Origin of the sequence: Stenotrophomonas sp., from assembly GCF_032056425.1 — a bacterium.
Classification (GTDB): Bacteria; Pseudomonadota; Gammaproteobacteria; order Xanthomonadales; family Xanthomonadaceae; genus Stenotrophomonas.
Genome location: NZ_DAMBCN010000008.1, coordinates 1 through 57,671 on the forward strand (window position 1 = coordinate 1; position 57,671 = coordinate 57,671).

Below are 57,671 nucleotides of genomic sequence, written 5' to 3' on the forward strand. Positions count from 1 at the left end.
ATTCGTGCGGCACCAGCACCGAAGTCTCGCTGCCGTGCATGTACTCGCCCTGGGGCCGTCACGATTACGATGAGAAGAAGATCCGCGCGCACCAGTCGCTGCTGCACGTACTGAACCGCGCCGGCATCACACCGCTGTGGCGTGACAACCAGTCCGGCTGCAAGGGCGTGTGCGAGGGGCTGGACTTCCAGTCGCTGGCCGATGCGACCACGCCAGGGTTATGCGCTGATGGTCGCTGCATGGACGAAATCCTGCTGCAGGACCTCGCTGCGCAGGTGCGGGCAAAGCCCGGCGACCGCGTGGTCGTGCTGCACCAGCTGGGCAACCATGGCCCGGCGTATTTCGAGCGCTACCCGGCCGCCTTCCGCCGCTTCACCCCGACCTGCGACACGCGTGACATTGGCCAGTGCAGCCGCGAGCAGATCACCAACAGCTACGACAATGCGGTGCTGTACACCGATCATTTCCTGGCCAGGACGATCGGCACGCTGCAGGGCCTGGAGGATTACGACACGGCGATGATCTACCTGTCCGACCACGGTGAATCGCTGGGCGAGAAGGGCCTGTTCCTGCATGGCGTGCCCTACGCCATTGCCCCGGCCGAGCAGACCCGGGTACCGATGACGATGTGGTTCTCGCCGGGCTTCGCCCGCAGCCGCGGGCTGGACCTGCAGTGCCTGCGCAAGCGTTCGGCGGCGTATACCGACCACGACAACCTGTTCCCGTCGGTGCTGGGGTTGATGCAGGTGAAGACGGCGCTGTACGAACGCGACCGTGACCTGTTCGCCAACTGCGCACGCTAGGGGTGTTTGTGGCAGGGCCTGCAGCCCTGCACCCGCAGAATCTACGTCAACGTCAACGTCAAAAGCGGGTGTACTGAGGGTTGGCGGGGTGGGTCCGGTTGAGGGGGACGCTGCAAGTACGTCCATGTAAGCTCGGTCGCCGCATCCATGCGGCTCACGCCCCCTCAACCGGACCCACCCCGCCTTCGACACTCTCCTGCGGTCTGTCGGAATGACGGGGTCGGATCCCGTTGCTGCGCAACGGGCTCCGACCCCAGATTTAGTTCGATATCCGAGAGATTCATCCACGAATGGCGTGGATCTACTGGCCGCCGGCCAACTGTCAGAGGCGGGGCGGTGTCGGAGTGCGGGGTGTCCGCACTCCGACACCGCCCCGCCACCCCACGGATACCCAGCTTTTGACGTTGACGTTGCATTGAGCGGGTGCAGGGCGCCGCCCTGCCCATCCCCACCGACCTTTGCCACTTGCGGTGGCTGCGGCCGCCCTCTAGCCTTCGGCCGTCGTTCACCACCCAAGGACTACCCGTGAAACACCGCCATCTGCTGCTGGCCTCGGCTATCGCCGCCGCCACGCTGGCCCTGGTTGCCTGCAAAAAGGAAGCTACCCCCGGTTCTGAAGCCGCCGCCCCCAGCGCGCCGGCCGGGGAAACCGCCGACCAGTTCGTCGCCCGCATCAATGCCGAATACAAGGCGGCCTATCCGGAGATGACCTCGGCGCAGTGGCTGTCGTCCACCTACATCAACAGCGATTCCGAACGCATCGCCGCCAAGGCCAACGAACGCTCGCTGACCCAGCTCAACAGCTGGATCGAACAGGCCGGCAAGTTCGAAGGCCAGCCGATGAGCGAGGACAGCAAGCGCGCCATCCACCTGCTGAAGCTGATGTCGTCGATGCCGGCACCGCGCGATGCCGCCAAGCTGGCCCAGCTGACCCAGATCGCCACCCGCATGGAAGGCAGCTATGGCGCCGGCAAGTACTGCACCGACGCCAACGATCCGGCGTCCTGCCGCCAGCTGGGCGACCTGGAACAGGTGCTGTCGCGTAGCCGCGACTACGACAAGCAGCTGGACGCCTGGCAGGGATGGCACAGCACCACCAAGGCCATGCGCGGTGACTACCAGCAGTTCGTCAGCCTGGTGAACGAAGGCGCCAAGGGCATGGGCTTCAGCGATGCCGGGCAGATGTGGCGCAGCGGCTACGACATGCCGCCGGAGCAGATCGGCCCGGAAACCGACCGCCTGTGGGAACAGGTCAAGCCGATGTACGAGCAGCTGCACTGCTACACCCGCGGCAAGCTGGACACGACCTATGGCAAGGACAAGGCCGAAGTGGGCAATGGCCTGATCGCCGCGCACCTGCTGGGCAACATGTGGCAGCAGGACTGGTCCAACCTGTGGGACCAGCTGGAGCCCTACCCCGGTGCCGGCAGCCTGGACATCACCGCCGCGCTGGAAAAGCAGTACCAGACCAACCTGAGCGCGGCGCTGGACAAGGCCGGCAAGGACGCCGATGTGGCGGCACGCTACAAGGCGCAGCGTGAGGCCGAGCTGCGTACCGCGCGGCAGATGACCGAACGCGCCCAGGACTTCTACGTCTCGCTGGGCATGCCCTCGCTGCCGCAGTCGTACTGGGAGCGGACCCAGTTCATCAAGCCCGACGACCGCGACGTGGTCTGCCACGCCAGTGCCTGGGACATGAACATGGAAGGCGACGTGCGCACCAAGATGTGCATCAAGCCCAACGAAGAAAACTTCACCACCATCTACCACGAGCTGGGCCACATCTATTACGACCTGGCCTACAACCCGCTGCCACCGCTGTTCCAGGGCGGTGCCAACGATGGCTTCCACGAAGCGATCGGTGACACCATCGTGCTGGCGATGACCCCCAAGTACCTCAGCTCGATCGGCCTGGTCGATGCCCCGACCGAAAGCCGCGAAGCGGTCATCAACAACCAGATGCGCATGGCGCTGTCGGGGGTCTCGTTCCTGCCGTTCGGCCTGATGATCGATCGCTGGCGCTGGGGCGTGTTCGACGGTTCGATCACCCCGGACAACTACAACAAGGCCTGGTGGGACCTGAAGGCCAAGTACCAGGGCGTGGCCCCGGCCAGCACCCGCGGCGAAGAGTTCTTCGATCCGGGCGCGAAGTACCACGTGCCGGGCAACACCCCGTACACCCGCTACTTCCTGGCGCGCATCCTGCAGTTCCAGTTCTACAAGGGCCTGTGCGATGCGGCCGGCTACAAGGGCCCGCTGCACGAGTGCACCTTCTACGGCAACAAGGAAGCCGGGCAGAAGTACTGGGCGATGCTGAGCAAGGGTGCCAGCCAACCGTGGCAGGCCACGCTGAAGGAGCTGACCGGCAGTGACAAGCTCGATGCCGGCCCGATGATCGAGTACTTCACCCCGGTCAACGAGTGGCTGAAGCAGCAGAACCAGGGCCAGATGTGCGGCTGGCAGGCCAGCGCGGCACCGGCGAAGTAAAACAGGAAGGGGCGGATCCGCGAGGATCCGCCCCTTTCATGTCGTGTAGAGCCGAGCCATGCTCGGCTGGAACGCAATGCAGTCGAGCATGGCTCGACTCTACAAACGCAAGGAAGGCGTCAGCCCTTCTTCGCCGCCATCACCGCGGCCAGCTCGGCCTTGAATTCGTCGAAGGTCTGCCCCTTCTCGCTCACTTCGGCCTGCGCCGCATCGCGCAGGGTGTCGGAGTACATCAGGCGCACCGGCGTGCCATTGCGCTCGTGCAGCTCGCCGGCCTGCATGATCATCGCCAGCACATGCGCGGCGCTGTGGGTCTGGCCGGCGATGCGGCCATCCATGCCCAGCACCCATTCGCCATCGCGGCGGACAATGCCGGCCAGCAGGGTCCGCTGCGGATCGCGCAGTTCGGCATGCGGTTCGACAGGCGCAGCGGTGGCCGCCGCCTTGTTGGCAGCCTGCTTTTCCTGGCGGCGACGCTGGTCGCGGCGGGTCTTGGAGGTGGTGGACATGGGGGTCGTATCGCACTGCAAGGGGGCGCAAGAATAACCCACCCCGCCCGCAGTGCCGCTTCACGCCAGCGGCGTCTGATCCTGCACCGGCACCTGCAGCGCGCGCTGGCGCAGGTGTTCCCAGTACCAGAACACGAAACCGGCGGCGAAGAACCCGGCCTGGCCCAGCGCCAGGTGCAGGGGGCTGGCGCTGAGCAGCGGCGACACCACGCCGGCCACCACGGTGCTGATCATCAGCTGCACGAAGGCCTGCAGCGAGGAGGCCAGGCCGCGCTGGTGCGGGTACATGTCCAGCACCGCCAGGGCCAGGATCGGGAAGATCAGCGCCATGCCGGTGCCGCCCAGGAAGATCGGCAGCACCGCCCACGGCAGGGCCAGCTGCGGCGCCAGCGCCACGTAACCGATGTTCAGCAGCGCTGACAGCGCGCACAGGGTGAAACCGATGCTGATCTGCCGCGTCGGCAGGGTGCGCCCGGCCATGCGCCCGGACAGGAACGAGCCCAGGGTCATGCCGCCGATGGTGGGAATGAACAGCCAGGCAAAGCCGCCTTCGCCCAGGTGCAGGTGCTGCATCACGAACACCGGCGCCGAGGCGATATAGAGGAAAATGCCGCCGAAGTTGATGCTGCCGGCCAGTGCCAGGCGCAGGAAGCGCGGGTTGAAGCCGATGCGCACGTAGTCGCGCAGCAGGCCGCGCGGCGACAGCGGCACGCGCGCGTCCACCGGGTGGGTTTCGGGCAGGAAACGGGCGGTGGCCACCAGCAACAGCAGCGAGAACACCACCAGGAACCAGAAGATCAGCGGCCAGCCGGCGCCGCTGAGCAGGATCCAGCCACCGATGATCGGCGCGATGGCCGGAGCGATGCCGAACAGCATGGACACCTGGCTCATCAACCGCTGCGCGTCATGGCCGTGGTACAGATCGCGGATGACCGCGCGACCGACGATCATGCCCACGCCGGCCGACAGGCCCTGCACGGCGCGGAACACCAGCAACGTGCTCAGGTCGGTGGACAGCGCACAGCCCACCGAGGCGCCGACGAACACCACCAGCCCGCCCAGGATCACCCGCTTGCGCCCCCAGGCGTCGGACAGCGGGCCGTGGGCCAGGCTCATCAGGCCGTAGAACAGCAGGTACACGCTGATGGTCTGCTGCACCGCCACTTCATCCACGGCCAGGCGCTGGGCCAGCTGCGGGAAGGCCGGGAAGATGGTGTCGATGGAGAACGGCCCGAACATGGCCAGGCCGGCCAGCAGCAGGGCCATGCGACGGGTGGAGGGTGCAACGGCGGCGGTCATCGGCGGGCGTCCGGCAGGGCCGTGCGCGGGATGCACGGCGGGCGCCGATCCCCTGTGGCAGGGACGGCGCCAGATGAATACGAGAGTCCGCCCATGATAGGCGCCTGGGGCCGCCGATACCATGGATGAACGTACACCCGGACCGCCCGGGCCATCCTCCATTCAGCCCCATCAACGGGGCAGCGACCCGCTGCGCCCGCCCGGCAACCGGCTATAATCGGCGGGCAACACGGTGGGAGAAGCGGAACACCGCTGCCGAAGGCGCAACGCCCGTAATCGCTCAGGCCCGATACCACCCGTAACACAACTCTGGAGAGACCGGTTCGATCCGGCGCCGAAGGGGCACGAAGCTGCGGTTTTCCGCGCTTCTAAACTCTCAGGCAAAAGGACAGAGGGGCGCCCCGCAGACCGCCGACCGGCGGCTTGTGCCCGTGCGTGTGCCCTTCCCTGACGGATCCTTCGCCATGTCCCAGAACACCCCCTCCCTGCGTGAGCTCGAGCACCACAGCGCGTTCGTGGAACGCCACATCGGCCCCAACGACGCCGAGATCGCGCAGATGCTCGACGTGGTCGGCCACCCCACGCTGGATGCGATGACCGACGCCATCGTGCCGGCGAAGATCAAGTCGCCCGCGCCGCTGGCGCTGCCCGAATCGATCACCGAAGTGCAGGCACTGGCCAAGATCCGCGCGATCGCCGACAAGAACACCGTGCTGCGCAGCTTCATCGGCCAGGGCTACTACGGCACCCTCACGCCGAACGTGATCCTGCGCAACATCCTGGAAAACCCGGCCTGGTACACCGCCTACACCCCGTACCAGGCGGAAATCTCGCAGGGCCGCATGGAAGCGCTGATCAACTTCCAGACGCTGTGCGCCGACCTGACCGGCATGGAAATCGCCAACGCCTCGCTGCTGGACGAAGCCACCGCCGCCGCCGAAGCGATGACCCTGGCCAAGCGTTCGGCCAAGTCGAAGTCGGACACCTTCTTCGTGCACGACGCCGTGCACCCGCAGACCCTGGAACTGCTGCGCACGCGCGCCGAGCCGATGGGCATCGTGCTGCGCGTGGGCACCCCGGCCGAAGCGCTGGAAGCCGAAGCCTTCGGCCTGCTGCTGCAGTACCCGGACACCTTCGGCCAGGTGGGCGACTACAAGGGGCTGGTGGACGCCGTGCACGCACGCGGCGGCCTGGTGGCCGTGGCCACCGACCTGCTGGCGCTGACCCTGCTGGCCGCCCCCGGCGAATGGGGCGCGGACATCGTGGTCGGCAACAGCCAGCGCTTCGGCGTGCCGTTCGGCTTCGGTGGCCCGCATGCGGCCTTCATGGCCTGCCGCGATGCCTACAAGCGCTCAATGCCGGGCCGCCTGATCGGCGTGTCCATCGATGCGCAGGGCAACCCGGCCTACCGCCTGACCCTGCAGACCCGCGAACAGCACATCCGCCGCGAGAAGGCCACCTCCAACATCTGCACCGCGCAGGTGCTGCTGGCGGTGATGGCGTCCATGTACGCCGTCTACCACGGCCCGGACGGCCTGACCCGCATCGCCCGCCGCACCCACCGCCTGGCCTCGATCCTGGCCGCAGCGCTGCGCACGGCCGGCGTGCAGGTCGGTGGCGACTTCTTCGACACCCTGCACATCACCGGCGTGCACGCCGATGAGATCCACGCCAAGGCGCGCGCCGCCGGCTACAACCTGCGCGCGATCGACAGCGACTCGGTGGGCATCAGCCTGGACGAGACCACCACCCGCGCCGATATCGTGGCCCTGGCCACCGTGTTCGGTGCGCAGGCCGATGTGGAGGCGCTCGATGCCAGCACCGCCGATGCGCTGCCGGCCGGCCTGCTGCGCCAGTCCGCGTTCCTGACGCACCCGGTGTTCAACACCCACCACAGCGAGCACGAGCTGCTGCGCTACCTGCGTTCGCTGGCCGACAAGGACCTGGCGATGGACCGCACGATGATCCCGCTGGGCTCGTGCACCATGAAGCTCAATGCCACCGCCGAGATGATCCCGGTCACCTGGCCGGAGTTCTCACAGATCCATCCGCTGGTGCCGGCCGACCAGGCGCTGGGCTACAAGGAACTGATCGAATCGCTGGAAGCGATGCTGGTGGAATGCACCGGCTACGATGCCGTCAGCCTGCAGCCGAACTCCGGTGCACAGGGTGAGTACGCCGGCCTGCTGGCGATCCGCGCCTACCACCGCTCGCGCGGCGAAGGCCACCGCGACATCTGCCTGATTCCGGATTCTGCGCACGGCACCAACCCGGCCTCGGCGCAGATGTGCGGCATGAAGGTGGTGGTCACCAAGACCGATGCCAACGGCAACGTCGATGTCGAAGACATCCGCGTCAATGCCGAGAAGTACAGCGACCGCCTGGCCGCGATCATGATCACCTACCCGTCCACGCACGGCGTGTTCGAGGAGGAAGTGGTCGAGATCTGCGAGATCATCCACCAGCACGGCGGCCAGGTGTACACCGATGGCGCCAACATGAACGCCCTGGTGGGCGTGGCCAAGCCGGGCAAGTGGGGTTCGGACGTGTCCCACCTGAACCTGCACAAGACCTTCTGCATTCCGCACGGCGGCGGCGGCCCGGGCGTCGGCCCGTGTGCGGTGAAGGAACACCTGGCCCCGTTCCTGCCGGGCAAGCTGGGCGACAACGGCCCGGTTGGCATGGTCAGCGCGGCCAGCTTCGGCAGCGCCTCGATCCTGCCGATCAGCTGGATGTACATCGCCATGATGGGTACCGAAGGCCTGCGCAAGGCCACCCAGGTCGCCCAGCTCAACGCCAACTACATCGCCAAGCGCCTGGCCCCGCACTTCAAGACCCTGTACACCGGCCGCAATGGTCTGGTGGCGCACGAGTGCATCCTGGACGTGCGTCCGCTGGAAAAGACCAGCGGCGTGGGTGCCGAGGACGTGGCCAAGCGCCTGATCGACTTCGGCTTCCATGCCCCCACCCTGAGCTTCCCGGTGGCCGGCACGCTGATGGTCGAACCGACCGAAAGCGAATCGCTGCATGAGCTGGATCGCTTCATCGACGCGATGATCCAGATCCGCGAGGAAATCCGCGCGATCGAAGACGGCCGCCTGGACCGCGAGGACAACCCGCTGAAGAACGCCCCGCACACCGCCACCGCGGTCACCGCCAGCGAGTGGACCCACGCCTACCCGCGCGAGCTGGCGGCGTTCCCGCTGCCCAGCCTGAAGCTGCAGAAGTACTGGCCGCCGGTGGCACGCGTGGACAACGTGTACGGCGACAAGAACGTGATGTGCGCCTGCATCCCGGTCGATGCCTACAAGGACGACGAAGTCGAGGCATGATCGACAAACGGCCCGCGCAAGCGGGCCGTTCTCGTTTACGGCAGCGCCGGGCCATGCCCGGCGAGCGCAGCGGCTGAACCGATCACGGGTCCGGCATCTGTCCCAGGCTCAACTGCCAGGACACACCGAAGCGGTCCTGCACCCAGCCATAGCGGTTGCTGAAATCGTAGTCACCCACCGGCATCAGCCAGTGCCCGCCCTCGCCCAGCACGCGTGCCGCGCGCTCAAACTGCTCGGCCCCGGAACACTCCACGAACAGGGAGATAGAGGGGCTGAAGGTGAACTCGTGAACGTCCAGGCTGTCGAAGCACAGGTAGTGCGTACCCCCCAGCAGGAAGATGGCCTGGCGTACCTGACCGGGCACGCCGGCACCGGCACCTTCGGGGTGGTGTTGCAGGGCAAGCAGGCGGAAATCGGCGAAGGCGTCGGCGTACAGCGCCATGGCGGCCTCAGCCTGGCCGGTGAACATCAGGAACGGGCGACTGCGCAGCATGCGGTACTCCTGTTCGACGGGCCACGCAGGGCCCAGGCGATCAGGATGACACTGCCGATGTAGGCACCATGTATCGACAGCGCCGGGCCACGCCCGGCGGCATCCATCCGAACGCGGCGATCAGGCCTGCCGCAGGCGCCGTGCGATCGCGCTGCCGGCGGCGATGGTCACCGTCAGCGCCACCATCGACAGGAACTGCAGACGGGTCTGCGCTTCACTGAGCAGCAGCCCGAAGATCAGCGCCAGGATGCCCAGCGCGCACACCGTCAGCCACGGGAAGCCAGCCATGCGGAACGGCAGGCGCGTACCCAGGCGGTCGGCGCGGCGGCGCAGCACCAGCTGCGAGACCAGCGACAGCGTCCACACCAGCAGGCAGGTGGAGCCGACGATGTTCAGCAGCACCGGCAGCACCTTGTCAGGGAACAGCAGTTCCATGATGGTGGCGGCGAAGCCGAACAGCACGCTGGCCAGCACGGCAATCACCGGTACCTGGCGCGGGTCGGTCCAACCCAGCACGGCGGGCGCTTCGCGGCGCTGGGCCAGCGAGAAGATCATGCGCGAGGCACCGTACAGGTTGGCGTTGAGCGCCGACAGCAGGGCGATCACCGCGATCAGGGTGATGGCCGTGGCCGCGCCGGGAATGTTGGCCACCTGCAGCACAGCCGCGAAGGGCGATTTCAGCGCCTCGCTGGTCCACGGCACCACCGCGATGATGACGCTTAGCGAACCGATGTAGAACACCAGGATGCGCCAGGCCACGGTACGGATGGCGCGCGCGATGCTGCGCTCGGGGTCTTCGGTTTCCGCCGCGGCCACGGCCACGATCTCGGTGCCGCCAAAGGCGAACACCACCACCAGCAGGGCCGCACCAATGCCGGCCAGGCCCTTGGGCGCGAAGCCACCGTGCTCGGTGAAGTTGCTCAGCCCCGGCGAAGCAACCTGCGGCAGCCAGCCCATCAGCAGGGCAATGCCGATGGCGATGAAGGCCAAGATCGCGGCGACCTTCAGGATGGCGAACCAGAACTCGAACTCGCCGAAGTTCTTCACCCCCAGCAGGTTGATGGCGGTGAAGAACAACATGAAGGCCAGTGCGGCCATCGGCACGGGAATGACCGGCCAGACGGTGGCCAGCAGGCCGGCCGCGCCCACCGCCTCGGCGGCGATCACGATCACCAGCTGCACCCACCACAGCCAGCCTACGGTGGCACCGGCGGTGGCCCCCATCGCATCGGCGGCATACACCGAGAACGCACCGCTGGTCGGCTTGGCCGCCGCCATCTCGCCCAGTGCGTTCATCACGATGATCACCAGCGCACCGGCCACCAGGTAGGACACCAGCACCGCCGGTCCGGCCGCCTGCACGCCGACACCGGAGCCCAGGAACAGACCGGCGCCGATCGCGCTGCCCAGCCCCATCATGATCAGCTGGCGCGGCTTGAGCGAATGGCCCAGGCGCGAGTTCGAAGCGGTCGAAGAAGGGTTGGCGGGCATCGGCAGGGCTGGCGGCGGCTACAGGGGCGACACCTTACATTGTCGCCTACCCGCCGGGATAGGCACAGTGCAGCAGGGCGCTCAGGCCGGCAGCGGTTCGCCGATGCGGGCGCGGTAGGCGCGTGGCGAAAAACCGGTTTCCGCCTTGAATTTGCGGGTGAAGGCGCTCTGGTCGCTGAAACCACAGGCCTGGCCGATGCAGGCGATGCTGTCCTGCCCGTGCAGCAGATGCATGGCCATCTGGATGCGCAGGCGGGTCAGCACCTGCTGCGGGGTCATCTGGAACACCTTGCGGAAGCTGCGCTCCAGCTTGGACAGCGAGAAGCCGGTAATGTCCAGCAGGGTCTGCATGCGCACGTTCTCAGCGTAATGCGCGTTCAGATGGGCCAGCGCCAGCCGCAGCTGTTCGTACTGGGCACCCAGGCTGTCCTTCTGCCCCAGGTCGCGGGAAATGCCGATCAGGCCTTGGATCTGCCCGTCCACCAGCAGCGGCCGCTTGCAGGTCAGGCACCAGCCCGGCTCGCGGTTGGCGAACAGGTGCAGCTCCATCAGGTTCTCGATCACCTCGCCGCCCAGCACGCGCGCGTCCTGGTCCACGTAATCGGCGCTCAGGCCGGTGGGATAGATCTCAGCGGCGGTGCGCCCGATCACATCCTTGCGCGCACGCAGTCCCAGCCGCCGCAGCATGGTCTGGTTGACGTGGGTATAGCGCCCCTGCCGGTCCTTCATGAAGAACAGCACGTCCGGAATGGCGTCGAACAGGGCTTCGATGTCGGTGGGCTCGACTCGCATGCGGCAAGCATACCCGAGCCGCGTTTTGCCCGTACGTTCACCCGCGGCGGACCCTGGGTTAACAGCCCGGGGGCGACTGTCAGGGTCTGCCCCCTCATACCCTGGAGAACTTCCCGATGGCCGCCAGCAAGCCGACCGGCAAGCGCGCAACCACCCCGTCCCAGAAAGCCCGCGACACCCGGAACCCGCAGTGCGGTGGCGGTGATGAACTGCACCTGCAGGCCGCTGGCACGCACCCGCCCATGACCACCGCCCAGGGCATCCCGGTGGCCGACAACCAGAACTCGCTGCGCCAGGGCCCGCGCGGTCCGACCCTGCTGGAGGATTTCATCCTCCGCGAGAAGATCACCCACTTCGACCATGAGCGCATTCCCGAGCGCATCGTGCACGCACGCGGCAGCGCCGCGCATGGCTATTTCGAATTGACCGCGTCGCTGGCGAAGTACACCCGCGCCCGCGTGCTGACTGAGGTCGGCACGAAGACGCCGGTGTTCACCCGCTTTTCCACTGTGGCCGGCGGTGCCGGTTCGGTCGATACCCCGCGCGACGTGCGTGGCTTCGCGGTGAAGTTCTACACGCCGGAAGGAAACTGGGACCTGGTCGGCAACAACATCCCGGTGTTCTTCATCCAGGATGCGATGAAGTTCCCGGACCTGGTACATGCGGTGAAGATGGAGCCGGACCGTGCGTTCCCGCAGGCCGCCAGCGCGCATGACACGTTCTGGGATTTCATTTCGCTGATGCCCGAATCGATGCACATGATCATGTGGGCGATGAGCGACCGTGGCATTCCGCGTTCGCTGCGCATGATCGAGGGCTTCGGCGTGCACAGCTTCCGCCTGTTGAACGAGGCCGGCGAGTCCACCTTCGTCAAATTCCATTGGCGGCCGAAGCTGGGCATCCAGTCCACCGTGTGGGATGAAGCGCTGAAACTGCAGGCCGCCGACAATGACTTCCATCGCCGCGACCTGTTCGAGGCTATCCAGCGCGGTGATTTCCCCGAATGGGAGCTGGCCGTGCAGCTGTTCACCGAGGAAGACGCCGAGGCGTTCCCGTTCGACCACCTCGACCCGACCAAGATCATCCCCGAATCGCTGGTGCCGCTGCAGATAATCGGCAAGATGGTGCTGGATCGCTGGCCGGACAATTTCTTCGCCGAGACCGAGCAGGTGGCGTTCTGCCCGGCCAACGTGCCGCCGGGCATCGACTTCAGCAACGACCCGCTGCTGCAGGGGCGCCTGTTCTCGTATCTGGATACGCAGCTGATCCGGCTGGGCGGCCCGAACTTCCATCAGATTCCGGTGAATGCGCCCAAGTGCCCCTTCGCCAACCACCAGCGCGATGGGCACATGCAGATGCAGGTGCCCAAGGGCCGCGTGGCGTATGACCCCAGTTCGCTGGAAGAGGACAGCCCGCGCGAGACGCAGGCCGGCTTCCGCAGCCACGCCACGGCTGACGACGGGCGCAAGGGGCGCACCCGCGCGGAAAGCTTCGCCGATCACTACAGCCAGGCCCGTGCGTTCTTCCGCAGCCTGGAAAAGCCCGAGCAGGCCCATCTGGCATCGGCCCTGGTGTTCGAGTTGTCGAAGGTGGAAACGCTGAAGGTGCGGGTGCGTACCGTCAGTCATCTGCGCAATATCGACGAATCACTGGCCAGGCGCGTGGCCGACGGCTTGGCGTTGGCCGAACTGCCCGCCCCCGCGCCGACCGCAACGCCTGCACAGGACATGCCCGCCGTTCCCGAGGTGCGCATCATTGGCCGCACAAAAGACACGCTGCAGGGACGCTGCATCGGCATCCTGTTCGACGAGGGCTCCGACGCGGGAGTGATCGCCAGCCTGCGCAAGGCCGCGCAGAAGGCCGGTGCCGACGTGAAGCTGGTTGCGCCGAAGGTGGGCGGTGCCACGCTCAGTGACGGCAAGCGGCAGGCCGCCGATGGCCAGCTGGCTGGCACGCCATCGGCCGTGTTCGACGCCGTGGCCCTGGTGCTCAGTGCAGAAGCCGGTAAAGCCTTGGCCAAGGAGGCGGCGGCGGTCGAGTTCGTCAGCCATGCCTGGGCCCATCTGAAGGCGATTGCCAGCGATACGGGCGGCCAGGCGCTGTTGAAGGCTGCGCGCGTGGGCAACGATGCCGGCATCGTCGAGGCCGAGGATGCAAAGGATTTCCTCGCTGCCGCGGCCACCCGCCAATGGGCACGCGAACCCAAGCTGCGCCTGTTGGCCTGATCATTCCCCAACGGAGAAGCGACATGACCCGTGGTGACAAATCCGCCTACACCGACAAGCAGAAGCGCCAGGCCGAACACATCGAGGAAAGCGAACGCGAGCGTGGCGCCAGCAAACGCACGGCCGAACGCATTGCCTGGGCCACCGTGAACAAACACGACGGAGGTGGCAAGCGCAGTGGCAGCGGTCGTAAGGACCACCGCTAGCAAGCGCGCTTCAGCCCGGCAGGCCCTTCAGCCAATGGGCCACCACCGTGGCCGCCGCGTCGGCCCGCGCCTGCAGCAGCAGGTGCGGGCCGGCCAGCGCCACGTGCCGTGCATCGGGCAGCAGCGCCTGCAGCTCGCCGACGCTGGGCGGCCACAACAGGCGATCCTGCCGGGCCTGCAGGCACAGCGCGGGCACCGTGATGCGCGGCAGCACGTCGCGTGCATCCACGCGCAACGTGGCCGCAGCACGCTGGCGCAATGTCGAAGCCGGCACCTGCGCCAGCGCCAGGCGCAGGTCACGCAGGGTCTGTCGGCTGCGCCAGCGTCCCAGCAGCAGACCCGACAGCAGCGGCAACGGGGGCAGTGGCCACGCCGGCAGCGGCCACGCCGGCGCCAGCAGTGCGGCGCCGGCGGACGGGACCGGCAATGGGCGGCGCGCGAATGTATTGCACAACACCAGCCCGCGCAGGGCCGGCGGTGCCTCGGCGGCCAGCTGCATGGCCAGCGGGCCGGCGAAGGATTCGCCGAGCAGCACGAACGGCTGGCTGGGCAACTGCGGACGCACGGTGCGCAGCAGGCTGGCGTAGTCCTGTGCACCGGTGGCGGGCAGCGCCAGTGCCCGCGTGGGTACACCGTGGCTGTGCACGGCGGCCAGGAACGCGACAGACAAGTAGCCGGTGCCATCCAGCCCCGGCAGCATCACCAGGCAGGGCGGCACCGCGCCGGTCAACGCGGCACCCCCGGCGCAGGTGAAGGCGGCGACGAGGTACGCACCGCCACCGGCAGCGCCTGCAGTTTGCGCACGGCGGCGATCGGAATCGCCTCGGCGCGCCGCTGCTGCGGCCACCAGACGAACAGGAACGCGCTGCTGGAACCGAGCAGACGCGCCGTGCCCGGCAGCGGCGCCGCATCGCCATTGAGCTGCAGCTGCACGACTTCACCGCGCCCGTGGTTACGGATCTGTTCGCCGCGCACCATCACATAGTTCGCTGCGCCGATGGCCATGAACGCCGCCACGGCCAAGGTCATCGCGGTGAGCGCACGCAGTCCCAGCCCGTCCCAGCTGGTCAGCACCGAGCGCGACAGCACCACCCGCCAGAGCACGCTGCGCTGGCGCAGCGTCTGCAGTTTGGCCGCGTTGCGCGCGCGCAGGGTATCGGGCCAGCTGACCAACAGCACCAGCAGCACGCCCAGCAACAACAACAGCACGTAGGCGGGATCTCGCATGCCGGCCACCAGGAAGTCGCTGGGCTGCATGTAGTCCAGGATCGAGAGCTCGAAGCCCTGGTAGAACCAGAAGCTGCACCACAGGCCCAGCAGCGACACCAGCAGGTAGGCCCCCGTGAACAACAGCGCCGGTTCACGGCGCATGCGCCGCACGGCCCGCATCACCAGCGAATCATCGTCGCCGCGGGTCAGCGGCAGCATCGACCAGTCGGTCGGCGGCTCCGGTACCGCCACGGCAACGACGTCAACGCCCTGCATCCGTGGCACATCGCCATAGGCCCCTTCGGTTTCGTTGCTGTCCATGCCCCCTCCCCGTTTGCAGCGAGCATCGCCTAATTCGGCGGCCGACGGTAGGGCCGCGGGCGGCCAATGGCCCGCCTGGGGCCGCTGCCATTGTCCGGTCTGCTGGGCCATACTCGGGCCCTCGCCGCAGAAAGTGGCACTTCTGGAAGACGACCATGCGAAGGACACGCACTCTGGCCCTGCTGGCCCTGCTGCTGCCGCTGAGCGCAACGGCCGCCGGCGATTGGGTCCACCCCGACGGGCGTCCCGTGGCGCAGACCGAATCGATGAAGGCCCGGGATGGTTTCGGCGCATCGCTGCTGGTGACCACCGACCGCGACTGGCTGGCCAAATGGCAGACGCCAGCCGAAACCACGCCGCAGTTCACCGTCGCCAGCGAGGTGCATGCAGGCGACCAGGTCAGCATTCTCGCGTTCGTTTCCAACCCGAAGCTGGACGCCAACGGAGTGGCGCATGTGCAATGCGATGTCCGCCTGACCCTGCCCGATGGCAGCGTGGCAACCGAGCAGAAGGATCTGCCCTGCGTCAACGCTGCCCTCAACGGTCCGGCCCACCAGGTGTTTCTGACCAACCTGCGCATCGAGTTCACCGCGCAGGCCGATGCTCCCAAGGGCACCTGGACCGTGTACGTGGTGGCCCGCGATACCCTGCGTGGGGTCAGCCTGCCCCTGCAGGCCAGCTACGAGCTGCGTTGATCCGGGGTCCAGGTAGAGTTGAGCTCGCTCGACTGCTCCAAGCCGGGGCCAGGTAGAGTCGAGCTCGCTCGACTGCTCTTGATCTACGTGCAAAGACAGTCGAGCAAGCTCGACGCTACCGGTGGCGGCCGGTCAGGCCGCCCGCGCCACCGTGGCGCGGGCAGCACTGCCCTGCTCCAGCTGGAACACCGCCACCGACGTGGCCAGCGCTTCGGCCTGTTCTTCCAGCGCGCGGCTGGCCGCGGTGGCTTCTTCCACCAATGCCGCGTTCTGCTGGGTCACCTGATCCATCTGCACCACCACCTGGTTGACCTGCTCGATGCCGGCCGCCTGTTCCTTGCTGGCCGCGGCGATATCGCTCATCAGCTGGTTGGTGCGTGCGCTGGCCTGGGCCAGGCGCGCGATGGCCGCCTGCGATTCCACCGTTACATCCAGGCCGCTGCGCACCTTGGCCGCCGAATCGTCGATCAGTTCCTTGATCTCCTTGGCCGCAACGCCGGCCCGCTGGGCCAGCGTGCGCACTTCACTGGCCACCACGGCAAAGCCGCGTCCCTGCTCGCCGGCACGCGCCGCTTCCACGGCGGCATTCAGCGCCAGGATGTTGGTCTGGAACGCAATGCCATCGATGGTGGCGGAGATTTCCGAGATACGCGCCGAGGACTGGTCGATCTCGCCCATCACCGTGGCCATCTGCGCCATGGCCTGCTCGGTCGCACGTACTGCGGCACCGGCCGCGTGCGCTTCGCTGTCGGCCTGGCGGGCCAGCTCGGCATTCTGGCGCACGGTCGAGGTGAGTTCTTCCATCGACGCGGCGGCTTCTTCCAGATTCGCGGCCTGCTGCTCGGTACGGCGCGACAGATCGCTGTTGCCGGCGGCCAGCTCCTGCGCCGCGTTGTTGATGCTGCCGGCCGCGTCCTGGATGCCACGCACGATGCCGGTCAGCTGCGCGGTGGTGGTGTTGGCATCGTCGCGCATGCGCGCGAACACGCCCTGGTACTGGCCCTCCATGCGCGCGGTCAGGTCGCCCTGGGCAATGGCCTGCAGCACGTCGGACACGTCGGAAATGCTGGACTGCGAACTGCTCATCATCGCGTTCAGATGCTCGACCATGGCCCGGTACTGGTACTGGAACGCGGCCGCATCACCCCGCACGCTGAAGTCGCCGGCACCGGCCGCGCGGGCCAGGCCGTCGATCTGTGCGCTGATCGCCATCAGGCTCTGCTTCACCGCCGCCAGCGTGCGGGTGAACTCGCCCTTCTCGCCCGGGTACTGCGGCAGGTCACGGCTGAGATCGCCGATCGCGTAGCGCTGCATCACCTCGGCCATCAGCAGTTCCACCTGCACGTGCGATTCCACCAGCGTATTGGTGGCCTGCACCATGCGGCCGAAGTCGCCGGGGAAGGCGCTGGCATCCATGCGGTAACGGATCGCGCCGGCCTCGTGCTGCTCGGCCATCTGCAGCTGCGCGCCAATGGCGGCCTGCACGCTCTGCCGCACGCTGGCCATGGCGTCGCCCAACTGGGTCAGCTCATCGCGGCCGCCCAGGCTGAACTCCTGGTCCAGTTCACCCTTGGACAGGCGCTGGGCCAACTGCACGGCACGCGCCAGCGGCGCGGTCATGCTGCGACCGATCATCACCGAGGCGGTGATGCCGACCAGCAGCGCAACGCCGCCCAGCACCAGCAGCTGCAGCAGGCTGCGTTCGCCCAGGCGGATGGCTTCGGCGGCCGCTGCGCGGCTTTCCTTCTCCTCGTAGGCCACGCCATCGGCCAGGGCCTTGTTCCAGCCATTGGCGGCTTCCTGCACCGGGCCCAGGGTAAGCGCCACCGCGCCGGGAAAATCGCCCTGCGACATCAGTTCGCTGGTCTGCTTGTTGAGCGGGCGTGCAATGGCGCGCTTGGCCGCGATGGCCTCGCCGATCGCCTTGCCGTCGGCGTCACCCGGCAGAGCCTGGTAGCTGGTCCAACTGGTTTCGTAGCGCTTGACCAGATCGGCAATGCGCTGCTCGTCGGCCTCGCGCGCATCGCCCTGGCGGATCAGCATCTCGCGGCGCACGACCATCATCTGGTTGTTGGCGTCCAGCATTTCCGACAGCAGACGGACCTTGGCCACGCTCACGTCCACGACCTGCTGCATGGCGCGCTTCTGCACGGTCGTGGCGGTGGCACCGGTGGCGACCACGGCGGCAACCAGCAGCAACAGCAGGCCAAAGCCAAGGCCGAGACGCCAGGCAACCCTGACGTTCCTCAAATAGTTCATCGATGCATCCAAAAACGTGGGGGGGGTGCGACCTTATCGGCCCGCCCTCACGCTGCCTTGACGTCGCCAACATGAACGCTTCCAGTAGCGTTCACGTTGCGATGGCCGGCGCCTCAGTTTGGGTCGGCGGGCTGCAACGGGCAGGCGCTGGCCAGGCGGCTGGCCAGGTCATCGCGCAGCGCGCTCAGTGCGTGGATGCGCGCGTCGATGTCGGCCAGCTTCTGCTGCAGGGCCATGGCCAGCAGTGCACCGGCATCGTCCTGCTGCCACAGCGCGGGCAGGCGTTGGCCGATTTCGGCCAGGGTGAAACCCAGTTGCTGTGCGGTGCGGATGTAGTGCACCAGCATGGCGGTTTCCGGCGGGTAGTCGCGATAGCCATTGCCCAGCCGACGTGCGCCGATCAGGCCCTGCTTCTCGTAGAAGCGCAGTGCTTCGCGGGACAGCCCGCAGGCCTGGGCCAGTTCGCCAATACGCATGAGTGCTCCAACACGGCTTGACCTTGAAGTTTACTTCAGGGCTGAGAGTAGGCGCTCTTTCACCAAATGCGTGCCGCATGCAGCTGTCCTCCTATCTCCGTATCGTCCGTGCCAGCGCCGCCTACGACCTCGTGGTCACCCTGCCCTTCGCCCTGCCGTGGGGCTTTTCCGCCGTGCACGCGGCCATGGCCACGCTGGCCGCCGCCTGGTCGCTGCCCGGCACGGTGCCCGCGCTGGACCCGCTGCACATGCTGCTGGCCAACCTGTTGGGATCGGTGGTCGTGGTGTGGTCACTGGCGCGTTGGTGGGCGCCCAGCGTGCTGATGGGGCGCCTGGATGCCGTTGCGCGCGGCTTGTTTGCTGTCTGGCAGGTATATGCCGTGGTGCACGGGGCCAGCAGCATCGTGCTGCTGTTCACCGCAGCCGAAGTGGTGTTCGGCGTACTGCAGCTGCAACGGGTTGCGCCGCCTGAAAGCGAGCAGACGGCTTCGCGCTGACGTCCGCGCTTCACACACCCACGCCGGGGCGTTCACGCAGGCTGGCCGCGGGGCACAGGCATGGTGGCTGCGCACCCCGCAGGAGTTTTCCATGCTGTCACCCCGTGTAGCCGTCCTTGCACTTTCGCTGCTGGCCAGCCCTGCGTTCGCGCAAGCACCGCCTGCCGGCCTGCCCGCCCCCATTGCCGAGAAGGCCGGCCCGGACACCGCACTGCGCTCGCCGCTGCACGCGCAGGTGCTGCTGGACCGCGCCAACTTCTCTCCCGGCCAGATCGATGGCGAAGTGGGCAGCAACCAGCGCCGCGCAGTGTCAGGCTTCCAGGCGGCGCACGGGCTGACGGTGACCGGCGAGCTGGACGATGCCACCTGGAAGGCGCTGCAGGCCGATGCCACGGCGCCGCTGGCCAGCTACACGCTGACCGCCGAAGACGTGGCCGGGCCGTTCCAAGCGGTTCCGAAGACGCCGGCCGCGCAGGCCAAGTTGAAGGCGCTGGGGTACGCCAGCGTGGAAGAAGCGCTGGGTGAGCGCTTCCACGCCTCGCCCGAGTTGCTGAAAGCGCTGAACCCCGGCGTGGACCTGGGCAAGGCCGGCAGTCGCATCCAGGTACCCAACATCGCACCGGCGCCGCTGGCGAAGGCGGCCAAGGTGCTGATCGACAAATCCGATTCCACGCTGCAGCTGCTCGACGCGCAGGGCAAGGTGATCGCGCAGGTGCCGGTGTCCTCGGGCAGCGAACACGACCCGCTGCCCATCGGCGAATGGAAGATCCTCGGCGTGTTCCGCGACCCGCCCTTCCACTACAACCCGAAGCTGTTCTGGGACGCCCGCAAGGGCGACAAGAAGGCGACCCTTCCGCCGGGCCCGAACAATCCGGTCGGCCGGGTCTGGATCGATCTGTCCAAGCCGCACTACGGGTTGCACGGCACCCCCGAACCGGGGCACGTGGGCAAGACCGAATCGCATGGCTGCGTGCGCATGACCAACTGGGATGCGCTGCGCGTGGCCGATGCGGTGGATGAATCGGTGCCCGTAGTGATGCAGGAGTAATGCCATGCGGCTTTCGCAGCTGATCGTGCTGGGAGTGGTACTCGGCCTGGGGCTAGGCTGGTGGCTGCGGCGTGATGCTGCGCCTGCGCCTGCGCCGCCAGGAGTGCAGGCCGCGCCCGTTGCAGCTGCAGCAGTGCCAGCCGCGGCGGTGCCGGCCACACCCACCCGGCCGGTGCCGCCCGCCACGGGCGCAGCGCCAACGCAGCCGACAGGGCTGCTGCTGCCGGTGCAGGGTGTGCAGCGCACGCAGTTGCGCGATACCTTCACCGATGCACGCAGCGAAGGCCGCGTGCACGATGCCATCGACATCATGGCGCCCGCCGGCACGCCGGTACTGGCGGTAGCCGACGGCACGGTGGAAAAGCTGTTCGACAGCGAGCGCGGTGGCCTGACCGTCTACCAGTTCGAGCCCAGCGGGCAATGGTGCTACTACTACGCGCACCTGCAGCGCTACGCCGATGGTCTGGCGGAGAAGCAGACCATCAAGCGCGGCGATGTGATCGGTTATGTGGGCAGCACCGGCAATGCCAGCGCCGATGCCCCGCACCTGCATTTCGAAGTGCATGTGCTGGGGCCGGAGAAGCAATGGTGGAAGGGTGAATCGATCAATCCCTACCCGTTGTTCTAGCGCCCGCTGCTCTAGAGACCCGAAGCAACCCGCACCGCCTCGCAGGCGGCGATCAGATCTTCGACCAGGCGACCGCTGACATCCAGTTCGCCCTCGTACTCGGCCAGGTTGCGCTGCTGGTGGCATTTGTCCAGCACGCGCCAGACCTCCGGGCCAACGCCCAGGGTGTGCTTCAGTGACTGGAATACGATGTAGCGGTTGCTGGGCCGGTAGCCCTGCCCGCGCAATGCCGCCAAGCTCAGCGCGTGGGCCGCGTTGTAGGCCAGGTCGAAACGGCTTTCCAGCGAAAGGGTGGCATTGCGTGCGTCGCGCAAGCGCGCGAGGCCGGAGCGCTGCAGACCCTCGATCTCGCGCGCATCCGGCGGTTCCAGCGAAAGCGGCTTACCCGGCCCGACCAGGTTCTGCAAAGGCGAGGTCATCCTTTCCTCCAATCACCCACAGCTTGGGTTGTTCCAGCACCCGCTGCAGGAAGGCATTGCCCTTGTGCAGGCGCTCGCTCAGGTCGTCGTGCGTGTACAGCGTCGGATTCACCGGCCGCCCCAGGCGGGCCTCCAGCGGGTCCAGCGCGGCCATCAGGTCAGCATAGCCCAAGGTGTTGGACACCAGCAGCAGATCGATGTCGCTGTGCGCGGTGTCGCTGCGCTTGGCCACTGATCCGTACACGAATGCGCAGGTGATCTGGCTCTGCAGCGGCTGCAATGCGTCGCGCAGCGGGCCGGCCAGGCCTACGGTCTTGTGCACCAGTGACACCAGTTCGGCGTGGATGGGCGACTGCGCGTTGGCCCGGTAGCGCTTCTGGTTGCCGACCTTGCGCTGGTTCACCAGGCCGCTGGCGACCAGCTTGGCCACTTCGCGCTGCACGGCGCCCGAGCCGGCGCCGCTGCCGCTGATCAGTTCGGAAATACTGAAATCGCTGCGGTCCTGCCCGAACAGCAGGGCCAGCACCCGTTGCTGGGTCTGGGTGAACAGCGCGTCGGCCAGGCCGATGGGGCCGGATGAAGAAGCGGTGGCGGCAGAGATACCCATATTGGGCATTATTATGCCCACATTGGGTATTTGGCAAGTGCCTCGCCCGGCATGGAATGGCGCTACCGGGCGGGTCCAACGAAAAAGCCCCGCTTGCGCGGGGCTTCTCCTTGCAGCGACGCCGGGCAGGGCCCGGCGCTACCTCAGGCGAAAGGGTCCTGCAGGACCATGGTGTGGTCGCGGTCCGGGCCGGTGGAAACGATGCTGATCGGGCAACCGGCCAGCTCTTCCAGCGAACGCAGGTAGGCGCGTGCGGCCGGCGGCAGGTCGTCCCAGTTGGTGATGCCGTGGGTGTTCTCGCTCCAGCCCGGGAACTCCAGGTACACCGGCGTGCAGTCTTCCCAGCCCTGCGCGTCCAGCGGCGCGTACTCGGTACGCTTGCCGTTGTATTCGTAGGCAATGCAGACCTTCAGCTTTTCCATGCCGTCCAGCACGTCCAGCTTGGTGATGCACAGGCCGCTGATGCCGTTGATGGCCACGGCGCGCTTCAGCGCGACGATATCCATCCAGCCGCAGCGACGCGGGCGACCGGTGGAGGCACCGTACTCGGCGCCGCGGTCACGGATGCCCTGGCCGATTTCATCGTCCAGTTCGGTCGGGAACGGGCCGCCGCCGACGCGGGTGGCGTAGGCCTTGGCGATACCCAGCACATAGTCGATCGAATCGGCGCCCACGCCGGTACCGGCCAGCGCGCCACCGACGGTGGTGTTGGAGCTGGTGACGTACGGGTAGGTGCCGTGGTCGATGTCCAGCAGAGCGCCCTGCGCGCCTTCGAACAGCACGCGCTTACCCTGCTTGCGCAGGTCGTGCAGGATGCCGGCCACGTCGGACTTCATCGGCTGCACGTACTCGCCGAAGGCCAGCGCTTCGTCGTAGGTCTTCTGGAAATCGACCGCTTCGGTGCCCAGGTACTTGGTCAGCACGAAGTTGTGGTAATCCAGCGCGGTGCGCAGCAGTTCTTCCAGCTGCTTGGGGTAATGCAGGTCGGCGATGCGGATGCCGCGACGCGCCACCTTGTCTTCGTAGGCCGGGCCGATGCCGCGACCGGTGGTGCCGATCGCCTTGCCACCGGCAGCGCGCTCGCGCGCCTGGTCCAGGGCGATGTGGTACGGCATGATCAGCGGCGCAGCCGGGGAGATCTTCAGGCGCGAACGCACTTCCACGCCGGAGGTTTCCAGCTCGGCGATTTCCTTCTGCAGTGCGGCCGGCGAGATCACCACGCCGTTGCCGATCAGGCACAGCGCATCGTCACGCAGGATGCCCGACGGGATCAGGTGCAGGACGGTCTTCTTGCCGTTGATGACCAGCGTGTGGCCGGCGTTGTGGCCGCCCTGGAAGCGCACGACGGCGCCGATTTCCTCAGTGAGCAGATCGACGATCTTGCCCTTGCCTTCATCGCCCCACTGGGCACCCAACACTACGACAGACTGACCCATGACGGGCTCCTCGATTTTGTTGCGGCCATCGGGGCCGCGGACGGTTGACCCGTGGCGGGGCTGGCCAGCGCGTGGGTGGCGGCTCCAAACGGGGAGCGGCCGGCGATGGATGGCCCAGACACGGAAAAAGCCGAACGGGGAGGCCCGTCCGGCTTTTGTGCATTATCCGGGTTTCCGGGGTCCGCTGCCACCCTTCCGACGGACGGCTTCACCGGCCGGTCAGGCGCCTGGAAAGGGTCGCCCGGATGGGGTCAGAGCCCTTCCCCGTGGAAAGGGATCCGACCCCGGCTAATGCCGGGCCCACCACAGCAGGCTGAGCCCGGCAAGCAGCACCAGCCCACCGAAGCTGCGCAGGGCCGGGCTGGGCAGGTCCAGCAGGCGCTCGGCCATGCGCTTCCAGGCCAGCGGCGCGGCAAACAACAGCAACCCTTCCAGCACCGCCACCAGGCAGAGGGCCGCGAACAGGTCTTTCATGGGGGGAACTCCGGAAAAAGCACGGGGCCCGGCAGTTGGCCGGGCCCCGTGGGTGATGCGTGAAACTCAGCGGTCGTTCTTCAGGTACTGCAGGAACGGGTCGTTCTTGTCCAGCACGATCACGCCGTTACCGTCGGTCATGGAGCCACGGTAGGCCTCCAGGCTGCGGTAGAACGCGTAGAACGACGGGTCGGCAGCGCCGGCCTGGCCGTAGATGCGTGCGGCATCGGCATCGCCTTCACCGCGCAGGCGCTGCGCATCACGCTCGGCCTCGGCGATCAGCACGGTGCTGTCGCGGTCGGCCTGGGCGCGGATGGTCAGCGACTGCTCTTCGCCCTCGGCACGCAGCTTGGCCGCTTCCTGCTTGCGCTGGGCGCGCATGCGCTCGTACACGTCGTTGATGACCTGGCTGTCGGTCGGCAGGTCCACCTGCTTGATGCGCAGGTCGATCATCTGCATGCCCAGCCCGGCCACCGCATCATTGATGTCCTTCAACTGCGCTGCGATCAGTTCGCTGCGGTCGCCGGACACCAGCTGCTGCAGGGTGCGCGAGTTGATCTGGTTGCGCAGCGAATCGGTGATGATTGGCTGCAGACGGGCATTGGCCACGCGCGGGTCGCCACCGGTGGCGCGGAAATAGTCGCCCACGTTGGAGATATAGCCGATGGCGAAGAAGTCGACGCTGACGTCCTTCTGTTCGGCGGTGAAGTAGCGGGCCGGCGCGGTGTCCAGCACCTGGAAGCGGCGATCGAACACGCGCACCGTTTCCACCACCGGCAGCTTGAAGTGCAGGCCCGGCTTGATGTCCGAACGGACCACCTTGCCCAGGTTCAGCACCATCGCCGTCTGGTCTTCACGCACCACATAGACCGAGCCCAGCAGGCCCAGCAGGGCCGCCACGGCGACCGCAATCCACATCGAACTTCTCATCGGCTGCCCTCCTCACGGCCACTGGGTCGCCCGGTCGGGCGGCCGACCGGCCGGCCCGGGTCACGGGAAGCTTCCACCGCCGTGGCGCCCGGCAGCGACGGCATCACCACCTCCGGGTTCACCACCGGGGCCGGCGCCGAGGCGCTGGGGCGGGTATCGCCGGTCATCGGCACGTAGATCAGCTGGCGGCCATCGCCACCGATCACCTTGCGGTTCTCGCTCAACACCTGCTGCACGGTCTCCAGCCACAGGCGCTTGCGGGTCACTTCCGGGGCGTTCTTGTACTGGGCCTGCAACAGGCTGAAGCGCTGCGCGTCACCCTCGGCCTTGGACACCACTGCCTGCTTGTAGCCTTCGGCGGTGGTACGGGCACGCGAGGCTTGGCCGCGTGCTTCCGGCACCACCTTGGCGGCATAGGCCTGCGCTTCGTTGATCAGGCGTTCCTTGACCTGCTGGGCGCCGTTGACCTCGTCGAAGGCCGGCTTCACTTCTTCCGGCGGACGGGCGTCCTGCAGGGTCAGGCCGGTCACGGTCAGACCGGTCTTGAACGCCTTCAGCAGCGCCTGCAGGCGCTCTTCGGCGGCCACGGCCAGCGGACCACGGTTGTTCAGCACGGCATTGAGGTCGGCACGGCCGACTTCCTCACGCACCGCGCTCTGCGCCGACTGCTCCAGCACCTGGTTGGCATCGACCGTGCCGAACAGGTACTGCTGCGGGTCGTCGATGCGGTACTGCACGTTCAACGAGACGTTGACGATGTTCTCGTCGCGGGTCAGCACCGGCACCTGGATCGAGAAGGTCTTGATCTCGGTGGCATTGACCTTGGTGACCGATTCGATCGGCCACGGCAGCTTGAAGTTCGGGCCAGGAGTCAGGATGCGCGAGAACTGGCCGAAGCGCAGCACCACGCCGCGCTGCTGTTCGCCGATCAGCTGGAAGCTGGAGAACAGCACCAGCAGCACCACGGCCGCCACCACCCAACGCAGGATGCCCCCGTCGAACAGATCCTTCAGCGGCCCGGGCAGACCGCCCCAGCCACCGCCATTGCCACCGCCGCGCGACCGGAACGGCCCACGTCGATTGTCCTCGGGGCCTTGTCCGCCCTTGTTGCCGCCGGGTGTATTCCAGGCCATGCACGCTCCATCAAGATATGGGCTGCGACGCGGGCCCTTCCCGCAACGCCAGCCGTGAACCATCTCCGATCATACAAGATGGGGCGGACCGGCAGGATTGAAAGGGGAGTGACGCGGTAAGGTTGTGTTTTCCTCGAAGTCAGGCAGCGCCGATGGCCCCCACCCACCCGTTCACCGCCTTCCGTATCGAAAATGACAGCGCCGGCTACCGCAGTGGCCTGACCCGGCTGGGCGTTGACGACCTCAGCCCCGGCCAGGTGCTGATCCGCGCCCACTGGTCCTCGGTGAACTACAAGGACGCCCTGGCCGGCACCGGCAAGGGCCGGATCCTGCGGCGCTTCCCGCTGGTGGGCGGGATCGACGTGGCCGGGACCGTGGTGGCCTCCAGCGACCCGGCCTGGCGCGAGGGGGACGCCGTACTGGCCACCGGCTGCGGCCTGAGCGAGACCCGCGACGGCGGCTACAGCCAGTACGTGCGCCTGGAATCGAACGCGGTGATCGCCCAGCCCAGCGGCCTGACCCCGCGCGAGGCCATGGTACTGGGCACCGCCGGCTTCACCGCCGCACTGGCGCTGCTGCGCCTGCAGGACAACCGGCAGACCCCCGGGCACGGTCCGCTGGCAGTTACCGGCGCCAGTGGCGGGGTGGGCGCGCTGGCCGTGGATATTTTCAGCCGCGCCGGCTACAGCGTGCATGCCATCAGCGGCAAGCCCGAACAGGCGGGGTTCCTGCGCGACATTGGTGCGGCCGAGGTGCTGCCGCGCGAAGCGCTGGCGGACACCGCCCCGCTGCAGTCGGCCCGTTTCGGCGGTGGCCTGGACAATGCCGGTGGCCCGATGCTGGCCAGCCTGCTGGCACAGACCGTGCCCTACGGCAGCGTGGTCAGCGCCGGCCTGGCCGCCAGCCCGGCGCTGGAGATGACGGTCATGCCGTACATCCTGCGCGGCGTGTCGCTGCTGGGGGTGTCCTCCGCCAGCGCCCCGCGCGATCTGCGCGAAGCGGTATGGGCCAAGCTGGGCGGCGCGTGGAAGCCGCAGCACCTGGATCGCATCTGCACCGCTGAAGTAGGCCTGGACGAACTGCCCGGCGTATTCGAACGCATGCTGGCCGGCGGGTCGCTGGGGCGCACGGTGGTGCGGATCGACTGAGCGTTGCAGGCAGGCGACGGACGGCAGGGCGCGCCCCTCCCGCCATCACGATGCCCGCACTACACTGCGGGCAACACATGGGGAACAACATGGCACGCATTCTGATCGTCGACGATTCACCGTCGCAGCTGTTGGGGATACAGCGCATCGTCGAGAAGCTCGGGCACCAGATCCTGACCGCCACCGATGGCGCGGCCGGCGTGGAAACCGCCAAGGCCGAGCTGCCCGACCTGGTGCTGATGGACGTGGTGATGCCCAACCTCAATGGCTTCCAGGCCACCCGCACGCTGGCCCGCGACGAAGCGACCCGGCATATCCCGGTGATCCTCGTCACCACCAAGGACCAGGACACCGACCGCATGTGGGGCATGCGCCAGGGCGCCAAGGCCTACATCACCAAGCCGTTCTCGGAAGACGAACTGTCCGAAGTGCTGGAGCGCGTGTTCGCCGGCCAGGGCTGAAACCGTTTCTGCAGAGTCGAGCCATGCTCGACTGCTGTTGGTTACGGCAGTCGAGCATGGCTCGACTCTACAGGTCAAAACCGCCGGGCATGGCCCGGCGCTACCTTCAGATCGTTTCGCCGACGGCGCACGCCGCCGGCGCTCCTCCAGCCGGTCAGATCGCTTCGCCGAAGGCCTTGGCCAGGTTGCGGTACGCCTTCTTCTGCGCATCGTCGGTCGCGGCCGGGGCCACGATCTCCAGCTCCACGATCTGGTCGCCGTCGGGGTTGCCCGGCAACCCGCGACCGCGCAGGCGCAGCTTGCGGCCGGCATCGGAATCGGCCGGGATCTTCAGCTCCACGCTACCGCCCAGGGTCGGCACGCTGATGCTGGTACCCAGCGCGGCCTGCCAGGGCGTCACCTGCAGGGTGTACAGAATGTTGCGCCCGTCCACCTCGAACTGCGGGTGGGCGGCATATTCCACTTCCAGCAACAGGTTGCCGCCGTGGTTGCCCTGCCCTGCCAGGCGGATCACCTGCCCGGGCCGGATGCCCTTGGGCACGCGCACGTCCAGCTGCTTGCCATTGACGGTGATGCGCAGGCTGTCGCCCTTGTAGGCCGCTTCCAGCGGCACCGACAGCTTGGCTCGGGTATCGCGGTTGGGCGCGTGGCCCTGGCTGCTGAAGCCCGGGCCGGCGCCCGGCCCCTGGCCGCCGCGCTGGCGTGCGAACAGGCTTTCGAAGAAATCGCTGAAGCCGCCGCCGGCACCACCGCCGCCGCCGAACACTTCCTCGAAATTGAAGCCGCCACCGCCGTAGTTGGGCGGAACGTTGAACTCCTCGCCGGGCCGGTAACCCTGCGCGCGCAGCTGGTCATAGGCCGCACGCTTCTCGGGGTCACGCAGCGCCTCGTAGGCCTCGTTCACCGCCTTGAATTTGTCTTCCGCCCCGGCCTCCTTGCTGACGTCGGGGTGGTACTTGCGCGCCAGGCGGCGATAGGCGGTCTTTATTTCCGCATCGCCCGCGCTCGGCTCCACCCCCAGGGTGGCGTAGTAATCCTTGAATTCCATCCAGCTACCTCGATCTGCTTCGGCCGCGCCGGTGGCGCCGCCCCGGGTTCATTCTACGCGCCGGCGATGCTACGCCGCGCACCGTGCGGCCTTGGTGAGGCCGACTGATCCTGCGCAATGCTGCCGCCACACCCGTGCGGCACGCTGACGCTGGCGGCCCCCGCCGCAACGTTCCAAGATGGGGCGTGCACGCCGGGTTTCCAATGTCTTGACGCGTTCATCCCACCCACCCTTCTAGCCTGCCCCCGCAAGGAGTTCCCATGACCATCCACGTCGGCGACCGCATTCCGGAAGTCACCCTCAAGCGTATCCGCGAAGGCGTCGAAACCCTCGATACCCACGCCCTGTTCGACGGCCGCAAGGTCGTGCTGTTCGCCGTGCCCGGTGCCTTCACCCCCACCTGCTCGGCGCGCCACCTGCCCGGCTACGTGGAGGCGTTCGAGGCTTTCCGCCAGCGCGGCATCGAGGTCTACTGCATGGCGGTCAACGATCCGTTCGTGATGAAGGCCTGGGCGGCCGACCAGCGCGTGCCCGATGGCCTGCTGATGCTGTCAGACGGCAATGCCGGGCTGACCCGCGCCCTGGGCCTGGAGCTCGATGCCAGTGCCTCGGGCATGGGCATCCGCGCGCGCCGCTTCGCCCTGTACGCCGACGACGGCGTTGTACAGGCGCTGTGGATCGAGGAACCCGGTCAATTTGAAGTGTCTTCGGCGCAGTACGTGCTGGAGCACCTGCCCACTTAGCCCCAACCAGAGGAAACGGCCAGCCATGTCCACCAAGCCAGCCAAGACCAGCAAGCCCAGCGCTACCGTCACCGCCATCAGCGACCGCAAGGCCCTGCGCGAGCGGGCCCGCCGCAACATCGAAGACGGTGCCATCACCGACAGCTACAGCGCCGACCGCAAGGCGGTCATCAAGCTGCTCAACGATGCACTGGCCACCGAGTATGTGTGCGTGCTGCGCTACTACCGCCACTACTTCATGGCCAAGGGCATGCTGGCCGATGCGGTGAAGGCCGAATTCCTGGAGCACGCACAGCAGGAACAGGCCCATGCCGGCAAGCTGGCCGAACGCATCGTGCAGCTGGGCGGCGAACCGGACCTCAATCCAGACACGTTCTCGGCGCGCTCGCACGCCGAGTACAAGGAAGGCAGCGATCTGCGCGACATGGTGCGGGAAAACCTGGTGGCCGAGCGCATCGCCATCGACAGCTACCGCGAGATGATCAATTTCATCGGCGACCGCGACACCACCACCAAGCGCATCCTGGAAGAGATCCTGGCGCAGGAGGAAGAACACGCCGATGAGTTCGCCGATCTGCTCGATGGCTGGATCGGGAAGTAGCGGCACCGGTAGCGCCGGGCCATGCCCGGCGTTGGCGATGTGATCCGGACGGTGCCGCCGGGCATGGCCCGGCGCTACCGCAGCACGTTGAACCGCACCTGGGTCCAGGCGCCGTCGGACGCCAGCGCGGTCAAGGTATGTGCGCCGGGCTCGGCAAACTCGCGCTGCATCAGCTGCGCACCCTGGGTCTGCGCGATCCAACGACCATCCAGCAGCCAGTCCACCCGCTGTTCGCTGCCCAGTGCGCGCAGCTGCAGGCGCACGCCGTGTTCGGCATTGGGCGCACGCGCCAGTGCGGCGCCGTCGTTCAGTCCATCAATGTGCAGGGCCACGCTGGCCTCGCGGCCATCGTCACGACAATCCGGGGAGAGCGCCGGCAGCTGCGAGGCATCGCGCGTGGCCTTGGCCAGCCACGGCGACAGCAGCGCCGGCCAGCGCGCGATCTCACCCGGCACTTGCACATGCGGCGCGCTGCAATCGGCCGAAAGACGCAACCCGGTCCGCGCGTCGGCCACATAGCGCTGCCGTCCTGGCTGCCAACGCCGCGCCTCGCGTTCGGGGAACGTCAGCGGCGCTGAACCATCCAGCAGATACGCCGGCATGCGTCGCTGGCACAGTGCCGCTGGCAGCCCCTCGGCGCGCTCACCGGTGGGCCAGCACACATCCGCTTCGCTGACGCTGGCCGGCATTGGCGCGGCCGCCGAATCACCGCGCTGGCGCGGCAGACTGTCCACGACTTCGAACATCAGCGGCAAGGCGGTCACCGCACCGTACTGGCCGGGCAGCGGCGTGCCGTCGGGCCGTCCCACCCACACGCCCACGGTGTAATGGCGGGTGCTGCCGATCGCCCAGGCATCGCGGAAGCCGTAGCTGGTGCCGGTCTTCCACGCCACCCGCGGGCGCCCGCCGACATCGAAGGTGCCCACGCCATAGCCTGGCCGTGGATTGGATTCGAGCATCTCGCGCACGATCCACGCCGCGCCCGGCGAGACCAGCCGCCGCTCGACCATCGGCTCGTCGGCGGTGTAGCGCACGCGACCGGCGATGCCGTTGCGGTTCAGTGCGGAAAACGCCCCCACCAGGTCCTCCAGGCGTGCACCGGTGCCGCCGAGAATCAGCGACAGATTGGGTTGCGCACCCGGCGGGAAGCGCAGCTGGATGCCGGCGTGCGACAGTCGCGCGGCAAAACGCGCCGCCCCCACCCGCTGCAGCAGATCCACCGAGGGCACGTTCAATGACAGACGCAGCGCGGTCGATGCACCCACCGGCCCATTGAAGGCCATGTCGAAATTGCCGGGCCGGTAGCTGCCGAAGCTCTGCGGTGCATCCACCAGCAGGCTTTCCGAATGGATCAGCCCATCGTCCAGCGCCATGCCATACAGGAAGGGCTTGAGGGTGGAACCGGGCGAGCGCCAGGCCTGCACCATGTCCACGTGCCCCAGCCGCTGCCGATCACCGAAGGACAGCGTGCCGACATAGGCGCGCGCCTGCAGGGTCTGGTTGTCCACCACCAGCAGCGCGGCCGAGGTGCGCTCGGGCAGGCCGGAAAAATAGCTGGCCACGCGCTCTTCCAGGGTGCGCTGCAGGCCGATGTCGATGCCACTTTCAATGCGCGCCTGGCCCGGATAGGTGGCGTGCAGCCGCTGCGCCAGCAGGGCCGCATGCATCGGCGGCCGCAGCGAGCGTGCCACCACGTTCTCGATGCGCGCATCGGCCACCTCGTCGGCCGACCACACGCCCTGTGCGGCCATGCGTGCCAGCACCTTGTCGCGCGCCTTCTGCGCCGCTTGCGGGTGACGGTCCGGACGCAGCCGGCTCGGCGCCTGCGGCAGCACCGCCAGCAGCGCGGCCTCGGCATGCGACAACTGCGCAGCCGACTTGCCGAGGTAGGCCCAGCTGGCCGCCTCCACCCCTTCAATGGTGCCGCCGTAAGGTGCCCGTTCCAGGTACAGCGCCAGGATCTGCGCCTTGGACAGATGCACTTCCAGCTGCACTGCACGCAGCATCTGCTTCAGCTTGCCCCAAGGCGTACGCGAATGCGGGTCGAGGATGCGCGCCACCTGCATGGTCAGGGTAGAGCCACCCGAGACGATGTGGCCACCACGCAGCAGCTGGCCACCGGCACGGACAATTGCCAGTGGGTTGATACCCGGGTGCGTCCAGAACCAGCGGTCCTCGTAGGTCAGCAGGGCCTGCAGATACAGCGGCGACACGCTGTCCACCGTGGCCGGGTAACGCCACACGCCTTCGGCGTCGGCGAAGGCACGCAGCGGGCTGCCGTCGGCGGCCACCACCAGCGTGCTGGTGTCGCGCTGTTTCGGCAGTGGCGGCGGGAATGCCCAATCCAGCACCAGCAGCAACGCCAGTGCGGCAGCGGTACCCCAGCGCAGCCAGGGCCATAGCGGTTGCAGCTGGGGGCGCAGGGCCGCCAGCCGCGTTCTGATCGATCGCTTCATGGTCTGCGGTCAGCAGGACGGGCCGCGCCATCGCGGCCCGTCCGCGCAATCACGGCTGCACCACCGTGATCGTGGTCGGGTTGCTGCGACCAACGCCACGCAGCTGCGGGCGGTACATGTCTTCCACCAGCGGCGGCGGCACCATGTAGGTACCCGGGGTGACCGCGCGCACCAGGTAGAAGACGTTCGCCTTGCTGCCACGGGACAGCTTCAGCGCTGCGACGTAGCGGTCGTCGCGGAACTCTTCATGCTTGGTATCGGCTGCCTCGCCACGGTCACTGATGGTGATGCCATCGACCACCACGTCGGCCCACTGCTTGGCATCGCCCAGGTTGAAGTTCTCGATTTCCAGGCCGGCCGGCAACAGGTCGGTCAGCAGCGCATCGGGCATGGTGGTATCGGCGGTCACGGTGACGCGCACGATCAGCGCCTCGCCTTCCTTCAGAGGGCGCGGCGTCCACGGCTTGCCATCGGTGCCGTAGTAGCTGCGCTCCACGCCCAGCACGCTGTTGTCCGGTGCCGGTGCCGTGCGCGGAATGCCGGCCACGTCGATGCTGGCGAACATCGGCGGCTGCCCCTGCGGGCTGAAGCGCACGCCGCTGGCCAGTTCGCCAGCGCTGAAGTTGCGACCGAACAGCTTGCGCTCGCCAATCGCTTCGGTGCTGCCACCGATCACCAGCTCACCGGCGACCAGCGCCTTCTGGTTGGCCGACAGCGCCTTGCCCAGGCGCGCGATAGCTACCTGTTCCTGGGTGCTCAGCCACATCCAGCCGGCATTGCGGCGCGCATCCAGGCCACGGCCCAGATCGACGGCGCGGGCATCCCAGGCCGGCTTGGCCAGCTTGTTTTCGTGGGTCAGCGCAATCATCAGCGCGTCGTCACGGATCGCGCTGCCGTAGTCGCCGAAGTATGACGGCCGTTCACTGCTGGACTTGGCGAAGGCCGCCGCCAGTGCGGCCTGGCCGCGCTTGGCATCGCCCTGCAGCGACAGCGCCACGCCCAGGTGGACCAGCGACAGGCCGCCAACCGCCTTGCTGCGCTCGTTGTCGTACAGCGTACGCAGGGTGCCCAGCGGGGCACGGTTGACCCGCGCCAGCACGTAACCCGAATAGGCCTGGTTGGCGAACTTCAGCTTCTCGCGTTCGTCCTGGCCGTAGAACTGATTGCCGCCGGACAGCAGGTCCTCGCTCAGGCGGTTCAGCGCCTTCTGCAGCACGTTGTCCGGCACGGCAAAACCGGCGTCCTTGGCATCGAGCAGGAACTCGGTGACATACGGGGTCAGCCACGGGTTCACGTAGCCATCGTCACCCCACATGGAGAAGTTGCCGTTGGCCACCTGCATCGATGCCAGTCGGCCGAACGCGCCTTCCATGCGCTCGCGACGGGTCTTGGCATCCAGGCCATCGGCACCCAGCATCGACGAAGTGGCCTGGTCCAGGATCAGCGCCGCGTAGCCCTTGCTGGTGGTCTGTTCGGCACAGCCATACGGGTAGTTCAATGCGCCCTGCAGCGCACTGGCGAACGGAATCGGCGGCAGCGGGCTGACCAGCAGGCGCGCGTTCACCGATTCGGCCATCAGGCCCTCGGTCAGGCTGCCATCCAGGCTGACCGCGGCCAGCGGATCGAGCGTACGCACCTGCGAGCGCACTACCTGCGGCCACGCCGCGCGCACCGGCAGCTCATAGCGGCGGTCGGCCTTGAAGCCGTTGCCGTCCACCCTCACCCGCACCTTGGCCACGCTGTGCCCATCGCGCGCGGACAGCGGGAAGCTGAGCGTACTCTTGGCATCGGCATTCAACTGCACGCTGCGCGTGCCCTCGGCCAGCGACAGCGGACCTTCGGTTTCCACCCGCACGTTGAACGCGCCCGGCTTGCCGGTGAAGTTCTGCACATCCAGGGTGACCGTACTGCGGTCGCCCGGGGCGAGCACGCGGGGCATGCTGGCTTCGGCCAGAATCGGTGCACGCACTACGGTTTCCACGTCACGCTTGCCGTACTGGTCATCGCTGTAGACCAGCGCCGACACGCGCAGGGTGCCATTGAAATCAGGCACCTTCAGGCGGATGCGGGCGATGCCCTTGGCATCCAGCTGCACCGGGCCGGAGAACAGGTCCACGGTCTGCACACGCGCGGTCGGCCGCTTGGCCTGCGGCAGAGCCTGCAGGCCCATGTCGCCGCCGAACTTCAGCTTGCCACTGCCGCCGTCGAAGCTTTCGATCACCCGGCTGTAGATGTCGTAGGCATCGATGCCCAGGCGGCGCTGGGCGAAGAAATGCGCGCCGGCGTCGGGCACCGGGAAGCGGGTGATGTTGAGAATGCCCACGTCCACGGCCGAGACCGTAACGTGCGCGGTCTTGCCGGCCAGCTGCGGTGCGCTGACCGTCACCGGCAGCTCCTGTTCCGGACGCATCTGCTTGGGCGCGACCAGGCCCACGGCCACGGTGCGGCCCTTGCGGTCCATCGGCACGTGCACCACGCCTACCGCGCGGGCGGGGGTGATCTTGCTGGGTGCGGTACCGCCACGGAACACCAGCGCGGTGATGTAGACGTCGTGGCGCTCCCAGTCGGCCGTGACCGGAATCTTGAAGGTGGCACCCGGCTTGGCGTCGATCTCCTGCACGTAGAGCATGCGATCAGATTCAACCATCAGCAGGCCCTTACCGGCATGCGGCGGGGTGACCGTCACCTGCAGGGTGTCACCGGCCTTGTAACCGGTCTTGTCCAGGCCCAGCTTGACCTTGTCCGGGCGCGCATCCAGGCCACGGTTGTCATCGCCCCAGCTCCAGCCGGCGCGGAACGGATAGCGACTGGTCAGGCCGGTGGACGGATCGAACACATCCACGCGGTATTCGCCCCACTCTACCGGGAAATCGAAAGCCACCGCGCTGCTGCCGGCATCGACGGTGCGCGTTTCCTTGTTCTCGAAGCGGCGGGTGAAATCGTAGTCCCAGCGGTTGTCGTTGAAGGTCCAGTGGTAATCGCGCAGCTCGCGCACCAGGGTCACCTTCAGGCCCTTGGCCGGCTTCGGCGTGCCTGCCGCATCCACGCGCAGCAGCTCGAAGCGCGCATTGCCATTGGAATCGGCGCCATCGTCGGGATTGAACAGCGGGCGCACGCCGACCAGCGCATCGGCCGGCCACATCACCCGCTTCAGGGTACGGGTGACCGTGCGGCCACCGGTCTCGTACAAGCTGCCCGACAGCACCACGGCGATCGGCGCCTTGGCCCTGGCCGCCTCTTCGGGCAGCGCAACGTCCTGGCGCAGCTGGCCGTTGCCCGGCAGGGTGGTATCGATCACGTCCTTGGCATCACGCGGCAGCTGCAGGGTCGGGTCGCCGAAGAAGTAGCCCGGCAGGCCCTCCACCGGCTTCTGCTCGGCGGCCACGGCCATGCGCGCGGTGAAGCGGTTGCCATCGGCCGGCGCACCATACAGGTAGGCGCCGTTGGCCTGCAGGCGCAGTTCCTCGCCCGGCTTCAGCGTCTTCTGCGCGCTGTCCAGGTCCAGCTTCATGCGCTCGGGCAGGAACTCCTCGATGCGCAGGGTCATGCCCTGGATCGCTTCCTTGCTGGCCGGGTCGGTACGGAACTCGACCTGCCAGCGCCCGGTCGGTGCCTCGGCGGGAATGACCTGCTCGAAGTTGATGTAGCCCTGCTCGCCCGGCTGCAGGCGGGTTTCGCGGAAGGTCTTGCCGTCGGGCTGCTTCAGGCGCAGGAACACCGGCTGCGGCTTCACCGGCTTGCCGTCATTGTCGCGCAGCAGGGCCGACAGGCGCACGGTCTCGCCCGGGCGGTAGAGGTCGCGGCCGGACCAGGCGTAGACATCGAACCAGGCGTTGTCACGGCCGGCCACGGCGAACTCGCTCAGATCGAGCGCGGGCTGGTTGAACGGCAGGAAGCTGGTGTCCTTGCCACTGCTGGCCACCAGCACGTGGGCCGCGTCCAGGGTGTAGTTCAGCAGGGCGTTGCCTTTGCCGTCGGTGCTGCCCTTCAGCACCACCTCGCCCTTGGCGTCCAGCACGCGCAGCTCCACGCTCTTCAGCGCAGCGCCATCCTTCAGCGAGGCGGTGTGGACGAACAGCTTGTCCTTGTAGGCGCGGGTGTGCAGGCCGATATCGCTGACCGAGAAGAACGCGGTATCGAATTCGCCTTCGTAATCACCGGTGCGCTTGAGCAGGGCGAAGTACAGGCCCGGTTCCTGCAGTTCCTTGATGTCCTGGGTCGGCAGGTAGGTCAGAACGCGCTCGTTCTGTTTGCCACCCAGAATGAAGCGGTTGACGTAGACCGGCTCGGCCAGTTTGTTGATCGGGCTGCGCTCGTAGTCGCTGCTCAGTTCCCAACTGCCGCGACGGCCGCCGCGCTGGTACTGGCTGAAGAAGGTCGGCAGGTCCTTTTCGCGCACGCGCAGGAACTCGACGTCCACCTCGGGCACGTTCACCGACACCACCGGCAGGCCGCGGCTTTCCTTGGCCGGCAGCACGCTGCCCTGCGAGGCAAAACCGGCTACCGGCTTCAGCTCGCCACTGAACACCTTCTGCTTCAGCTCCTTGCCCAGGCGATTGCCATCGGCGGCCAGCAGGTCCGGGGACACGACCAGGCTGTATTCCTTGCCGGCCTCCACGAACGGGTAGCGCAGGGTCAGGCCGTCATCGGACAGGGTCCAGCTGCTGTCCTCGGTACCGACCTTCTCTTCAAAGCGCACCAGCTTGTCGAAATCCTGGGTGCCGACCAGCGGGCGCGAAAACTCCAGCGCCAGCGACAGGCCGTCATTCTTCTGGTCCGGATAGGCGCGCAGCAGGGTGAAGTCCTTCACCTGCTCGGCCTGGGTGGTGATCGCTTCACCACTGGCCTTGGGCAGCTGCCCACTGTCGTTGCGGCAGCCGGCCAGGCCCAGCAACAGGCCTCCTGCCAGTACAGCTGCCGCCCAACCCCACCGCTTCCGCCGTGCCGGACCGCTCATGTCGTCACTCCTTGATCGAGGCGGCCATTATAGGGCCGCCGCGTCAAGGTGTTGACGGGGATCTGGCAGAAATCCGCCGAGACTGCGGTGCCCGCTGCGCTCGCCGGGGATGGCCCGGCGCTACCGCGACGGTACCGCGTTACAAGGTGTCGGCCGGAACCCGTACCTTGCCTTCCATCAGCACCCGGGCGCTGCGGCTCATGATCGCCTTGGTCACGGTCCACTGGCCGTCCACCAGCCCGGCCTGGGCGCCGACCCGCAGCGTGCCGGAGGGGTGGCCGAAGGTCACCGCTTCCCGCACCCCGCCACCCGCCGCGCGGTTGACCAGGGTCCCCGGAATCGCCGCCGCCGTGCCAATTGCGACCGCTGCGGTCCCCATCATCGCGTGGTGCAGCTTGCCCATCGACAGGGCGCGGGCCTGCAGATCGATGGCCGAGGCCGGAATGGCCTTGCCACTGGAGGAGACGTAATCCTGTGCCGGGGCCACAAAGGCCACCTTGGGCGTGTGCTGGCGGGTGGCCGCGTCTTCCAGCTTCGAGATCAGGCCCATGCGCAATGCGCCGTGCGCGCGTATGGTCTCGAACATCTGCAGCGCCGCCTTGTCTTCGTTGATGGCCGGCTGCAGTTCGGTGCCGGTGTAGCCCAGGTCGGCGGCGTTGAGGAAGATGGTCGGGATGCCGGCAGTGATCATCGTCACCTCGAAACTGCCCACGCCGGGCACCTCCAGCGTATCCACCAGGTTGCCGGTGGGGAACATCGCACCGGCATCGCCGTCATCGGACGGATCAATGAACTCCAGCTGGATCTCGGCCGCCGGGAAGGTCACGCCGTCCAGCTCGAAATCGCCGGTTTCCTGCACTTCGCCACTGCACATCGGCACGTGGGCAATGATGGTCTTGCCGATGTTGGCCTGCCAGATGCGCACGGTGCACAGACCGTCGCGCGGCACACGGGCCGGATCGACCAGGCCATTGGCAATGGCGAAAGGGCCGACCGCCGTGCTCAGGTTGCCGCAGTTGCCGCTCCAGTCGACGACGGCGGTGTCGATCGACACCTGGCCGTACAGGTAATCCACGTCGTGGTCGGGCACCGAGGCGGCGGAAATGATCACGCACTTGCTGGTGCTGGACGTTGCTCCGCCCATGCCATCGGTGTGCTTGCCATACGGATCGGGCGAACCGATCACCCGCATCAGCAGCGCATCACGGGCGGGGCCCGGCACCTGCGCCGCTTCGGGCAGATCCTGCAGGCGGAAGAACACGCCCTTGCTGGTGCCACCGCGCATGTAGGTGGCGGGAATACGGAGTTGCGGGAGAAATGCCATGAAAGATTCCTTGCAATGAAAGACGGCCCGTTGCCGGGCCGTCGGTTGCCTCACGCCACCTTGGCGCCTTCCAGGAAGTCCTGTGCGAAGCGCTGCAGCACGCCGCCGGCCTCGTAGATCGCCACTTCCTCGTCGCTGTCCAGGCGGCAGGTGACCGGCACCACCACGTCCTGGCCGTCGCGGCGGTGGATGACCAGGGTCAGCTCGGCGCGCGGGGTGCGCTCGCCGACCACGTCGAAGGTCTCGGTACCGTCAATGCCCAGGGTCAGGCGGGTGGTGCCCGGCTTGAACTCCAGCGGCAGCACACCCATGCCGATCAGGTTGGTACGGTGAATCCGCTCGAAGCCCTCGGCCACGATCGCTTCCACGCCGGCCAGGCGCACGCCCTTGGCGGCCCAGTCACGCGAGCTGCCCTGGCCGTAGTCGGCACCGGCGATGATGATCAGCGGCTGCTTGCGGTCCATGTAGGTTTCGATCGCTTCCCACATGCGCATGACCTTGCCTTCCGGCTCCACGCGTGCCAGCGAGCCCTGCTTCACGCTGCCATCGTCGTTGCGCACCATCTCGTTGAACAGCTTCGGATTGGCGAACGTGGCGCGCTGCGCGGTCAGGTGGTCGCCACGGTGGGTGGCGTAGGAATTGAAGTCCTCTTCCGGCAGGCCCATCTTCGACAGGTATTCGCCGGCGGCGCTGGACGCCAGGATCGCATTGGACGGCGACAGGTGGTCGGTGGTGATGTTGTCCGGCAGCACGGCCAGCGCGCGCATGCCCGCCAATGTGCGTTCACCGGCCAGTGCGCCCTCCCAGTACGGCGGGCGGCGGATATAGGTGCTCTGCGGGCGCCAGTCGTACAGCGGGCTGACTGCCGCGCCATGCTCCACGCGCACGTTGAACATCGGGTTGTACACCTTGCGGAACTGCTCGGGCTTCACCGCGGCCTTCACCACGGCATCGATCTCCGCATCGCTCGGCCAGATGTCCTTCAGGCGCACCTCGTTGCCGTCGGCATCGACGCCCAGCACGTCCTTCTCGATGTCGAAGCGGACGGTGCCGGCGATGGCGTAGGCGATCACCAGCGGCGGCGAGGCAAGGAAGGCCTGCTTGGCGTACGGGTGGATGCGGCCATCGAAGTTGCGGTTGCCCGAAAGCACGGCGGTCGCGTACAGGTCGCGATCGATGATTTCCTGCTGGATCTTCGGATCCAGCGCGCCGCTCATGCCGTTGCAGGTGGTGCAGGCGAAGGCGACGATGCCGAAGCCGAGCTGTTCCAGGTCGGGCAGCAGGCCGGATTCTTCCAGGTACAGCTGCACGGCCTTCGAGCCCGGTGCCAGCGACGACTTCACCCACGGCTTGCGCTGCAGGCCGCGCGCATTGGCGTTGCGCGCCAGCAGTGCCGCGGCAATCACGTTGCGCGGGTTGGAGGTATTGGTGCAGCTGGTGATGGCGGCGATGATCACCGCGCCATCGGGCATCAGGCCCTGTGCCTGTTCGCCACGGCCCGCCGCCAGCTTGGCTTCGTCGGCAATGCCGCGCTCGGCCAGCTCGGCGGTGGCCACACGCTTGTGCGGGTTGCTGGGCCCAGCCATGTTGCGCACCACGCTGGACAGATCGAAACGCAGCACGCGCTCGTACTGTGCAGTGGTCAGATCGTCGGCCCACAGGCCGGTGGTGCGTGCGTAATTCTCGACCAGCGCCACCTGCGATTCCTCGCGCCCGGTCAGGCGCAGGTAGTCGGTGGTCTGCGCATCGATGTAGAACATCGCAGCGGTGGCACCGTACTCGGGGCACATGTTGGAAATGGTGGCGCGGTCACCGATGGTCAGTGCAGCAGCGCCTTCGCCATAGAACTCAAGCCAGGCGCCGACCACACGTTCCTTACGCAGGAATTCGGTCAGTGCCAGCACCACGTCGGTGGCGGTGATGCCCGGCTGCGGGCGGCCGCTCAGTTCAACGCCGACGGTGTCGGGCAGGCGCATCCACGAGGCGCGGCCCAGCATCACGTTCTCCGCTTCCAGGCCGCCCACACCAATGGCGATCACGCCCAGCGCATCGACGTGCGGAGTGTGGCTGTCGGTGCCCACGCAGGTATCGGGGAAGGCCACGCCGTCCTGCACGTAGACCACCGGCGACATCTTCTCCAGGTTGATCTGGTGCATGATGCCGTTGCCCGGCGGGATCACGTCCACGTTCTGGAACGCCAGCTTGGTCCAGTCGATGAAGTGGAACCGGTCTTCGTTGCGGCGGTCTTCAATGGCGCGGTTCTTCTCGAACGCCTGCGGATCGAAACCGCCACACTCCACGGCCAGCGAGTGATCGACGATCAGCTGCACCGGCACCACCGGGTTCACCTTGGCCGGATCGCCGCCCTTGTCGGCGATCGCATCGCGCAGGCCGGCCAGATCGACCAGGGCGGTCTGCCCCAGGATGTCATGGCAGACCACGCGCGCCGGGAACCACGGGAAATCCAGATCGCGGCGCCGTTCGATCAGCTGCTTCAGCGAATCGACCAGCGTGGCCGGCTCGCAGCGGCGCACCAGGTTTTCGGCCAGCACGCGCGAGGTGTACGGCAGCGTGGCGTAGGCACCGGGCTGGATGGCATCGACGGCGGCGCGCGCGTCGAAGTAGTCCAGCGTGCTGCCGGGAAGGTTCTTGCGGTAGTCGGTATTCATGGGCTGGCGGAATGCTTGGGGCGGGCCGGGTGCCGGCGATGCGGCGGCGAAATCACCCGGCCGGCAGAGGGCCGGCCGGGTGCAGACAGCAGGTGGATCAGGCGCGCTTGTCGATGGCGACGAACTCGCGGTCTTCCGGGCCGATGTAGTTGGCACTCGGGCGGATGATCTTGCCGTCGATGCGCTGTTCGACGATGTGCGCGCTCCAGCCGGCGGTGCGGGCGATCACGAACAGCGGGGTGAACATGGCGGTCGGCACGCCCATCATGTGGTAGCTGACGGCGCTGAACCAATCCAGGTTCGGGAACATCTTCTTGATGTCCCACATCACCGACTCCAGGCGCTCGGCAATGTCGTACATCTTCATGCTGGACTGCTCTTCGGACAGCTCGCGCGCCACGTCCTTGATGACCTTGTTGCGCGGATCGGACACGGTGTACACCGGGTGGCCGAAACCGATCACCACTTCCTTGCGCTCGACGCGGGCCTTGATGTCTTCCTCGGCTTCATCGGGGTTGTCGTAGCGCTTCTGCACTTCGAACGCCACTTCGTTGGCGCCGCCGTGCTTGGGGCCGCGCAGCGCGCCGATGCCACCGCAGATCGCGCTGTACATGTCGCTGCCGGTGCCGGCGATGACGCGGCAGGCGAAGGTCGAGGCGTTGAACTCGTGCTCGGCGTACAGGATCAGCGAGGTGTGCATCGCCTTCACCCAGGAATCCTGCGGCTTGTCGCCGTGCAGCAGGTGCAGGAAGTGGCCGCCGATGGAATCGTCGTCGGTTTCCACGTCGATGGCGCGGCCGTTGTGGCTCCAGTGGTACCAGTACAGCAGCATCGAACCGAGGCAGGCCATCAGCTTGTCGGCGATGTCACGCGCGCCCGGATGGTTGTGGTCATCCTTTTCCGGCGCCACGCAGCCGAGCACGGACACGCCGGTGCGCATCACGTCCATCGGGTGCGCCGACGGCGGCAGCTCTTCCAGCGCGGCCTTCACAGCGGCCGGAATGCCGCGCAGCGACTTCAGCTTGGCCTTGTACGAAACCAGTTCGGCGCGGGTCGGCAGCTTGCCGTGCACCAGCAGGTAGGCGATTTCCTCGAACTCGCTGGTGTTGGCCAGGTCCAGGATGTCGTAGCCGCGGTAATGCAGGTCGTTGCCGCTGCGGCCGACGCTGCACAGCGCGGTGTTGCCGGCGGCGGTGCCGGACAGGGCGACGGACTTCTTCGGCTTGAAGGTCGGGTTTGCGGTCGTATCGTTCATGTTTTCCCTCCGAAAACTGATGGTGCAGGGTACTGCTTATTTCTTGGCGGCGAACAGGGCGTCGAGCTGCTGTTCGAAGGCGTGGTAGCCGATGCGGTCATACAGTTCTTCACGCGTCTGCATGGCATCGACCACGTTGCGCTGGTGGCCGTCACGGCGCACCGACTGGTAGACGTTCTCGGCCGCCTTGTTGGCGGCGCGGAAGGCCGACAGCGGGAACAGCTGGATGGCCACGCCGGCCGAGCCCAGTTCGTCGCGGCTGAACAGCGGGGTGGCACCGAATTCAGTGATGTTGGCCAGCACCGGCACCTTCACCGCATCGACGAAGCGGCGGTAGGTGTCCAGGTCATAGGCGGCCTCGGCGAAGATGCCGTCGGCACCGGCCTCGACACAGGCGATGGCGCGCTCGATGGCCTTGTCCACGCCGTCCACCTGGATGGCGTCGGTGCGGGCGATCAGGAAGAAGTCCGGATCGGTCTTGGCATCGGCGGCGGCCTTCACGCGGTCGACCATTTCACCCTGCGAGACGATTTCCTTGCCCGGGCGGTGACCGCAGCGCTTGGCGCCGACCTGGTCCTCGATGTGGCAGGCCGCCGCGCCGGCCTTGATCAGCGACTTCACGGTGCGGGCGATGTTGAACGCACTCGGGCCGAAGCCGGTGTCGATGTCGACCATCAGCGGCAGGTCGCAGACATCGGTGATGCGGCGCACGTCGATCAGCACGTCTTCCAGGGTGTTGATGCCCAGGTCCGGCAGGCCCAGCGAACCCGCAGCGACACCGCCGCCGGACAGGTAGATGGCGCGGAAGCCGGCGCGCTTGGCCAGCAGGGCGTGGTTGGCGTTGATCGCGCCGATCACCTGCAGCGGCGATTCGGCAGCCAGGGCCTCGCGGAAGCGGGCGCCGGCGGAAGAAGGAGTGGAAGCGGTCATGCGGCAATCCAGGTTGGGAACGGGATAGGAGGCGCAAACACCATGCCAAGCTGCAAGCGGTTGATTTCAAAGGCATGACCATATTGAAGAGATGAAACAAATGAAACATTGAAACGGATGTATCATGAAACATCGCCGCCATTGCCGCCGTCATGTACTTGCCCCGCTCGCCCCTGCGCCACGCTGATGCCGACCCCGGCCGCCCGGTCATCTGGACGGTCAGCGTCTCGCGCCTGACCGGCCTGCTCGGTGATGTGATCCCCGAGTTCGACCGCCGCGCGCGCATCGAGCAGATCAACCTCGGTTTCGAGGAAGCGGTGGATGTGATCGGCCAGCGCCTGCGCCGCGAGCACTGCGACGTGGTCATCGCCGGCGGCTCCAATGCGGCCTGGCTGCGCGGGCGGCTCGAGCTGCCGCTGGTGCCGATCCAGGCAAACGGCTTCGACCTGATGGAGGCACTGGCCCGTGCGCGCCGCATCGCCCCGCGCATCGGCCTGGTCACCCACGCCAGCGACGTGCCGGTGTTCAGCAACTTCCAGCACAGCTTCGGCCTGGATATCGAGCACCGCCGCTTCGTCACCCGCGAAGATGCGCGTGACTGCATCGCCGACCTGCGCGCCAACGGCATCGAGGTGATCGTGGGCACCGGCATGGCCATCGACCACGCCGAACAGATGGGCCTGCCCGGCGTACTGCTGTACTCGGCCGATTCGGTGCGCCAGGCCTTCGAGCATGCGCTGGAATTGACCCAAGCCCTGGCCCGTTCCGGTGGCGCCCGCCCCGCGCCGCGCCGGCGTGCAACGGCGCGCAGCGAGGCGCACGCACTGCTGGGTGACAGCGATGCGATGGCACAGGTACGTGCACAGATTGCGCTGTATGCACCCCACGACAGTACTGTACTGGTGACCGGCGAGACCGGCACCGGCAAGGAACTGGTGGCACGCCAGCTGCACGCCGCCAGCGGCCGCCGCGGCCGTTTCGTGGCACTGAACTGCGGAGCCATCAGCGAATCACTGCTGGAGTCGGAACTGTTCGGTTACAGCGATGGTGCGTTCACCGGCGCGCGCCGCGGCGGCCGCGTGGGCCTGGTGGAAGCGGCCGATGGGGGCACCTTGTTCCTGGATGAAATCGGGGAACTGCCGCTGCCCCTGCAGACGCGGCTGCTGCGGGTACTGGAAGAACGCGAAGTGCTGCGGGTGGGCGCCACCGAGCCGACCAGCGTGGATCTGCGCGTGGTCGCCGCCACCCTGCAGTCACTGCAGCAGCGCGCGGCCGCCGGCAGCTTCCGTCGCGACCTGTACTACCGGCTGGCCGCACTGCGCATTGCCCTGCCGCCGTTGCGTGCCCGCCGCGGCGACGTGGCCCCTCTGGTCGAACATTTCTTCCGCCAGCTGCGCGGCATCGATGCGCCGTTGGACGAGGATGCCATGAACGTGCTGGCCACCGCCGAGTGGCCTGGCAACGTGCGCGAGCTGCGCAACCTGGTCGACCGTCTGCGCATCCACTGGCAACCGGGCGAGGGGTTGATTGATACCGCGCGGCTGCTGCAGCTGGCACCGGAGCTGGTGCACGAAGGTGCAACCGCGCTGCCAGTGGAAAGCAACGGCAAACGCCCGTCGCGCGCGCAGCTGGAGGCCCTGCTGCAGGAACATCGCAATGACCGCGAAGGCATGGCGCAGGCGCTGGGCGTATCGCGCACCACGCTGTGGCGCTGGCTGCGCGCCGCCGGGTTGTAGAGTCGAGCTTGCTCGACGGCCAAAAACAGTCGAGCACGGCTCGACTCTACAAAAGCAGCTAGGGAAGGCGCCGCGCCCAACCCGTCTCGATGGCGAAGCGCCCGCTGCCCACCGTGGCGATCCACAACAGCAGCACCGCCAGCGCCACTTCGCTCAGATAGAAGAACCAGCTCAGCCAATCGGCCACGCTCAGCCCGGCGGGAATCTGCGCAATGCCAACAGTCAGCGCAGCCACTGCGCAGATCGCGGCCAGCAGCAGGGCCGACAGCCGGCCCAGCAGGCCCAACACCAGCAGGCCACCGGCGATCCACTCAATCGCGCCCAGCACCGGCGCGCTGACCACCGGAAACGGAATGCCCGCCTCGGCCAGTGTATGCACCATGCGTTCGCGCCCGTCTTCGGTGAACACCTTGTTCCAGCCGGAAACGCAGAACATCACACCGGCCACGACGCGGGCGAGCAGCAACAGCACCGCTTCGCCGCCGCGACGCGGGGGAGGCACGGCGAACAGGCAGCGCCAGGAGGGCATGGAAACTCCGGAAGTCGAGGGCATCCATCTGAGTGTGCCGGTTGCGGGCCTGCTCGCAGATGAAGCGAGCCGGTCCATTAGCGACAACTCTGCTCCTGTAGAGTCGAGCCATGCTCGACTGCTTTACGCCCCTGAGCAAAAGCAGTCGAGCATGGCTCGACTCTACAAAAATCGGCTAGCTGGGCAGCTCCGCGTCCAACCCCATGCGGAAATACACCACGCGCTCGGTTTCCTCGAAACCACACGCGCGGTGTGCGGCGTGCGCCTGCACATCTTCCACGCGGCTGTCCGAAGCCAGTTCGCTGCAGCCGGCCGCGCGCGTCCAGTCCTGCACCGCCGCCAGCAGTCCACGGCCCACAGCATTGCCCTGCCACGAAGGCTGCACGTACCAGCCTTCCAGGAAGCCCACCGGCGAAGATCCGGTACCGTTCACGTAATCGTGGCGCAGCCGCACTTCGGCGAAACCCACGGCTTCACCATCGGCCAGGCAAGCCAGGAACACCGCGCCTTCGTCGTCATCCAGCGACTGCGCCAGCTCCTCCAGCGGGTCATCGGCATCGGGCCACAGGCCCAGCCGCAGCTGCACCCACGCGGCCGCATCGGCCGACGTGGCCTGGCGGATCGTCGGCGCCGCGTCACTCACGGGTACAGCAGCCGCTTGCTCCAGCGCCCTTCGGCACCGGCCTCATAGCACCAGCGCTCGTGCAGGCGGAACTGCGCGCCGTACCAGAACTCGATGCGGTCGGGCACCACACGCAGGCCACTCCAGCCGTCCGGACGCGGCACGTCCTTGCCCTCGAAACGGGCTTCAACCTCGGCCACGCGCGCATCGAACGCCTCGCGGGTCGCCAGTGTCCTGGACTGCAGCGACGCCCACGCACCGATCTGGCTCATGCGCGGGCGGCTGGCGAAATAGGCATCGGCCTCGACATCGGCCACCTGCTCAACGCGCCCTTCGATGCGCACCTGGATGCCAGCCTCGCGCAGGCTGCGCCACAGGAACAGCAGCGCCGCCTGCGGATTGGCCTGCAGTTCCCGGCCCTTGTGGCTGTCCAGATGGGTGTAGAACACGAAGCCGCGCTCATCGAATGCCTTCAGCAGCACGGTGCGCGCCGACGGGCGGCCCTGCGTATCGGCGGTGGCCACGGTCATCGCGTTGGGTTCGACCTCGCGGCTCTGCTTCGCCTCGTCGAACAGGGCGGCAAAGGTGGACAGGGCTTCGGCGTAAAGGTCGCTCATGGTTCGCTTCTTCTCACACGGATTGGGCTATTGTGGCGGCATGGTTGCTGCTGCGTACATGCCCCAGGTGAAAGGATTCCCGGATGCGCTTGCCGAGCAGGCGCTTGACGATGCGCTGGCCAGCGGCGCCACGGTGCCAGTATTGGCGATCAGCGGCGTGCAGGGCAGCGGCAAATCGACGCTGGCTGCACAGGTGGTCGCCCGCGCCCAGGCACGCGGCCTGAACGCGGCAGCGCTGTCCATCGATGATGTCTACCTGACCCGCGCGCAGCGCCAGCGCCTGGCCCGCCAGGTGCACCCGCTGCTGATCACCCGCGGCCCGCCCGGCACCCACGACCTGCCGCTGGCCCATGCCGTGCTCGACGCGTTGGCCGCACGCCAGCCGTTGGCACTGCCGCGCTTCGACAAACTGGCCGATGAGCGCCTGCCTGAGGCGCAGTGGGCCGCGCTGGACGACCCGCTGGACCTGCTGGTGTTCGAAGGCTGGTTCCTCGGCACGCCCGCGCAGGATGATGCCGAGCTGGACAGCCCGTTGAACGCGCTGGAGCGCGAGGCCGACCCGGATGGCTGCTGGCGGCGCTGGTGCAACCAGGCCCTGGCCCGCGACTACCCGGCGCTGTGGCAGCGCTGCGACCGCCTGTGGTTCCTGCAGCCACCGGATTTCTCGGTCGTGCCGCGCTGGCGCTGGCAGCAGGAACAGAACCTGCAGGCTGCCCAGCCCGGCCGGCACGGCATGAGCCGTCCGCAGCTGGAGCGCTTCGTGCAGTACTACGAGCGGGTCAGCCGCCAGGCGCTGCGCGCCCTGCCCTCGCTGGCCGACCACGTGGTGCAGCTGGACGGGCAACGGCAGGTGCAGGCCGTGCGCTGACGGCGACGCGCGGATGCTTCCAACCGCAACCATCGTGCCGGGCCCGGGGCGTGAAGGTGTTAGCATCACAGGGCATGAATCCTGCTCCGAACCTGATCCTGATCGGCCCGATGGGCGCCGGCAAAACCTGCATCGGCCGCCGCCTGGCCGAGCGCTTCACGCTGGACTTCGTGGACGTGGACCAGGCCATCGTCGATGCCGCTGGCGCCAGCATTCCGACCATCTTCGAGCACTCCGGCGAAGCGGGCTTCCGTGCCCATGAACGGCAGGCGCTGGCACAGGTGCTGGCAGGCCAGGGCCAGCTGGTGTCCACCGGCGGCGGCGCCGTGCTGGACCCGGACAATCGCGCCCTGATCGCCTGCCGCGGCTTCGTCGTGCACCTGCACGTCAGCGTGGCCGCCCAGCTGGAACGCCTGGCCCGCGACAAGGGCCGCCCGCTGCTGCAGCGCCCTGACCGAGAGCAGGTGCTGCACGACCTGGCCGCGGTGCGCGACCCGCTGTACCACGCGCTGGCCGACATCTCCCTCGACACCGATCCCTACACCGCGGTCGATGCCACGGCCCAGCTTGTGCTCAAGCTGGCCACGCAATGGCAGCGCCAGGACCTGACTGCATGACCTCCCCTTCCCTGCTGCAGGTTGCCGTTGCCGGCGACCGCCCGTACACCATCACCATCGGCGCTGGCGCCCAGGCCGACGGCGCCGCGCTGGCCGCGCATGTCCGCGGCCGTCATGTGCTGCTGATCAGCGACAGCGAGGTGGCCCCGCGCTATCTGGCCGCGCTGAAGCAGACCCTGCTGGGCGCGCGCCCGGACCTGATCGTGGGCGAGCACGTGCTGGCCGCCGGCGAAGCGTCCAAGACGTTGGCCGAGTTCGGCCGCGCCATCGAAGCACTGGCTGCGCTGGGCGCCACCCGCGATGCCTGCGTATTCGCGCTCGGCGGCGGCGTGGTCGGCGATCTGGCCGGTTTCGCCGCCGCCTGCTGGATGCGCGGGGTGGACTGCGTGCAGCTGCCGACCACCCTGCTGGCAATGGTCGATTCGTCGGTGGGCGGCAAGACGGCGGTGGATATCCCCGCCGGCAAGAACCTGGTGGGTGCTTTCCATACGCCGCGGGCGGTACTGGCCGATACCGCGGTGCTGGCCACCCTGCCTGCACGCGAATTGCGCGCCGGCCTGGCGGAAGTGGTGAAGTACGGCGCGCTGGGCGATGCGGTGTTCTTTGAATGGCTGCAGCAGCACGCCGAGGCACTGGTGGCCGGCCAACAGGACGTGCTGGCCGAAGCCATCGCCCGCAGCTGCCGGCACAAGGCCGCCATCGTCGAACGCGATCCGCTGGAGAAGGGCGAGCGTGCCCTGCTCAACCTGGGCCACACCTTCGGCCACGCCATCGAGACCGAACAGGGCTACTCAGCCCCGGGGCGCGATGCGCTGAACCACGGTGAGGCCGTGGCGGTCGGCATGGTGCTGGCCGCACGACTGTCCGCCGATCTGGGCCTGGCCGAAGATGGCGCCCGTGTGCGCCTGCAGGCCCTGCTGGAACGGCTGGGACTGCCGGTCGCGATCCCCGCCGGGCTGGACCCGCAGGCGCTGCTGGGCCGCATGCGCCTGGACAAGAAAAACGTGGCCGGCCGCCTGCGCCTGGTGCTGTGGCGGGGCATCGGCCGTGCCGAAGTGGTGCCCGACGTCGATGAAGCGGCGGTACTGAAGGTGCTGGGCGCGGGCTGACACCGCGCGCGTCCGCCGGGCATGGCCCAGCGCTATCGCAAGGCGCCATGGGTTGTAGGCCAGCGGCCGGCCGTACCGCGTTGCGGCAGGGCTCACCCCTGCCCCGCTACAATCGGGCCATGCACGTCTACCTGCAACATCCCGACGCCGGTGCGCAGGCGCCGCGTTTCCTGCGCCTGACCCTGCTGCCCGACCTGCTCGGCGGCTGGGAACTGCTGCGCGAGAGCGGTCGGGTGGGCAATCGCTCGCAGCTGCGGCGCGAGCTGTTCCTGCAGGCCGACGAGGCCCGCCATGCCTTCGACAAGGCCCGTGATGCCGAGCTGCATCGCGGCTTCCAGATCCTTTCGCACGGCGACTGAGCCGCTGCCCCTCTTCGCCCAAGGAATGCCCACTGTGACCAGCCCCCTCCGCAACGATCGCCTGCTGCGCGCCCTGCGCCGCGAACCGGTGGACTGCACCCCCGTCTGGCTGATGCGCCAGGCCGGCCGCTACCTGCCGGAGTACCGCGCCACCCGGGCCAAGGCCGGCAGCTTCCTGGGCATGGCCAAGAATCCTGAAATTGCCTGCGAGGTGACCCTGCAGCCGCTGCGTCGTTTCCCGCTGGACGCGGCGATCCTGTTCTCGGACATCCTCACCATTCCCGATGCGATGGGCCTGGAGCTGTACTTCGTGGAAGGCGAAGGCCCCAAGTTCCGCCATCCGGTGCGTGACGAAGCGGCCATCGCCAGGCTGGCCGTGCCGGACATGGAACAGGACCTGGGGTATGTGATGGACGCGGTGCGCCTGATCCGCCGCGAACTGGACGGCCAGGTGCCGCTGATCGGCTTCTCCGGCAGCCCGTGGACCCTGGCCTGCTACATGGTGGAAGGCGGTGGCAGCAAGGATTTCGCACGCATCAAGGCGATGGCGCTGAACCACCCGCAGGCCCTGCATCGCCTGTTGGAAGTCACCACCGACGCAGTCATCGCCTACCTCGGCGCGCAGCGCGCGGCCGGCGCACAGGCCCTGCAGGTGTTCGACACCTGGGGCGGCGTGCTGTCGCCGGCGATGTACCGCGAGTTCTCGCTGCGCTACCTGCAGCGCATCGCCGAAGGGCTGGAGCGCGGTGAAGGCAGCGAGCGCACGCCGCTGATCCTGTTCGGCAAGGGCACCGGCCTGCATCTGGAGGCGTTGTCGCAGACGGGTGCCGATGCGCTGGGCCTGGACTGGACCCTGGACCTGGACGAGGCCCTGCGCCGCACCGGCGGCCGCGTTGCCCTGCAGGGCAACCTGGACCCGACGACGCTGTACGCCTCGCCCGATGCGATCGCCGCCGCGGCCGCGCGCGTGCTCGATACGTATGCGGCCGGCAACGGCGGTTCGCGCGAGGGCCACGTGTTCAACCTGGGCCACGGCATGTCGCCGGACATGGACCCGGCCCATGTGCAGGTGCTGGTGGACGCGGTGCATAGCCACAGCCGCCGCTGATCGAGACAGACTCGTCACGGCGCGACGTTTATCGCGCCGTGACTTCACATGGGCGATCATGGCCGCCCCGCTCCACCGGCTCCCCACGCCATGTCCGACCCGTCCGTGCCGGCTTCGCCGTCCGACTACGCCCGCTTCCGTCCCCTGCTATGGCTGGTTTCGCTGGCCATCTTCATGCAGATGCTGGACTCGACCATCGTCAACACCGCGCTGCCGGCCATGGCGGCCAGCCTGGGCGAAAGCCCGCTGCAGATGCAGTCGGTGGTCTTCAGCTACGCGCTGGCGGTGGCCACCTTCATTCCCGCTTCTGGCTGGATCGCCGACCGCTACGGCACGCGCCGCACCTTCCTGGTGGCGATCATCCTGTTCACCCTGGGATCGCTGGCCTGTGCGCTGGCCCAACACCTGCACCAGCTGGTGGGCGCGCGCGTACTGCAGGGCATCGGTGGCGCCATGCTGCTGCCGGTCGGTCGGCTGGCAGTGATGCGGTCGGTACCGCGCGAGGATTTCCTGCGGGCGATGAGCTTCATTGCCATTCCCGCGCTGGTCGGGCCGTTGATCGGCCCCACGCTGGGCGGCTGGCTGGTGGAAATCGCATCGTGGCACTGGGTGTTCCTGATCAATCTGCCGATCGGCGTGATCGGGTTCATCGCGGCCATGAAGATCATGCCCGACCACTACGCCAGCCATCGCGTGCGCTTCGATCTGCGCGGTTACATCATGCTGGCCTTCGCGATGGTCGTGCTGTCGCTGGCACTGGATGGCATTTCCGGACTGGGCACACCGCATGCGCTGGTGATGCTGATGACCGTGGCGGGTCTGGCTGCGCTGGTGGGCTACTGGCTGCACGCCGCCAACTCCACCGCCCCGCTGTTTTCGCTGGCCCTGTTCCGCGTGCCCAGCTACCGCATCGGCATCCTCGGTAACCTGTTCTCGCGCATCGGCAGCAGTGCCATGCCGATGCTGATTCCGCTGCTGCTGCAGGTGGGCCTGGGCCTGGGCCCGATGCATGCCGGCCTGATGATGGTGCCGGTGGCGGCAGCGGGCATGGTGTCCAAGAAGCTGGCGGTGAAGCTGGTGGAGCGTTATGGCTATCGCCGCGTGCTGATGGTGAACACCGTGCTGGTCGGACTGGCGATGGCCAGCTTCATCCTGATGACACCGGGCCAGCACCTGGGCTGGCGCCTGCTGCAGCTGGCGTTCTTCGGTGCGGTCAATTCGCTGCAGTTCACCGTGATGAACACCGTGACCCTGCGCGATCTGGATCGCGAGTTTGCCAGTTCCGGCAACAGCCTGTTGTCGATGGTGATGATGCTGGCGGCCGGTTTCGGCGCGGCGGCAGCGGGCAGCCTGCTGGCGGCGTTCGGCACGCACCTGGAAGGGCACGGTGCCACCGCGGCGCTGCATGCCACCTTCATCTGCGTGGGCGCGATCACCCTGACCTCGACGATGATCTTCTGGCAGCTGCCCGACACCAAGCCCGAACCGCGCCAGGTCGAATCGGTCGCGGAGTAGTTTTCTCGGCAGGGCTTGCAGCCCTGCACCTGCTTGGAGCAACGGCAACGGCAACGGCAAAAGCGGGCTATCCGTGGGTTGGCGGGGTGGGTGGGCAGGACCGCAGGCGCCATGGATGGCGCCTACGAGCCCCCAGGGACGGGTTTACGGCGTGTCCTGCCCACCCACACCGCCCCGCCATCCCACGGATATCCAGCTCTTGCCGTTGCCCTCGTATTGAGCAGGTGCAGGGCTGCAAGCCCTGCCAACACACCCTACTTCCCAAGCACGCGGGCGATGGCTTCCACCAGCAGCTCACCGGTCACCGGCTTGCGCAGGAACCCGCCAATACCGGCCGCTTCCACCTGCTGCTGCAGATCCGGGTCGGTGCGTGCGGTCACCGCCAGCAACGGCAGCGTGTAGCCCTGGTTGCGCAGGTGCTGGGCCAGTTCAAAGCCGCTCAGACCAGGCAGATCAAGATCCAGCAGGCCTACATCGAATTCGCCCGCGCTGATCTCGCGCAACGCCGCCAACGCATGCTCTGCGTGTACCACCTCGTGCCCGCGCGCGGTCAACAACCCGGTCACCACGTCGGCCACGGTGCTATCGTCTTCGACCAGCAGGACACGCAGCGGCGGCAGCAGGGCACTCGCGCCCTCGCCGTCGCCCGCCGGGGTGGCCTCGGCGCCCGTCTCCACCACCAGCGGCAGTGGCAGCCAGACCCCGAACACCGTGCCACTGCCCAGCTGGCTCTCTACCCGGATCTGCCCCTGCATGGCCAGCGCCAGTTCGCGGCAGATCGCCAGGCCCAGGCCGCTGCCACCGTACTGCGCCGCCGTACGCGCACCGTCTGCCTGCTCGAAGCGGCGGAACAACCGCTGCTGCTGCTCCTGGCTGATGCCCGGACCACTGTCACCAACCTCGAAATACAATCCGCGCCCCTCCTCCTCGCAGCGCGCATGCAGGGTGATGCTGCCCCGCGAAGTGAACTTCACCGCGTTGGAGAGCAGGTTCAACAGGATCTGCCGCACCCGCATGGCATCACCGGTGGCCTGCAGGCCAGGGGGCAACGCATTGTCCAGGGTGAAACGCAGGTTCTTCTGCGCCGCCAGCGGGCCCATCAGCGCCGCCAGATCCTGCAGCAGCGCGTTCAGCGCGAATGGGCGCGACTGCAGCTCCAGCCGGCCGGATTCAATGCGCGCCAGGTCCAGCGCATCGTTCACCAGGTGCAGCAGATGTTCACCGGCGTGGCGGATCGATTGGGTATAGCCACGCTGCTGCGGGTCAAGTGGCGAGGACAGCAGCAGTTCGCTCATGCCCAGCACGCCGGTCATCGGTGTGCGTATCTCATGGCCCAGGTTGGCCAGGAAGCGGGTCTTGGCTGCGGAGGCCTGCTCGGCCAGTTCCTGCTTGTGCAGGGCCAGCTGATAGGCATGGCGGCGCTGCAGGCGGCGCCGATACAACCAGGCAAACCAGCTGGTCAGCAGCAACGCAATCGAGGTCAGCACCAGCAGGCCGGACAGGCTGCGCCACCACGGCGGCTGCACATGGAATTCCAGCGTCTGCACCCGCGACCATACGTGATCGGCAGAGCGGGCCTGTACTTCCAGCCGATAGCTGCCCGGCGGCAGGCGCGAGAACAGCCGCTCGCCAGCGGGACCGACCTCGACCCAGTCCGGGTCATAGCCGGCCAACCGGTAGCGGTAGGTGTTGGATGCCGAATCGGCGAACGACAGCAGGCGCGCAACGATGCGCAGGTCACGGTCACCGTCGGCAATCTGCAGGGGCGTGTCATGGGTCAGGTCCAGCACCTGCTCATTGCGGCGCACCTCAACCCGCTCGATCACCAGCGGCGCACGGCGGGTGGACGGTCGAACCTGTTGCGGATCGAAGACCACCACCCCCGCCGGGGTGCCCGCCACCATGCGCCCCGAGGCTGTGCCGATCAGCGTGTGCTCGCGGAACTCCTGGCTCGGCAGCCCGTCATGCACGCCATACAGACGCACGCTCTGCCCGTCGGCGCCCACGCGCACCAGACCGCGGGCGCTGCTGGCCCAGGCCACGCCCTGCGCGTCCACCGCCACGCCGGTCGCGGAAATGGCCGGGTAGCCCTGCTCGGCGCCCACCACAGCCTGTCGCTCCAGACGCCCTTGGCGCCACTGGTAGCGCACCAGACGACCGTCCTCGGACAGCCATACCTGGCCGTCGTGCCCCACGTGCATGGCGTACACCGCCGAAGCCGGCGCACCGGGTACCGGCTGGAAGCGGCCTGCTTCGGGCAGCCACTGCAACAGGCCTCGGCTGCTGGCCAGCCAGATATGGTCCTGTGGCCCGCACTCCACATCCAGGTTCAACTGTCCCAGTTGCAGGCCATCGCGACCACTTTGCAGTTCACGCCGCACGTGGCCGTCCAGATCGCGCTGCTGCAGTCCGGAAGGCAGCATCAGCCACAGGCTGTCCCCGTCGCAGGTCATCATCGCCTCGACGGTGCCTTCCATCGGCGCGTCGGCTGCCGCATCACGTCCCCAGCGGCGCAGCTCGCGGGTGCGGGGGTCATAGCGCATCAGCGCATCACTGGAGCCAATCCAGACCCGGCCCCGGCGATCCTCGCGAACCGAGGTCAACCAGTGCATGCCATTGACGAAGGTGCGGTGCTGCTCGATCCGCCCGGTCAAGGGATCGAAGCGGTCCAGCGCGCCATGGCTGCCCACGGTCCATACGCCGCCGCTGCTGGACGGGCTGGTTCCAAGCACAAAGGCGTTGCGCAGCGATGCCGGGTCGTCCTCCAGGCGGGAAAACACCGAGAACTGCCACCAGCGTGGCAACAGGTGCCACAGGCCGGCATTGGTACTGGCCAGCCAGATGCCCCCCTCCCGGTCCTCGTACGCGCCGGTCCAGTTCGGGCGTACCCGGCCCCGGGCGATGGCGCTGTACAACGGCACGTTCTGGAACGCGCCGTCCACGCCCCGGCCCAGGCCGCTGCGCGTATCCAGCCAATGCCCGCCCTGTTCATCGCGCAGCATCATGCCCAGCACCTGATCACCGGCCGGCAGCGCCCACGGCGGCGCCTCGAAGCGACCATCAGGCCGCCGCACGATGGCACCCGCCAGCGTGCTGATCCACAGGCTGCCATCGGGTTCGGCGCTCAGCCCATTGATCAGTGGGCTCGGAATCACATCGCTGCCGATCCGCTCGAAATCGGTGCCGGTCCAACGGGCCACGCCATGCTTGGTGCCGACCCACAGACTGCCATCGGCCAACGTGGCCAGATACGGCACGGACACAGCGGGCAAACTGCGCGGGTTGTTGGGTTCAGGCAGGAAACGCTGCACGCGGTCGTTGCGGTCCAACCGGTACAGGCCCCCTTCATGGGTGCCGAACCAGATGGCGCCATCCGGCGTGGCGGCCAGGCTCCACACCGTATTGCTGCCCATCAGCGGCTGGCTGCTGCGGTCATAGAAGCGCAGTTGCCGGCGATCGGCGGACATGCGCACCAGGCCCGCATTCTCGGTGCCGATCCACAGCTCGTTGTGGGCATCGACCAGGACCGTCCAGATCCGGTTGTCGCGCAGGCCATCCTCGGAACGCCAGATCCGGTAATTGCGGCCGTCGTAACGTGCCAGGCCATCGTTGGTGGCAATCCACAGGTAGCCGTAACGATCCTCCGCCATACGGTTCACCGTATTGGACGGCAGGCCGTCGAACACCGTTACCTGCCGCGGGGTCGGCGCCACCGGCTGCGCCTGCGCGGGCACCAGGGCGAACAGGATCAGCAGCAGCATCGCTGCCCGCAGATACGCCACCGATTGCCTCCTCACGCGTCCAGGAATGGTACCTGCAAGGCAGGCGTCGGCATGGTAAACCGAAAGGCGCGCAATTCACGCCATTCCCAGTCGCTTCTACACCGCTAACTGACGCTTGTTGCGCGCGTGGGCGATGGCGGACACCAGCATGTCTCCGGTCACCGGCTTGCGCAGGAATCCGTCAAAGCCGGCCGCCAGCACCTGCGTTTCAGCATAGGCGTCCGAGCGTGCCGTCACCGCCACCAACGGCAGTTCGTAGCCCATCGCCCGCAACTGGCGCGTGATGGCGGTGCCATCCAGGGCGGGCAGGTCCAGATCCAGCAACCCCACGTCGAAGCCACCCGTGGCGATTTCAGCAAGGGCGCCCAGACCGTGCAGTACGTGCACCACGTGGTGCCCGCGTGCGCGCAGCAGGCCGGCAATCACGTCGGCCACCGTCGCATCGTCTTCGACCAGCAGGATCCGCAGTGCCGGCAGCACGGGTACGACGGTGCTGGCTTCGCCGGCCGGTGCCGGTACCGGTGCCTGCCGCGTCCAGGGCAGCGGCAGGCGCACGCGGAAGCGCGCACCGCGCCCCAACTGGCTGTCAACATCGATACGGCCGCCCATGGCCACTGCCAGCTCCTGGCAGATCGCCAGGCCCAGGCCACTGCCACCGTAGCGCGATGCCGTGCGCGGACCATCGGCCTGTTCGAAGCGATGGAACAGCCGCTGCTGCTGTTCGGCGCTGATGCCCGGCCCGGTATCGCTGACATCGAATACCAGCACGCCGCCTTCTTCCTGCAGTTCCACCCCCAGCGCGACGTGACCGCGCTCGGTGAATTTGATGGCGTTGCCGAGCAGATTCAGCAGAATCTGCCGCACGCGCATTTCATCGCCGCTCACGCTCACCGGGCCAGGCAGGCGATCCTCACGCAGGAACCCCAGCTGGCGCTGGTGCGCCATCGGCTGCATCAAGGTCTGCACCTGGTCCAACAGGCCGGTCAGATCAAACGGGCGGATGTCCAGCTCCAGCCGTCCCGCTTCGATGCGGGCCAGGTCCAGGGCGTCATTCACCAGCCGCAGCAGGTGGCTCCCCGCCTGCTGGATGGAGCCTGCATAGCTGCGCTGCAGCGGGTCCAGCTCGGTGGCCAGCAAGAGTTCACTCATGCCCAGCACACCGGTCATGGGGGTGCGCACCTCATGACCCAGGGTGGCCAGGAAGCGGCTCTTGGCCTGCGAGGCCTGTTCGGCCAGATGCTGCTTGTGCACGGTCAACTGCCACTGCTGCCGTCGCCGCAGGCGCCGCCGGATCGACCACAACAGCGCCAGCAACAGCAGCGACCCCAGCATCACATAGCCGAAAATGGCCATGCCGCTGCGCCACCACGGCGGCAGCACCTTGACCTGCAGCCGCTGGGACGGGCTCCAGGCACCGTTGTTGCTGGCTGCCTGTACTTCGATTACGT

General features: G+C 67.5%; 46 protein-coding genes, 1 pseudogene and 1 riboswitch (1 of these 48 running past the window's edge). Of the genes and pseudogenes, 20 read left to right on the top strand and 27 right to left on the bottom strand.

Annotation, left to right across the window (positions count from 1 at the left end; all coding sequences use genetic code 11):
* Both RTY46_RS07530 and RTY46_RS07535 read left to right on the top strand, forming a co-directional pair.
* Positions 1–803 (top strand): sulfatase-like hydrolase/transferase (locus RTY46_RS07530; RefSeq protein ID WP_312707542.1); only part of this gene is annotated, 803 nt, incomplete at its 5' end.
* A 525-nt stretch (positions 804–1,328) separates the two neighbouring features.
* Positions 1,329–3,290, top strand: a complete 1,962-nt coding sequence (locus RTY46_RS07535; RefSeq protein ID WP_312707543.1) for a M2 family metallopeptidase — start codon at positions 1,329–1,331, stop codon at positions 3,288–3,290.
* Between the two features lie 119 nt (positions 3,291–3,409).
* On the opposite strand, the gene RTY46_RS07540 is transcribed toward RTY46_RS07535, so the two are convergent.
* Together RTY46_RS07540 and RTY46_RS07545 are read right to left on the bottom strand one after the other, a co-directional pair.
* On the bottom strand, positions 3,410–3,799 hold the full coding sequence (locus RTY46_RS07540; RefSeq protein ID WP_312707544.1) for a hypothetical protein: 390 nt from the start codon (positions 3,797–3,799) through the stop codon (positions 3,410–3,412).
* 60 nt (positions 3,800–3,859) lie between these two features.
* Positions 3,860–5,098 carry a multidrug effflux MFS transporter gene (locus RTY46_RS07545; RefSeq protein ID WP_312707545.1) on the bottom strand — a complete coding sequence of 413 codons (1,239 nt, stop codon included), beginning with the start codon at positions 5,096–5,098 and terminating at the stop codon, positions 3,860–3,862.
* Positions 5,099–5,397: 299 nt separating this feature from the next.
* Positions 5,398–5,500, top strand: a riboswitch (glycine riboswitch).
* Positions 5,501–5,562: 62 nt separating this feature from the next.
* Between RTY46_RS07545 and gcvP the strand changes: the two genes are divergently transcribed.
* A complete protein-coding gene (gene gcvP / locus RTY46_RS07550; RefSeq protein ID WP_312707547.1) occupies positions 5,563–8,430 on the top strand; it encodes an aminomethyl-transferring glycine dehydrogenase in 2,868 nt (955 codons plus the stop codon).
* Positions 8,431–8,512: 82 nt separating this feature from the next.
* Here gcvP and RTY46_RS07555 read toward each other — a convergent pair whose 3' ends face one another.
* The 3 genes from RTY46_RS07555 to RTY46_RS07565 all read right to left on the bottom strand — a co-directional run bounded on the left by RTY46_RS07555 (position 8,513) and on the right by RTY46_RS07565 (position 11,206).
* Positions 8,513–8,923 (bottom strand): VOC family protein, encoded by a 411-nt coding sequence (locus RTY46_RS07555; protein ID WP_312707549.1) that lies wholly within the window; start codon positions 8,921–8,923, stop codon positions 8,513–8,515.
* 120 nt (positions 8,924–9,043) lie between these two features.
* Positions 9,044–10,414, bottom strand: coding sequence for an amino acid permease (locus RTY46_RS07560; RefSeq protein ID WP_312707551.1), 1,371 nt, complete (start codon positions 10,412–10,414; stop codon positions 9,044–9,046).
* Positions 10,415–10,495: 81 nt separating this feature from the next.
* On the bottom strand, positions 10,496–11,206 hold the full coding sequence (locus tag RTY46_RS07565) for an AraC family transcriptional regulator (protein ID WP_108750733.1): 711 nt from the start codon (positions 11,204–11,206) through the stop codon (positions 10,496–10,498).
* 194 nt (positions 11,207–11,400) lie between these two features.
* Between RTY46_RS07565 and RTY46_RS07570 the strand changes: the two are divergent.
* Both RTY46_RS07570 and RTY46_RS07575 read left to right on the top strand, forming a co-directional pair.
* Positions 11,401–13,431: pseudogene (locus RTY46_RS07570) on the top strand (catalase); the annotation flags it as partial.
* 23 nt (positions 13,432–13,454) lie between these two features.
* Positions 13,455–13,637 (top strand): hypothetical protein, encoded by a 183-nt coding sequence (locus RTY46_RS07575; protein ID WP_312707662.1) that lies wholly within the window; start codon positions 13,455–13,457, stop codon positions 13,635–13,637.
* 10 nt (positions 13,638–13,647) lie between these two features.
* On the opposite strand, the gene RTY46_RS07580 is transcribed toward RTY46_RS07575, so the two are convergent.
* Positions 13,648–14,307, bottom strand: a complete 660-nt coding sequence (locus tag RTY46_RS07580; RefSeq protein ID WP_312707552.1) for an alpha/beta hydrolase — start codon at positions 14,305–14,307, stop codon at positions 13,648–13,650.
* A gap of 56 nt (positions 14,308–14,363) precedes the next feature.
* Entirely contained in the window at positions 14,364–15,167 is an 804-nt protein-coding gene (locus RTY46_RS07585; protein WP_312707553.1) for a hypothetical protein, read from the bottom strand.
* Between the two features lie 155 nt (positions 15,168–15,322).
* Between RTY46_RS07585 and RTY46_RS07590 the strand changes: the two genes are divergently transcribed.
* Positions 15,323–15,862: a hypothetical protein gene (locus RTY46_RS07590; protein ID WP_312707555.1), complete on the top strand. Its 540-nt coding sequence runs from the start codon at positions 15,323–15,325 to the stop codon at positions 15,860–15,862.
* Positions 15,863–15,994: 132 nt separating this feature from the next.
* Here the strand turns inward: RTY46_RS07590 and RTY46_RS07595 are convergent, their stop codons facing one another.
* Positions 15,995–18,121, bottom strand: coding sequence for a methyl-accepting chemotaxis protein (locus RTY46_RS07595; protein WP_312707557.1), 2,127 nt, complete (start codon positions 18,119–18,121; stop codon positions 15,995–15,997).
* A 113-nt stretch (positions 18,122–18,234) separates the two neighbouring features.
* Positions 18,235–18,597 carry a MerR family transcriptional regulator gene (locus RTY46_RS07600; protein ID WP_312707559.1) on the bottom strand — a complete coding sequence of 121 codons (363 nt, stop codon included), beginning with the start codon at positions 18,595–18,597 and terminating at the stop codon, positions 18,235–18,237.
* A 77-nt stretch (positions 18,598–18,674) separates the two neighbouring features.
* Here RTY46_RS07600 and RTY46_RS07605 point away from each other — a divergent pair, with 77 nt between their 5' ends.
* From RTY46_RS07605 to RTY46_RS07615, 3 genes are all read left to right on the top strand, one after another.
* Positions 18,675–19,094, top strand: a complete 420-nt coding sequence (locus RTY46_RS07605; protein ID WP_312707561.1) for a hypothetical protein — start codon at positions 18,675–18,677, stop codon at positions 19,092–19,094.
* Between the two features lie 91 nt (positions 19,095–19,185).
* Entirely contained in the window at positions 19,186–20,142 is a 957-nt protein-coding gene (locus RTY46_RS07610) for a L,D-transpeptidase family protein (RefSeq protein WP_312707563.1), read from the top strand.
* Positions 20,143–20,146: 4 nt separating this feature from the next.
* A complete protein-coding gene (locus RTY46_RS07615; RefSeq protein ID WP_312707566.1) occupies positions 20,147–20,770 on the top strand; it encodes a M23 family metallopeptidase in 624 nt (207 codons plus the stop codon).
* Positions 20,771–20,781: 11 nt separating this feature from the next.
* Here the strand turns inward: RTY46_RS07615 and RTY46_RS07620 are convergent, their stop codons facing one another.
* From RTY46_RS07620 to hflK, 6 genes are all read right to left on the bottom strand, one after another.
* Positions 20,782–21,189 (bottom strand): hypothetical protein, encoded by a 408-nt coding sequence (locus RTY46_RS07620; RefSeq protein ID WP_108750742.1) that lies wholly within the window; start codon positions 21,187–21,189, stop codon positions 20,782–20,784.
* On the bottom strand, positions 21,152–21,796 hold the full coding sequence (locus RTY46_RS07625; RefSeq protein ID WP_312707568.1) for a transcriptional regulator: 645 nt from the start codon (positions 21,794–21,796) through the stop codon (positions 21,152–21,154). Before RTY46_RS07625 ends, RTY46_RS07620 begins: the two co-directional genes overlap by 38 nt.
* Before the next feature lie 143 nt (positions 21,797–21,939).
* Positions 21,940–23,232, bottom strand: coding sequence for an adenylosuccinate synthase (locus RTY46_RS07630; RefSeq protein WP_108753832.1), 1,293 nt, complete (start codon positions 23,230–23,232; stop codon positions 21,940–21,942).
* Positions 23,233–23,520: 288 nt separating this feature from the next.
* Complete coding sequence (locus tag RTY46_RS07635; RefSeq protein ID WP_108750746.1) at positions 23,521–23,706, bottom strand: DUF2065 family protein; 186 nt, start codon at positions 23,704–23,706, stop codon at positions 23,521–23,523.
* Positions 23,707–23,772: 66 nt separating this feature from the next.
* Positions 23,773–24,636, bottom strand: a complete 864-nt coding sequence (locus tag RTY46_RS07640) for a protease modulator HflC (protein ID WP_312707570.1) — start codon at positions 24,634–24,636, stop codon at positions 23,773–23,775.
* Entirely contained in the window at positions 24,633–25,769 is a 1,137-nt protein-coding gene (gene hflK / locus RTY46_RS07645) for an FtsH protease activity modulator HflK (RefSeq protein ID WP_312707572.1), read from the bottom strand. Before hflK ends, RTY46_RS07640 begins: the two co-directional genes overlap by 4 nt.
* 152 nt (positions 25,770–25,921) lie before the next feature.
* Between hflK and RTY46_RS07650 the strand changes: the two genes are divergently transcribed.
* Positions 25,922–26,917, top strand: a complete 996-nt coding sequence (locus RTY46_RS07650) for a YhdH/YhfP family quinone oxidoreductase (RefSeq protein ID WP_312707574.1) — start codon at positions 25,922–25,924, stop codon at positions 26,915–26,917.
* Positions 26,918–27,006: 89 nt separating this feature from the next.
* Positions 27,007–27,378, top strand: coding sequence for a twitching motility response regulator PilH (gene pilH, locus RTY46_RS07655; protein ID WP_005410644.1), 372 nt, complete (start codon positions 27,007–27,009; stop codon positions 27,376–27,378).
* Between the two features lie 154 nt (positions 27,379–27,532).
* Here pilH and RTY46_RS07660 read toward each other — a convergent pair whose 3' ends face one another.
* The gene (locus RTY46_RS07660) at positions 27,533–28,426 is read right to left on the bottom strand and encodes a DnaJ C-terminal domain-containing protein (RefSeq protein ID WP_312707576.1); all 894 of its coding nucleotides are present in this window, start codon (positions 28,424–28,426) and stop codon (positions 27,533–27,535) included.
* A gap of 260 nt (positions 28,427–28,686) precedes the next feature.
* On the opposite strand from RTY46_RS07660, the gene RTY46_RS07665 reads away from it, so the two are divergent.
* Together RTY46_RS07665 and RTY46_RS07670 are read left to right on the top strand one after the other, a co-directional pair.
* Positions 28,687–29,169: a peroxiredoxin gene (locus RTY46_RS07665; RefSeq protein ID WP_312707578.1), complete on the top strand. Its 483-nt coding sequence runs from the start codon at positions 28,687–28,689 to the stop codon at positions 29,167–29,169.
* A 25-nt stretch (positions 29,170–29,194) separates the two neighbouring features.
* Entirely contained in the window at positions 29,195–29,770 is a 576-nt protein-coding gene (locus RTY46_RS07670) for a ferritin-like domain-containing protein (RefSeq protein ID WP_312707579.1), read from the top strand.
* A gap of 74 nt (positions 29,771–29,844) precedes the next feature.
* Here the strand turns inward: RTY46_RS07670 and pbpC are convergent, their stop codons facing one another.
* The 6 genes from pbpC to prpB all read right to left on the bottom strand — a co-directional run bounded on the left by pbpC (position 29,845) and on the right by prpB (position 43,361).
* Complete coding sequence (gene pbpC / locus RTY46_RS07675) at positions 29,845–32,226, bottom strand: penicillin-binding protein 1C (protein WP_312707581.1); 2,382 nt, start codon at positions 32,224–32,226, stop codon at positions 29,845–29,847.
* A gap of 49 nt (positions 32,227–32,275) precedes the next feature.
* Entirely contained in the window at positions 32,276–37,183 is a 4,908-nt protein-coding gene (locus RTY46_RS07680; protein WP_312707582.1) for an alpha-2-macroglobulin, read from the bottom strand.
* A 139-nt stretch (positions 37,184–37,322) separates the two neighbouring features.
* Positions 37,323–38,507, bottom strand: coding sequence for a 2-methylaconitate cis-trans isomerase PrpF (gene prpF / locus RTY46_RS07685; protein ID WP_312707583.1), 1,185 nt, complete (start codon positions 38,505–38,507; stop codon positions 37,323–37,325).
* A 50-nt stretch (positions 38,508–38,557) separates the two neighbouring features.
* Positions 38,558–41,176 carry a Fe/S-dependent 2-methylisocitrate dehydratase AcnD gene (acnD, locus tag RTY46_RS07690; RefSeq protein ID WP_312707585.1) on the bottom strand — a complete coding sequence of 873 codons (2,619 nt, stop codon included), beginning with the start codon at positions 41,174–41,176 and terminating at the stop codon, positions 38,558–38,560.
* 97 nt (positions 41,177–41,273) lie between these two features.
* Positions 41,274–42,431 carry a 2-methylcitrate synthase gene (prpC, locus tag RTY46_RS07695; RefSeq protein ID WP_312707586.1) on the bottom strand — a complete coding sequence of 386 codons (1,158 nt, stop codon included), beginning with the start codon at positions 42,429–42,431 and terminating at the stop codon, positions 41,274–41,276.
* Positions 42,432–42,467: 36 nt separating this feature from the next.
* A complete protein-coding gene (gene prpB / locus RTY46_RS07700; RefSeq protein WP_312707587.1) occupies positions 42,468–43,361 on the bottom strand; it encodes a methylisocitrate lyase in 894 nt (297 codons plus the stop codon).
* Positions 43,362–43,513: 152 nt separating this feature from the next.
* Between prpB and prpR the strand changes: the two genes are divergently transcribed.
* Positions 43,514–45,097 (top strand): propionate catabolism operon regulatory protein PrpR, encoded by a 1,584-nt coding sequence (gene prpR / locus RTY46_RS07705; RefSeq protein WP_312707588.1) that lies wholly within the window; start codon positions 43,514–43,516, stop codon positions 45,095–45,097.
* Positions 45,098–45,155: 58 nt separating this feature from the next.
* On the opposite strand, the gene RTY46_RS07710 is transcribed toward prpR, so the two are convergent.
* The 3 genes from RTY46_RS07710 to pdxH form a co-directional block, all read right to left on the bottom strand.
* Positions 45,156–45,626: a DoxX family protein gene (locus RTY46_RS07710; protein WP_312707589.1), complete on the bottom strand. Its 471-nt coding sequence runs from the start codon at positions 45,624–45,626 to the stop codon at positions 45,156–45,158.
* A 175-nt stretch (positions 45,627–45,801) separates the two neighbouring features.
* Positions 45,802–46,269, bottom strand: a complete 468-nt coding sequence (gene aacA / locus RTY46_RS07715; protein WP_312707590.1) for an aminoglycoside 6'-N-acetyltransferase — start codon at positions 46,267–46,269, stop codon at positions 45,802–45,804.
* Positions 46,266–46,865 carry a pyridoxamine 5'-phosphate oxidase gene (gene pdxH, locus RTY46_RS07720; RefSeq protein ID WP_312707591.1) on the bottom strand — a complete coding sequence of 200 codons (600 nt, stop codon included), beginning with the start codon at positions 46,863–46,865 and terminating at the stop codon, positions 46,266–46,268. The genes aacA and pdxH overlap by 4 nt, the downstream gene beginning before the upstream one ends.
* Before the next feature lie 40 nt (positions 46,866–46,905).
* Here pdxH and RTY46_RS07725 point away from each other — a divergent pair, with 40 nt between their 5' ends.
* The 6 genes from RTY46_RS07725 to mdtD all read left to right on the top strand — a co-directional run bounded on the left by RTY46_RS07725 (position 46,906) and on the right by mdtD (position 52,441).
* On the top strand, positions 46,906–47,733 hold the full coding sequence (locus tag RTY46_RS07725) for a kinase (protein WP_312707592.1): 828 nt from the start codon (positions 46,906–46,908) through the stop codon (positions 47,731–47,733).
* 74 nt (positions 47,734–47,807) lie between these two features.
* Positions 47,808–48,350, top strand: coding sequence for a shikimate kinase (locus tag RTY46_RS07730; protein ID WP_312707593.1), 543 nt, complete (start codon positions 47,808–47,810; stop codon positions 48,348–48,350).
* Positions 48,347–49,459 (top strand): 3-dehydroquinate synthase, encoded by a 1,113-nt coding sequence (gene aroB, locus RTY46_RS07735; protein WP_312707595.1) that lies wholly within the window; start codon positions 48,347–48,349, stop codon positions 49,457–49,459. The genes RTY46_RS07730 and aroB overlap by 4 nt, the downstream gene beginning before the upstream one ends.
* 119 nt (positions 49,460–49,578) lie before the next feature.
* Positions 49,579–49,818 (top strand): WGR domain-containing protein, encoded by a 240-nt coding sequence (locus RTY46_RS07740; protein WP_312707597.1) that lies wholly within the window; start codon positions 49,579–49,581, stop codon positions 49,816–49,818.
* A gap of 25 nt (positions 49,819–49,843) precedes the next feature.
* Entirely contained in the window at positions 49,844–50,926 is a 1,083-nt protein-coding gene (hemE, locus tag RTY46_RS07745) for a uroporphyrinogen decarboxylase (RefSeq protein ID WP_312707598.1), read from the top strand.
* A 90-nt stretch (positions 50,927–51,016) separates the two neighbouring features.
* Entirely contained in the window at positions 51,017–52,441 is a 1,425-nt protein-coding gene (mdtD, locus tag RTY46_RS07750; protein ID WP_312707599.1) for a multidrug transporter subunit MdtD, read from the top strand.
* Positions 52,442–52,695: 254 nt separating this feature from the next.
* Here mdtD and RTY46_RS07755 read toward each other — a convergent pair whose 3' ends face one another.
* Complete coding sequence (locus tag RTY46_RS07755) at positions 52,696–56,223, bottom strand: two-component regulator propeller domain-containing protein (protein ID WP_312707601.1); 3,528 nt, start codon at positions 56,221–56,223, stop codon at positions 52,696–52,698.
* A 96-nt stretch (positions 56,224–56,319) separates the two neighbouring features.
* Positions 56,320–57,671: the final stretch of an ATP-binding protein gene (locus RTY46_RS07760; RefSeq protein ID WP_312707603.1), read on the bottom strand. It continues 2,206 nt past the right edge of the window; only the last 1,352 of its 3,558 coding nucleotides appear in the window; its start codon lies off the right edge, out of view — the gene reads right to left on this strand; the stop codon is at positions 56,320–56,322.

What these genes read in the sequence shown, in the direction of transcription:
- RTY46_RS07540 (WP_312707544.1), bottom strand. Translation starts at nt 3,799, where the DNA reads ATGTCCACCACCTCCAAGACCCGCCGCGACCAGCGTCGCCGCCAGGAA.
- RTY46_RS07560 (WP_312707551.1), bottom strand. Translation starts at nt 10,414, where the DNA reads ATGCCCGCCAACCCTTCTTCGACCGCTTCGAACTCGCGCCTGGGCCAT.
- RTY46_RS07710 (WP_312707589.1), bottom strand. Translation starts at nt 45,626, where the DNA reads ATGCCCTCCTGGCGCTGCCTGTTCGCCGTGCCTCCCCCGCGTCGCGGC.
- RTY46_RS07605 (WP_312707561.1), top strand. Translation starts at nt 18,675, where the DNA reads ATGCAGCTGTCCTCCTATCTCCGTATCGTCCGTGCCAGCGCCGCCTAC.
- hemE (WP_312707598.1), top strand. Translation starts at nt 49,844, where the DNA reads ATGCCCACTGTGACCAGCCCCCTCCGCAACGATCGCCTGCTGCGCGCC.
- RTY46_RS07585 (WP_312707553.1), bottom strand. Translation starts at nt 15,167, where the DNA reads ATGGACAGCAACGAAACCGAAGGGGCCTATGGCGATGTGCCACGGATG.
- RTY46_RS07600 (WP_312707559.1), bottom strand. Translation starts at nt 18,597, where the DNA reads ATGCGTATTGGCGAACTGGCCCAGGCCTGCGGGCTGTCCCGCGAAGCA.
- RTY46_RS07635 (WP_108750746.1), bottom strand. Translation starts at nt 23,706, where the DNA reads ATGAAAGACCTGTTCGCGGCCCTCTGCCTGGTGGCGGTGCTGGAAGGG.
- RTY46_RS07590 (WP_312707555.1), top strand. Translation starts at nt 15,323, where the DNA reads ATGCGAAGGACACGCACTCTGGCCCTGCTGGCCCTGCTGCTGCCGCTG.
- prpC (WP_312707586.1), bottom strand. Translation starts at nt 42,431, where the DNA reads ATGAACGATACGACCGCAAACCCGACCTTCAAGCCGAAGAAGTCCGTC.
- hflK (WP_312707572.1), bottom strand. Translation starts at nt 25,769, where the DNA reads ATGGCCTGGAATACACCCGGCGGCAACAAGGGCGGACAAGGCCCCGAG.
- aroB (WP_312707595.1), top strand. Translation starts at nt 48,347, where the DNA reads ATGACCTCCCCTTCCCTGCTGCAGGTTGCCGTTGCCGGCGACCGCCCG.
- RTY46_RS07730 (WP_312707593.1), top strand. Translation starts at nt 47,808, where the DNA reads ATGAATCCTGCTCCGAACCTGATCCTGATCGGCCCGATGGGCGCCGGC.
- RTY46_RS07555 (WP_312707549.1), bottom strand. Translation starts at nt 8,923, where the DNA reads ATGCTGCGCAGTCGCCCGTTCCTGATGTTCACCGGCCAGGCTGAGGCC.
- RTY46_RS07670 (WP_312707579.1), top strand. Translation starts at nt 29,195, where the DNA reads ATGTCCACCAAGCCAGCCAAGACCAGCAAGCCCAGCGCTACCGTCACC.
- RTY46_RS07545 (WP_312707545.1), bottom strand. Translation starts at nt 5,098, where the DNA reads ATGACCGCCGCCGTTGCACCCTCCACCCGTCGCATGGCCCTGCTGCTG.
- RTY46_RS07620 (WP_108750742.1), bottom strand. Translation starts at nt 21,189, where the DNA reads ATGACCTCGCCTTTGCAGAACCTGGTCGGGCCGGGTAAGCCGCTTTCG.
- RTY46_RS07640 (WP_312707570.1), bottom strand. Translation starts at nt 24,636, where the DNA reads ATGAGAAGTTCGATGTGGATTGCGGTCGCCGTGGCGGCCCTGCTGGGC.
- pilH (WP_005410644.1), top strand. Translation starts at nt 27,007, where the DNA reads ATGGCACGCATTCTGATCGTCGACGATTCACCGTCGCAGCTGTTGGGG.
- RTY46_RS07725 (WP_312707592.1), top strand. Translation starts at nt 46,906, where the DNA reads ATGGTTGCTGCTGCGTACATGCCCCAGGTGAAAGGATTCCCGGATGCG.
- pdxH (WP_312707591.1), bottom strand. Translation starts at nt 46,865, where the DNA reads ATGAGCGACCTTTACGCCGAAGCCCTGTCCACCTTTGCCGCCCTGTTC.
- RTY46_RS07650 (WP_312707574.1), top strand. Translation starts at nt 25,922, where the DNA reads ATGGCCCCCACCCACCCGTTCACCGCCTTCCGTATCGAAAATGACAGC.
- RTY46_RS07565 (WP_108750733.1), bottom strand. Translation starts at nt 11,206, where the DNA reads ATGCGAGTCGAGCCCACCGACATCGAAGCCCTGTTCGACGCCATTCCG.
- RTY46_RS07595 (WP_312707557.1), bottom strand. Translation starts at nt 18,121, where the DNA reads ATGAACTATTTGAGGAACGTCAGGGTTGCCTGGCGTCTCGGCCTTGGC.
- acnD (WP_312707585.1), bottom strand. Translation starts at nt 41,176, where the DNA reads ATGAATACCGACTACCGCAAGAACCTTCCCGGCAGCACGCTGGACTAC.
- RTY46_RS07610 (WP_312707563.1), top strand. Translation starts at nt 19,186, where the DNA reads ATGCTGTCACCCCGTGTAGCCGTCCTTGCACTTTCGCTGCTGGCCAGC.
- RTY46_RS07660 (WP_312707576.1), bottom strand. Translation starts at nt 28,426, where the DNA reads ATGGAATTCAAGGATTACTACGCCACCCTGGGGGTGGAGCCGAGCGCG.
- RTY46_RS07665 (WP_312707578.1), top strand. Translation starts at nt 28,687, where the DNA reads ATGACCATCCACGTCGGCGACCGCATTCCGGAAGTCACCCTCAAGCGT.
- gcvP (WP_312707547.1), top strand. Translation starts at nt 5,563, where the DNA reads ATGTCCCAGAACACCCCCTCCCTGCGTGAGCTCGAGCACCACAGCGCG.
- prpB (WP_312707587.1), bottom strand. Translation starts at nt 43,361, where the DNA reads ATGACCGCTTCCACTCCTTCTTCCGCCGGCGCCCGCTTCCGCGAGGCC.
- RTY46_RS07740 (WP_312707597.1), top strand. Translation starts at nt 49,579, where the DNA reads ATGCACGTCTACCTGCAACATCCCGACGCCGGTGCGCAGGCGCCGCGT.
- RTY46_RS07680 (WP_312707582.1), bottom strand. Translation starts at nt 37,183, where the DNA reads ATGAGCGGTCCGGCACGGCGGAAGCGGTGGGGTTGGGCGGCAGCTGTA.
- prpF (WP_312707583.1), bottom strand. Translation starts at nt 38,507, where the DNA reads ATGGCATTTCTCCCGCAACTCCGTATTCCCGCCACCTACATGCGCGGT.
- RTY46_RS07625 (WP_312707568.1), bottom strand. Translation starts at nt 21,796, where the DNA reads ATGGGTATCTCTGCCGCCACCGCTTCTTCATCCGGCCCCATCGGCCTG.
- RTY46_RS07575 (WP_312707662.1), top strand. Translation starts at nt 13,455, where the DNA reads ATGACCCGTGGTGACAAATCCGCCTACACCGACAAGCAGAAGCGCCAG.
- RTY46_RS07615 (WP_312707566.1), top strand. Translation starts at nt 20,147, where the DNA reads ATGCGGCTTTCGCAGCTGATCGTGCTGGGAGTGGTACTCGGCCTGGGG.
- RTY46_RS07630 (WP_108753832.1), bottom strand. Translation starts at nt 23,232, where the DNA reads ATGGGTCAGTCTGTCGTAGTGTTGGGTGCCCAGTGGGGCGATGAAGGC.
- mdtD (WP_312707599.1), top strand. Translation starts at nt 51,017, where the DNA reads ATGTCCGACCCGTCCGTGCCGGCTTCGCCGTCCGACTACGCCCGCTTC.
- pbpC (WP_312707581.1), bottom strand. Translation starts at nt 32,226, where the DNA reads ATGAAGCGATCGATCAGAACGCGGCTGGCGGCCCTGCGCCCCCAGCTG.
- prpR (WP_312707588.1), top strand. Translation starts at nt 43,514, where the DNA reads ATGTACTTGCCCCGCTCGCCCCTGCGCCACGCTGATGCCGACCCCGGC.